The sequence below is a fragment of the Agrococcus jejuensis genome, from assembly GCF_900099705.1.
GTDB classification, from domain to species: domain Bacteria; phylum Actinomycetota; class Actinomycetes; order Actinomycetales; family Microbacteriaceae; genus Agrococcus; species Agrococcus jejuensis.
Window position 1 is genome coordinate 1,357,515 of sequence record NZ_LT629695.1, and the last position, 57,248, is coordinate 1,414,762.

Here is a 57,248-nt window from a genome sequence, read left to right on the forward strand (position 1 = left end):
GACCTCTTCTCAGGTCTGCGAGAGCACATGTTCGCGCCGTCGCTCTCCGACGTCGAGATCGCGAGGGCAGACGCGATCACGAAGCGCGTTGCGAGCCAGGGCGGCGGCTTCGAGGATCAGCCGCTCAGCAGCGCACTGCAGGGCCGTCGCCTGTACGTGCTCTCGAGCGCGACTCCACTGGAGGCAATGGCGGCGCTTCGCGACGAGTTCAGCCTGCCGCTGGAGGACTCCCAGCTCGACGGACTCCGCCAGGCTCAGGTACGCCAGCAAGCCGAGATGCTAAGGGCAGAGGCACGTGCCGCCGGGTCCGACGCGGAGCGACTCGAGATCCTCTTCGGCGAAGACGACCTGCGGGAGAAGCTTGGTGACCTCTGGGACGCGGTCGTGAGCATGGGCGGCGACCGCGAGCCGAGTCTGGGCCAGTTGCTCCTCGACGCTCACGGGCAGCGCACGCTGTCCGAGATCCGGGACCTGTTCGAGCAGGAAGGCTTCAGCGACTTCCCCCAAAGGATGGCTGGGAACGCGGCTGCCGTGACGTGGGTGGAGTCCTTCGGATTCTCACCCTCCCTGGCTGGCTCCAGGCCTATTCCCTCCGCACCCCCGGTGGTGGTGGTGCCCGGGCGTCCTGACCTGCCTCCCCTCCACGACTACCAACAGGAGGCGTTGCGCGGGATCCAGTCAGTCATCCTCGGCGCGGGTGTGAACGAGCCAGCGCAGAAGGCAATGGTCCAGCTGCCAACCGGTGCAGGCAAGACTCGAACAGCGGCGGAGAGCGTGCTGCGGATGTTCGACGATGGCCGGCTAGTTGGTCCGGTGCTGTGGATCGCGCAGACCAAGGAACTGTGCGAGCAAGCAGTGCAGACGTGGAGCGAGGTCTGGCGGTGGATCGCCTCCTCCGAGCCCCTCACGATTGGGCGCCTCTGGGGCGATCGAACGGTCGAGGCGCCCGACACCAAGCTGAGTGTGATCGTGGCGACGGATGCGAAGCTTGCCCAGGCCTTCGACGGCGACGAGTACGAGTGGCTGAAGCAGGCGACGGCAGTCTTCGTCGACGAGGCTCACGTCGCTGGCGCCTCAGCCGAGTACCGACGACTCTTTTCTGAGCTCGGCATCGACGGCCGCAGCTTCGAACGCCCACTTCTCGGGTTGAGCGCGACTCCGTTCAAGGGGTACTCGCCGACGGCGAACGAGAGTCTCGCTGTGCGGTTCGGTGGCCGCAAGATCGACCCTCTGGGCGTCGACGCCCATGCGTCCTTGGTCCATCGCGGCGTCCTGGCTCGCGTGACCCACGAGGTGCTCGGGGGTGTCGACATCGTGCTCGACAATCGGGAGCGCCAGCGGGCGGAGGACCTCGGACGAATCGACGGCGACGTGCTGCAACGCCTCGGTCAGGACAAGCAGAGGATGAAGATTCTCGTCGAGCACGTTCTCAGCCTGGATGAGACGTGGCCGATCCTGATCTTCACCCCTTCCGTGCTCTCGGCGCAGACAACGGCGGCCATCCTGAAGAACCAGGGGGTGAGCGCCGCAGCGCTCAGCGGACAGACGCCGGACTCCGAACGCCGGGAGCAGATCGAACGATTCAAGGCTGGCGACCTTCGCGTTCTCGTGAACTGCGACCTGCTCACCCAAGGGTTCGATGCGCCGAGCATCCGCGCCCTCTACGTTGCGCGACCCACTCTGAGCCCGAACAGGTACATCCAGATGGTCGGTCGAGGTCTCCGCGGCCCGAGGAACGGCGGCAAGGAAGAGTGCCTCATCGTGGACCTGAAGGACAACTTCGGCGACCTCAACCGCGACCTCGCATTCCACGACTTCGACTATCTCTGGGAGGGGTAGTGCTGGTCTTTGGCTCTGGGGAGGCAGCACCACGCGCTCAGGATCTCACCGGGAGTGAGCGCCTGCTGGCCGACCTTCTGCGAAAGATGGACCGGCCCAACGGCCTGGCCATCTACTCGACCTCGCTGCGCAAGGCGAGGGGCAAGCGCGAGGCAGAGGCGGACTTCATCGTCTTGTGGGATGGCGCCGTGCTGGTCCTGGAGGTCAAGGGCGGAACGGTTGGTCGCGATGCGAGCGGAGACTGGTGGCTGGATTCGCCGCCGCGGCCTCGACGCGCCATCCAGCCGCCGATGGATCAAGCCCGCGTCGAGATGTACGCGTTGCGCGATCTCATTCGTGACCTCGATGGCATCGACCTTCGCGATGCGATGACCTATGCCGTCGTCACGCCCTACACCCAGGCGCCGCCGGAGGACGTCGGATGGCATCCCGTCCAGTGGATTGGGTCCGACACTTTGCGGTCCACGAGCCTGGCCGAAGCGCTCGACGCGCTCGCTGGCAGCGTCCGGCAGCGATACCCGACGGATGCCCCCGAGCTGCAATGGCTCCGGGAGCGCCTCACGAGAGAGTTCATCGGCGTGGCTAACCACCGCGTTGCGTACGACGCCGTTCGCGACGAGCAGGATCGCATGACCGGCGACCAGGCCCGTTTCTTCCTTGCTATGCGAGGGGTGCGTCGTTCCATGCTCCTTGGAGGCGCCGGGACGGGCAAGTCGCTGATGCTCGTGATGGCGGCACGGCAGCACTCCCTCGCTGGCCGAAACGTGCTCGTGACGTGCAAGTCACGGTCATTGCTACCGATGTTCGAGAGTCAGCTCGCTGGGACACCCGTCGTCGTGGCAGCCACTGGCGACCTGGCGTCGCTGGATGCGGAGTTCGATGTCGTGCTGGTCGATGAGGCTCAGGACCTCATGAACGAGATCGACATAGGGCTCATCTTCTCGAAGGTCCGCGGCGGATATGAGGACGGCGAATGGACTCTCGCCCTGGATCCCAACAACCAAGCGCATGTCCAGGGCGCATTCTCGGGAGAGACCTACGAGCAGATCGCGGACGGACACCCGAGCTTCCCGCTCACGCTCAATGTCCGGAACACGAGCGAGATGGTCGTGGCGGTGCAGGCGAATCTCCACGCTGACATCGGCGCGCCGACCATCGCCCATGGGCGAGCCATCCGGTGGGAAGACATCGACGAGCACGACGATCTCGAAGTCCGCGTGCAGCGGATCGTCGCGTCGATCGCCACAGCAGTCGACGTCGACTCGGCCGACGAGGTCGTCGTGATCTCCGCCGCAGGACCGAGCGAGAGCGAGCCCGCGGACACCGGTCGTCGACAGATTGCTGGCGTGCCCTACCTGGCCGCACATGAGGCCAAGGGCCTCGAGTTCGACCACGTCGTGGTGGTCGACGTCCCACGTCGCCCCACGACAGCGGATCTCGCGGCGACGTACGTCGCGATGACAAGAGCACGCATCTCGTTGACGGTGGTGCTCTCGGCGGCTTCGAGGGCGTGGATGCGCGAGAACGCAATGGAGATGCTCACCAAGGACCGGATGGAGCAAGCGAGATGACGAACCTCACGCAAGAGCAGCAGGCCGCACTCGACCACCTGAGATCGGCATACGTCGGGCCGGAGCAGGGCGATCGAGAGTTCCTTCGTGCTCGGCCCGACCTCCACTACGTGATCGGACACCTCTTCCCCAAGGAGACCCCGGTCGCGGACGCGCTTGAGCAATCGGACGTGGAAGCCGATGCCGATGCGAGCGCGGACGACGACGTGGCGAATCTCCGGCCCCAAGAGTGGAAGCCGAGCTCACTAGCGGTGTCCTTCGTCACCGATGCACCGCAACTCAAGGTGGATGTGGAGGTCGCGACCTACGATCGCGAGGAGGTCGACGCCATCAACGGGTGGCGGCGGCGCCCATGGAACGGCGCACCGGTGCGCGTCAGTGAAGCGCAGCCATCGGCGAGGCTCGACGTCGACGGGCGAACGGCGCGCATCGACTCCGTCTGGCGGGCGCATCCCCTCGGTCGCCTCGTGACCGTGTCCATTCGGAATGAGGAGCCCGAGCCTCCGGAGCCAGCAGACCTCGCCGCCTCGATGCTCTTCCAGGTGGCTCTTCGGGTACGACCCGAGGGTGGCGCGATCCTCGAGTACGTGAAAATGGCTGTGCGACTGCAGAATGACGAGGCTGAGGAACTGGCCCTGCGCTTCCGGTCGAAGCGACTCTTCGCGGTCGGACACGGCGTCGCGGTCGAGTGGGACCCGAGCGACGATGCTGATCGATGCTTCGAGGTCCGAACGTCTTCCCTTCCGTGGGACATCGTCCCGGCGATCCAGACGACCTCGTTCGATGCGGAGGATCCTCGCGCCGAGACCATGCGTCTCCAATTCCTCATGTCCGTCGAGTCGAGCACGGAGACCGTCCTCGCCACTCTTGGCTCGTTCGTCGACGCCTACGACGAGTGGTTGAAGGCGATCGGCCTGCGCATCTCCGCGCTGAGCGGTCCCCTGCAGCCTCCCGCACGACGAATCGAGCACCGCGCTGCGGCCACGTCCGCGCGGATGCGGGCTGGCATCGATGCGCTCCGCGATCCTCAGGTCGCCTTGGCCTTCTCCTTGGCCATGGAGGCGATGCGGCTGCAGATGATGCAATCCGCGACGGCCCAGGGCGTCATCGACCCGCGCGAACCATCATGGCGGCCCTTCCAGCTCGGCTTCATCCTGAGTGCCCTCGCCTCGACGATCGAGCCGTCGCACCCGGATCGAGACCTCGTTGATCTCATCTGGTTCCCGACCGGAGGCGGCAAGACGGAGGCGTATCTGGGTCTCGCAGCCATCGAGGTCGTGCTGCGGAGGCTCAGACACGGCGACGCCGGTGGTGGCACCGCTGTCATCACCCGCTACACCATGCGGCTCCTCACGGCGCAGCAGTTCCAGCGCACCGCGCTCCTCGTGTGCGCGCTGGAGCAGCTGCGAACTTCTCCGACCGGTCGCCTACGCGGCCTGGCTCCCTTCTCCATCGGACTGTGGGTGGGGAACGAGACGACGCCGGGCAGCCGCAAGGATGCGATCGCACGCCTCAAGGATCTCTACAAGGTGGACGACCCTCGAGAGGCCAACCCCTTCCAGGTCGAGGCATGCCCCTGGTGTGCTACACCCTTGCTTCCTGAGAAGCGAACGAGCGACACCGCGGCCTACGGCCCCGTCCAACATGGCGCTCGCGTCATCCTGCGCTGTCCGAGTGCCAACTGCGTCTTCCGCGATGGGCTCCCCATGGAGGTCGTCGACGAGGACATCTTCGAGCACCCGCCGACGATCGTGCTCGCCACCGTGGACAAGTTCGCGCGCTTCCAGTTCCAAGCCCGTGCATCACGGATCCTCGGCATCGACACCGGCTTCCTCCAGCCTTCGCTGGTGATCCAGGACGAGCTGCATCTTCTCTCAGGGCCCCTGGGAACGACGGTCGGCGTCTTCGAGTCAGCGATCCTCGCGCTGCTGGAGCAGAAGGGCTCCCGACCGAAGATCGTTGCGTCCACAGCGACGATCCGATCTGCAGAGGAACAGGTCGGCGGGCTCTACGCGAGGCGAGTGGCCCTCTATCCACCCGCGGGCATCGACGAGGATGACAACTTCTTCTCCGAGCAGGACTCGTCGGGCGAGGGCCGGCTGTACGTCGGGCTGATGCCGGTGTCGCTGCCGCAAGCGACGTCCCTCATCTCAACGATCACGCCCATGTTCGAGCTGCCGTTCGTGGTGACGGGCGACGATGCAGTGCCGTTCGACTCGTTCTGGACGCTGGTCGCGTACCACAACAGCCTTCGTGAGCTTGGACGAACCAGCAATCACATCGTCGACGACGTCGGCGCACGGTTGGCGTCGCGCGCCACCGAGCTCGGACTCCCGACGCGTGAGATTCGCGCCGACGGTCTCATCGAGCTCACGAGTCGGAAGAAGCCTGGGGAGCTGACACGAGACCTCCGCCGCCTCGGCACGGCTGGAAGCGTGACGAGCGACGCGGTGGACGCCGTCGTGTCCTCCAACATGCTCTCGGTCGGCATCGACGTTGCTCGCCTCGGCTTGATGCTCATGGTCGGACAGCCGAAGACGACATCGGAGTACATCCAGGCCACCAGCCGGGTGGGGCGTGGGCAGGCCCGCGGTGTCGTCGTGACGCTGTTCCGATCCAACCGTCCTCGAGACCGTTCGCACTTCGAGACCTTCCACTCGTATCACGAGGCGCTCTATCGCGCAGTCGAGCCGACGAGCGTCACTCCCTGGGCTGTGAACTCGCGTCATCGGTCGCTCGCTGGCGCGTACACGATGCTGCTCCGTCACTGGTCCAGCGAGCTTCGGGGCGACGCGAGCGCGCTTGCGTTCGATCTTGGAAAGCCGCATCTCGCGGCGCTTGCGGAAGGTCTCGCCGAGAGGCTTCTCGCCATGGTCGAGTTCGCGGACGCTGACGAGGTCGAGGCCGCTCGCCTCCAACTCGTCGACGTGGCGAAGGAATGGAGCGACCGCGCAAGCGAGCGGCGCAGCGCCTCCGAGCCTCTTCGGTATGAGCGCACCAAGACCGACGAAGGTCTCTACAAGCGCTTCGGTCAGGACGGCCGAGGCCTCACGGTCATGGACTCGATGCGGTCCGTCGACGCGTCAGTGCCGATCGAGGTACGTGAGCCTGGAGGAACGTTCAATGAAGCGGATTGAGCATGAGCTGAGGCTCAGCGAGACGGTCCGGCCGTACGGCGTCGGGAGCATCGTCGACGTCTCAGGTGCGTCGCTCGTCGCCCCAGACACGTCGTGGTGGAAGCCATCGAACGCGCCGCTGCTTCGATGCGAGCGGTTGGAGGCGGAGCTCTCGGATGGCGAGCTGAGGATGGCACCGTATGTGGCTGACCGCCCGGGAGCGCGAACCTATCGACTGGAGTACCGACGGTTTCCTGAGTGGCGCTTCTGCGATCGTTGCGCCCGACTCTCGCGGCAGACCGGCAGCGACAAGGGCTCGTTCACGAATCGCTGTCAGGAGTGCCGAGGGGGGCTCGTGCCAGTCCGCTTCGTGGCGATGTGCGAGGGCGGCAGCCACGTTCAGGACATTCAATGGTTCGCGTGGGTCCACCGAGGTCGCACAGCTTCCGCGGAGCACCGCCAGTGCCGACCGGACAACACGCTTCGACTGCGTCGTGTCCCGGGAGCCGGGGAGAGTCTGGCGGGCCTCGTGGCGTCGTGCGACCGATGCAGCCGGAGCCGTTCGCTGAGCGAGGTCATCGGGTCCGAAGCGCTCACCATCGACGGCTTCTCTTGCTTCGGCAAGCAGCCTTGGCAGTCGACGAAGACCGACTGCCCGCGTCCGCTCCGCGCCGTCCTGCGGACTTCGACATCGGGCTACCTGGCCGACACGCTCACCGCGTTGGATATTCCTGAGGAGCAGGAGCAGTCGGCGAAGAGCGCGGAGGCGATCCGACAGCATGCCTTCTTCGCGAAGCTGCAGGCAGATCCCCACGGGCCATTCGGCGATGCCTTGGTCGAGATGATCGCGCAGGAGACGGGCCTCGAAGCGGACATCGTGCGCGCAGTAGCCGAGTCGGGAACATCGTCCTCTCCCGATGCCGTGCGACGCCTGAAGGCGGGCGAGTGGTCGGCCTTCGTCAGCAGGCTTGAAGTGCAGCAGGACGAGCACGATCCCGAGTTCATCGTGCGTAGGACGGCCAGGTCCAGCGAGGTCGAGGCAGCAGGATCGGTCGCGCTTGCGCAGCGAATCCGCACGTTTGGGGCGGTCGATCGAGTCCGCGTGGTCTCAGCGCTGCGGGGCTTCCGCCGAGTTTCCGAAGACGCCGAATACGTCTCGGCGGACCTCCGGCAGGTGCAGTCCGCCAAGAAGATCTATCCGTCGATGGAGCAGTTCGGCGAGGGCATCATCATGACCTTCGACGAGGGAGCGCTCGCGGACTGGGAGTCTCATCCCCTCGTGCAGCGGCGGGTGCGTGATCTGGCCCAGGCAGCGAACGTCGCGATGGACAGCGCACGGCTGCCGGATGTCACGCCGCGTTGGGTTGCGTTGCATACCCTCTCCCACCTGCTCCTTCGGCGCCTTGCGTTCGCAAGCGGCTACACGAGCGCGTCCCTGTCCGAACGCATCTACGCACACGGCAGCGAGAGCGACCCGGAGGCGGGAATCTTCATCTACACGGCGTCAGGCGATGCGCAAGGGACGCTGGGCGGCCTGGCTCGCCTTGCGCGCCCGAGGAACTTCATCGGCGTACTGCTCGAGGCTCTTGAGGACGCCGAGGTCTGCTCCAACGACCCGGTCTGCTTGGAGAGCGGTCAGGCCGCGGTGCGCGCGAACCTGGCCGCGTGTCACGGGTGTGCACTGGTCGCCGAGACGTCGTGCGAAGTCAACAACCGCTTCCTCGACCGCGCGTTGCTCCTCGGCGGTGCAGGCATCGCCGACTTCGAGGCGATGCCGGGCCTGCTGGAGCGCGTCGTGTCGGAGTCGCGGACGATGTTCGCCTAGCGCCGGCGTGCCCGCCGGCAGTGTCCTCGGACCGCATTACATTGACTCTGTGCCCGACTCGATCCACGTCCTCGACCTCTTCGCCGGGGCCGGGGGCCTGACCCGCGGATTCCACGAGGCGTCACCACGTTTCAGGTCCGTGGCCGCTGTCGAGTTCGATGCCGCCGCCGCCGCCGCGTTCTCGCGGAACTTCAGCGAGGCGGCCGTGCACCCGATGGACATTCGCGCTTGGCTCGACGAAGGTGGCGCCACCGTTGGCATGGCGAAGGTCATCGTTGGCGGCCCGCCCTGCCAAGGTTTCTCGACGCTGGGAAAGCGAAAGGTTGACGACGAGCGGAACGAGCTCTGGCGCCAGTACGAGCGAACCATCCTCGCCGTTCAGCCCGAGTACTTCGTCGTCGAGAACGTCGCCGCGTTCGAGAAGTCCCCGCAGTTCGAGCAGTTCCAAGCCTCGACCGACGGAGGCGAGCTCAAGGACTATGCGTTCAAATCGGGGATCCTCAACGCGGCCGACTTCGGCGCACCCCAGGCCCGCAAGCGAGCGATCCTGATCGGACACCACCGCGACCTTCCGTTCCCTGGTTGGCCCACGCCGACGCACAAGGGAAGGCACGTGACCGTGTCGGAAGCACTCGCCAGCATCCCAGAGCCCACGGACGGCATCGACCTCCCTGATCACCGGACCATCGACTTCGCTGGCCGCACGTTCAGGGGCTCATTCACCGCGTCAGAACTCCACTTGTCTCGCAATTACACGGACCTGTCGCGGCGCCGGTTTGCTGCCATCCCGCCAGGTGGCAACCGGTTCGACCTGCCCGACGACCTGAAGGCGAAGTGCTGGATCGGGCACACGTCAGGTTCCGGCGATGTCATGGGCAGGTTGCATCTGCACCGACCGTCCGTGACCATCCGCACGGAGTTCTTCAAGCCGGAGAAGGGCCGCTACCTGCACCCGCGAGCGAACCGAGCCATCACGCATCGCGAAGCCGCCCGCCTACAGGGATTCCCCGACAGCCATCGATTCGTGGGATCGAAGACCGAGATGGCGCGTCAGATCGGCAACGCCGTCCCTGTTCAGCTCGGAGCCGCGATCGCCAGGAATCTAGAGGTAGCACTGCGGTAAGGGCTCGCAGACACCGAGGCGCGCAAACGCACGCGGGACGACAACCATAGCCAAGCCCGTTGCGGAGTACCGCGACGGGCAACGACTCGACTGGCCTACCTGCCGTCGACGGTGGCGATGGTTGTGCGAAGACGCTCCCGCAGCGCCGGGTCGACGACGTAGACATACGTCCCGCGCATCCCGCGCGTCAGCAACACGGAGTACACGTTGCGCACGAACTCCAGCAGGTCGGCGTCGGAGTAGACGATCCCGAGTTTCGGGTTGTTCTCGGCGCCTTTCTTGTCGAAGTAGCGCTCGCGCACGAACTGCACCCGGCCGTCGGGCGCGAGGCTCACCTCCGGACCGATGATCACGCCGGCGTAGTTGAGGTCGTAGCCCTGCACCGTGTGGATCGACCCGACCTCGTCACGTGAGGTCGGGGAGTTGATCCAATCGGTCGCGGTCACGTTCCACCGCATCCGCTCGCCATCGAGCTCGATGTCGTAGGCCGTCGGGTCCTTCTTCGACGCCCACGGCCAGGCGTAGCCGGCGACCAGTCGCGCGAGACCGACCTCGTCATCCCGCTTCCGGATCTCGCGGCGCATCGCGCCAAGGTCGTCGAAGACTCGCAGGTCGTAGTCACGGAAGGAGGTTGGCGCAGGGGGATCGTCGCCCAACAGCGCACGGGTGAACCCGACGTAGTCCTCACCCGCTGCCACCCGCATCTGCGACGTCAGCGGGTAGAGGCGATCATCTCGCCGCGCCTCGTCGACGAGCGCGGCAGTCGTAGCAGCGGGAAGGTCGGCAGGACGCACGCTCTGCGCGCGGTCGAGCATGAGGATGACGTGCTTCGCCTTCGCCTGAATCCAGTCGAGCTGCGTCTTGGAGGCGTCGTCGAATCCGAAGAGCCGCTCGGTGATCTGCTGGAATTGCTTGTTCTTCGGCCCGGACGGCTGGTTCGCGCGCTGGTTGAGCCGATGCGCCTCGTCGACGACGAGGATGTCGAAGTCGTGCTCGCTGTTGCCGACCTGGAATGGGGTGAGCACCATCCCAGGATGCAGTCCAGGCGTCTTCTTGAACACCCGCTGGACCGAGGTCCGCAACGACTGCTGCGGGATGACGAAGCCGATGCGGCGACCGGCGATCACATCCGCGTAGCCCTCGGCGAAGAACTCCGCGAACATCGAGTCCCGGTCGAGGTCCTCCGTGCGAGGCCGGTCGGCGATGTCGCGAAGCAGCTTGATCAGGTAGATCGCGACGATCGTCTTGCCGGTGCCAGGCGCGCCCTGGATCACGCTCGTGGTGCGCCGCTCTGACCCGAGGTCGGCGAACAGTCCCTCGAGGATGTCCTCGACGGCGATCGCCTGCTCATGCGTGAGCGCCTTGAAGGGCGACAGCTTGAAGAGGTCGCTGTTGCGGATCTCGGGAATGCTGCGCTCGAAGAGCCCGTCATCGCGCAGCTGCTCGAAGATCTCGCGGAAGGTCCCCTGGTATCGCTCGCGGTCGTAGTAGTCGGCGTCGATGATGCCGTCGTTGCGATTCAGCACCCGATACTTGCCTTCGCCGCTGAATAGGCCGATGAGGTAGGACTCGAGGTCGAGGCACACTGACTTGTTGAACTTGGGGTCCATGACGACTCGCATGGATTCGAGGTGGCGCTTCTCAGGCGCTGCCCGATGCTGCTTCGCCCGGCTCGCCATGTTCAGCGACTCGCCGATGTAGACGTCTCCGCCGCCGTTGAGCGTGTAGACGACCGGCCAGTTCGCTGCCTTCGGGTGCGCCTTCGCCCATGCCTGCACCTGCTCGTCGACGAACGGCAGGCGTTCGATCTCAAAGCCGGTCATGCTTCGTCATCCGCCCCTTGGCTCGCTCGACCGGGTACTTCGCCTTGGTCTTCTCGAGCTTCTCGAGCACGATCGCGTCGGGGTCGAGTCCGAGCCGGTCGGCCAGCATGAGGCAGTAGGTGAGCACGTCGGCGAGCTCTTCCTGCACCGCTTGCGCGTCGTCGCGAGGACCCCACTGGTAGCACTCGAGCAGCTCCGCGGCCTCGATCGAGATGCTCTTCGCGAGGTTCTCCGGAGTATGGAACTGCTCCCAGTCGCGCTCGGCGACCATGTCGCGGAGCGCTTGCGTCACCGAGTCCGAAGCCATGCGCCCACGCTAGGACACGCGCCGGATGAGTTGGTGGATGCGAATCAGAGTTCTCCACAGGCCAGCGCAAATCCCCTCGCGGCCATCGCGACCCGGCGTATCCTGCCCACAGGACTCACCGACGAGGGGACACGCCGATGGGAACGCTCGACCGGCTCACCGCCGCGCAGGGATCCACCAAGCGCGACGTCGCAGCCATGACCACCGCGATCGCAGAGCGCGACGCGGACGCACCCGTGCGCGCCGTCTTCCGCGAGGACCGCTACGGGCTCTTCGAGTACGCGGGCACGGTCGCGACCGTGTCCGACGGGTCGCGCCTGCTCGCGGCTCGCGCGTTCGACTCCGGCACCGGCAAGCCGACCACTCCCCTCCGCGCGTTCGAGGCGCTCGAGACGCTCGGCGACCTCGACGGCGATGCCGTCGACGCGAACGACCTCGCCCACGGCGACCTCGCATCCGCCCGCCTCGAGCACTCGCTCTACGGGCAGTTCGACGTCACGGGCGTCGCACTCCAGACGCCCGACGGCAGCCGCACGCTCATCGGCGAGTGGATCGTCGCCGACGGGGGCAAGCCCGCGCCGACGGTGACCGAGGTGCGCCGGATCGCGAGCGCCGGCGACCACGACATCGCGGTGCCATCGCAGCTCGCACACGTCGAGACGGACGTGGTCTGATCATGGCCGCGCGCGCGAAGACCGTCGACCCTCCGCTGTCGACCGGCCCGATCCGCGTCAACAGCGACCAGCACTACGTTCTCTCCCTCTGCGAGCAGATCGTCGGCCGCCGCGCGCTGCGCGAGTTCTCGTTCGACTGGCTGCGCGCGGACCCGGATGCGCGCGGCACCCGCCGCAAGCTGCCGGTCGACGCCTACTGGCCTGAGTTCGCGGCCGCTGCGCAGTACTTCGCCGGCCCGATCATCCCCGACCTCAAGACCGCGTCGGAGCGCACGCTGCAGCGCATCGCCTACGACCAGCGTCGCCGCACCGAGTGCGCTCGCTACCGCATCCAGCTGGTCGAGATCTCGAGCGAGCAGCTCGCCCACCGCGGCACGAAGCTGCTGCGCGACGTCGAGCACGACCTCGCCGTGCTGCGACCGCTCGTCGCGGCTGCGATGCCGTAGCGACCAGCGCCGTCAGTCGAGGTCCATCTCGTCGGCGAGCTGGCACCCGAGGATCATGTCGACGAACGATGGATCGAGTGAGCGCGCCTCGACCGTGGAGATCGGCACGCGAACGCGTTCGTAGGAGCGCGTGTCCAGTGCCCGGCTGACGATGCGGTTGCCCCACACCGTCGAGCACAGCCGGTGGCCAGAGAGCCAGCAGGCACTTGCGACCGCCGAGCCGACAGCGACCTGGTGCCACGGCACATCCGACACCACGAGCGCCCAGCCCTCGTCGCCGTGCGAGACGGTCGTCTCACGCATCCTCACCCTCCACGTCAGCAGCATCCCTGCCGACGTCAGGCAAGGATGCGACGCTACACCCGCGAGCACGTCGTGGAAAGCAAGCAAGCAAGATTGCAAGATTGCACCGCGGCTGGATCTCACCGCCACTCGGCCGGATCGCATGGCGCGACCGGCCCACCCCGGGTGCGATGATCGCTCCATGCTGGGCGTGACGGACCTCGGCGGCTACCTCGCCGGGTTGGCCGTCATCATCCTCATGCCCGGGCCGAACTCGATGTACGTGCTGTCGGTCGCGGCCCGCCGCGGCATCCGCGCCGGCTACGTCGCTGCGTCGGGCGTCTTCCTCGGGGATGCGGTGCTCATCGTGCTCACGGCGCTTGGGGTCGCATCGGTGCTGGCGGCGAATCCGATGCTGTTCACGATTGTGCAGTGGGGCGGCGCCGCGTACCTGGCGTTCCTCGCCATCACGTCGCTGCGGGCGGCGTGGAAGCAGCTCCGCCAGCGTCGCGTGCTGCGTGCGCCCGAGGACACCTCCCCCATCGACCTCGTGCGCCTCGAGGCCGCCGGCATCGACGCGGGCGAGCTCGACGTGAGCCGCGAGGCCCTCGCGACGAAGCCGGCGAAGGTCGAGCGACCGTTCCGCCGCGCGTTCATCGTGAGCATCCTCAACCCGAAGGCGATCCTGTTCATGTTCGCCTTCTTCGTGCAGTTCGTCGACCCGACGTACGAGGCGCCGGCGCTCACGTTCGCGCTGCTCGGCGGCCTGCTCGAGCTCGGCAGCGCCCTCTATCTGACGACGCTCATCCTCGTCGGCTCGCGCCTGGCGGATGCGGTGCGCCGCCGCCCGCTCATCGCCGCCGGCGGCAACGCCGCGATCGGCACGGTCTTCCTCGGGTTCGCCGCGAAGCTGGTGACGAGCCCGCTGCACTGAGTCGACGCACGAGAGCCACGAGTCGCGATCAATCCCGCAAGCTGTACCAGCTGCTCATCACGTCGTTCGCAAGGTCTTCGGATGCCTCGTCCGTCGTGATGAGCGCGACAGCCCCGTCTCGCGCTGCCCAGATCGTGTGACTCTCGCCGCTCTGCACGTGAACTGCGTCGACGAACGCAGCATCGAGAGCCTCGGGGGACGAAGCGGCCACCATGAGCACCGGCTGCGCGTCGGCATCGCTCGAGATTCGGCATGAGACCGTCTCCACGAATCCGCTCGTGTCGACCGAGAAGACGCCGTCCTGCGCCCCGGGGCTATGCGGGACGTCGAGGCATGGGATCTCGACCTGCAATTCGCTGACCGTTGCCATCGCGCCAGGTTGACCACCCCACGGTTGCGCAGAGAGCGGCACCATCCTCGCGTTCCAGGCGTGGATGCCCCCAACGACGATCAGGACGAGCGACAGCACGGCGACAGCCATGGTCGCGAGATGCGTCGCTTGACTCAAGCCGGCGGAGGTCCGTCGAGCGACCAATGCCGCCGCTCCTGCAACCATGCCGCCGACGAACGTCAGCCAGTTGGCCTGGCCGAGGAGCAGGGGAAGTCCCGCAGCCACGAGCGGAACGATCGATGCCACCGCAACCCAATTGGTCGCTCCCCTGGGGTCAAGGGCGTGGCTCGGCCCATCCTGCTGCGGAGGCCGTGGAGGAGCCACGCTCGCGTGCACCGGCACGGCGTAGGCCAGCGACGGCGGAGGGCCGCCGAGCGCGGCATCCGGGTAGGCAGGCGACGGAGGCGGACCCTGCCGCATCGGCGCGGGCGACCACTCGCGCATCCGTCTCGCGTGCAACTGCGTCGCGACAACGTGGAAGATCGCCCAGGCCACCAAGGCGACGAGGCCAACGGCCAGCGCAAGCCAGACGAGCAGCGCAGCGAGCAGCACGGTCATCATCACCTGAATGAATCCGAGTCCCACCGAGGTCTCACGCATGCTCACCTCGACAAGCGTCATAGAGTCGCATGATCGAATCGTAGGTCACGAAGGACCAGCGTCGATGCGGCCGACGTCTGTCGCCTCAGACCGCGTAGGCCGTCGCGCGCTCCACCCATGCCTCCAGGTGCGCAGCAGTTGCGACCTCGCCCGGGCCGGACCATCCGTGCAGCTCGCGCCGCCACGCATCCGGAATGCTCGATGCACCCGCCGCGGCACCCGCGAGCGCGCCGGCGATCGCGGCGACCGTGTCGGTGTCGTTGCCGCAGCGCACGGCGAGCACGAGGCGCCGCTCGAGCGTCTCGGCGTGCGCGATCGCCGACCACGACGCCTGCAGCGCGTGCACGACCCATCCGTTTTGCGGGAACTGCCACGGCATGAGCCGCTCGGCCTCGTCGAACCGGGCCAGCCACGTCTCGCGACGCTCGAACGGCACGTGGCGGATGCCACGGTGCACGTCGATCTCGCCGGTGCGGATCGCGTGACGGATGGCGAGCGACCACAGCACGCACGCGTCGCCGGTCTCGGCGTCGAAGTGGGTGAGGTCGCTGATGGCTCGGGCCGCGTGCACGAGACGCTCCTCCTGACCGCCGCCGAGGAAGGCGAGCGCGACCGGGCCGGTGCGCATCAGGCTGCCGTTGCCGCCGCTGCGTCCCGCCTGGTCGTGGATGGTGCGAGCGGCTGCCCGCGCGGCCTCGGCAGTCGGCGACTCGAGCGAGCCGAGCACGGCGCGGATCTGGTTGCCGACATCCTTCGCACCCGACGCCCACTGCGCCCAGGTCGCGACCAGCAGGTCGAGCGTCGATTCGTCGGCGAGCTCGCGCCCGTCGGCAAGCGCGCGCAGGATCGGCACGGCCATCGACGTGTCGTCGGTCCACTCGCCGAGCTCCCAGTCGAACGCACCGCCTGCACGCATCACGACGGCGTCGTCGCTCGGCAGCGGCGGCTGGAACTCGCACGGCGCACCGAGTGCGTCGCCGGTCGCGGAACCGAGGATGGCGCCGAGGGCGCGGTCGCGGGTGGCTTCGTCGAGCATGGCTTCCTCACTGCGGCGCTCCGCACGCCCATGCGTCAGCCAACCAGAAGTGACCTGTGGACAACTGCGCCAGGTTCGCAGAGGCTGCTCGTATGGTCGCGGGCATGGTTCGACGTCGTTGGATGCGGTGGGGCGCGGTGGGCGCCGCCGCTGCGGTGGCGTTGACGGGGTGCGTCGGGGAGGACGAGCCGGCACCGTCGCCGAGCGCAGCCGAGCCTTCGCCGTCGCTGAGCAACGACGAACTCGCCGATACCTCTCTTGACGCCTATCAGGGCTTTCAGGACGAGCTGAACGCCATGTACCAGGCTTTCGACTCGGACTACACGCGACTTCTGCCATGGTCCGGTCCAGAACTCGCGACCGACGCAGTCGCATCCATGGAACAGACCCACGCCACCGGTCTCAACATCGACGGCGCGCCGGCCGTCGTATCTGCCGAAGTCGAGTCGAACGACGGCGACGCAGCGTCGGTCATTGTTTGCGTCGACGGCTCGGGTGTTCGGGTCTACGACATTGAGTCCGGCGTCGAACTCGAGCCCAGCGGCGACTCCCCCTACTCGGCATGGGCGCTCGCTGTCGTCGTCGAGGCGGACGGGAGCGTTATCGTCACGTCCCGCGAAGCACGCCCAGACGCCGGACCTTCACCATGCGGCTCGCAGCCCTAGCGGGAGCGGTGATCGTCGTCGTCGGTCCATTGCCGGTTGCGACGCCAGGACCTGGGGTCGGGTTCATGTGCTCGGTAGAACTCGCCGCTGCTGACATCTGTCCAGACTCGATGGTCGGTGAGCTTGTTGTTGGTGGTTCGCAGACAACGCCGGGCGGAGGCGGGGCGTCCATCACACCGGTCGACGAAGAAGCAGCGGACCGCGCCTGGCGTTCGTACCTGCAAATGCTCTACGAGCGCTGCGTCGCGATGGCCGAGGACCAGTCCCAGTGCGTGCCACCACCGGGCGATCCGGTCGAGACTGCTGCCGACGACGCGGTCCCGCCGATCACGATCGACGATCTGGTTGGTTTCACGCCGGGCGTCGGCGAGCTCGTCGTGCAGCCCGAGAACTGGGGCGTGCTCGGGATACCGACCAATTTCGTCGCGACCGCGACCGACCACGTGCAGCATGGGACGCTGCTCGGGCAGCCGATCGAGGTGCGGTGGCGGCCCGTCTCGTTCACGTTCGACTACGGCGACGGCAGCGTCGTGGCGACGACCGACGCTGGGGCGATGTGGCAGTCGAGCGGCGACGACTGGACGACGACCTCGACCAGCCACGAGTACTCCGAGCGCGGTGAGTACACAGCGACCGTCACGATCACCTTCGAGGCCGACATCGCGACGGGGACCGGGTGGGCGACCGTGCCGGGGACGCTCGAGCTCGCCGCTCCCGCCGAGGGCGTGCAGGTCTTCGAGGTGCAGACCGTGCTGACTCGGGGCGACTGCATCGACTACCCGAACGATCCGGGGTGCTCGCCGTAGAGCGTCGGCGCTCCTTTCGAGGCTCGCTTCGCTCGCACCTCAAGGAGCGGTTGGGGAGGCGAGTTCGATGGAGGTTCCTCGGTAGCTGAAGGCCCGCAGCGAGGCCAAACGCGGTTCCACAGCCACTCCGGCGCGAAGATCCCTCACACGACGGGGCACATCCTCAGCAAACCTGCCGGGGGTACACCTAGCATCCGGCCATGATGTCGCAAGCGTTCGAGTTCCTCGACGAGCCGTTCACGATCGCGTTCGAGCCGGCCGCTCCCGTCAACGTCTTCTCGGTCGCGGGCTTCCCTCGGCGCGAGACGGTCGCATCCAACGTGCTCGCGTTCCTGCTCGATCCCAACGAGCGCCACGGGTTCGGCACGACGTTCGTCGATGCGGTGCTCGTGCTGCTCGGCGATGCGCTCACCACGGCCGGCGATCGCTTCGACGCCGACGCCTGCAGGGGCTCGAGCGAGTGGTCGGTCGCGACCGAGGCGCGCACCGACGACCGCACGCGCATCGACATCCTGCTCGAGAACGACGCGCTCGACGTGGCGATCGTCATCGAGAACAAGGTCGACGCGACGATCGCGAACCCGTTCGGCACCTACGTGGCGCACGCATCCCGCAGCCACGGCACCGTGGTCGCCGCCGTGCTCGCGCCGACGCGACGCGACCTCGCGGCCGTGACCGTGCCTGGCATCGTTGCGATCGCCTACGACGACCTCTTCGACGCGGCCGATGCCGCCCTCTACGACGTCGGCCCGATGGCCGACCAGCGCAGCCTCGAGCTGTACGCGCAGTTCCGCGAGACCACCAGCGAGAGGATCGCGACCATGACGATCGAGCACGAGCAGCAGCGCCTCGACGAGCTCTGGTCGGCGATCGAGCACCGGCAGGATCAGGTGCTCGACTTCTTCACGGCGCTCGAGTCCGTGAACGCGGTGCTCGCGGCCCGTGGCGCGCGACTGCAGGAGGCGATCGGCCAGCGGCTCGACGCCACCGGGATCGCGCACTCGTCGTGGCTCGTCACCGCTGGCGACCACGCGTGGGGCCGCAGCCGCGGCGAGCGCGCGCTCGTCTACGTCGGCTTCAAGCCCCGCACCGGCGGCTCGATCGAGCTGCTCGTCGGCTGGCTGCCCCGCACGGGCACGTTCGGCTACGCCGTGAAGGCCTACCAGAGCCGCAACCGTCCGACGCGGCCGTGGGACCACATCCCGCTCGGCCTGCCGTTCGACGCCGACGAGGATGCGGTCGCCGACCGGTTCGCACAGCTCGCGCTGCGCTGGACGGCGGGCGAGCGGCCCGACTGACCGCTCAGGACGGCACGATGCCGACCTCGTCGTCGCAACCGACGAGCACCGCCTCGGCTGACGCGCGCGACGCCGCCGTCATCGTGAGGTCGTAGCGCGCGAAGCCCTCGACGATCGTGATGACGAATCCGCACCGCGCATGGGCAGCGGGCGGCAACCACTCCGCGAGGTCCGAGTCGCTGCGCGACTGGTTGATGCCACCCTCGACCGCCAGCAGCAGCGAGGTGTCGTTCGCGAACAGGACGCGCTGCTCGGGCGACCACGACCACGCGCCGCTGCGCCATGCCAGCGCGAGCGGGATGAGGTGGTCGATCTGCACGGCCTGCGACGTCTGCTCGCCATGCTGGAACGGCACGATGACGCCCGTGTACGGGTCGTCGAGCACGCCGGTCTGCACGCGGCACGACCCGTCGGCGAAGCGCACGACCTCGTCGAGATCGCGCGCGAGCACGTCCTGGCGCTGGCTGCATCCGTTGCCGTCGACGTCCTCCCACGCCTCGCCGAACTCGTCGCGGCGGTAGTCCGGCACCCAGACCGACGCATCCGTCGCCGGGATCGTCGCGAGCTGCGCGAGGGCGGATTCGGCAGCGGTGGGCGGTTCAGGCGTCGGCGTCGTCGTCGGTGACGCGGACGGGGTAGGCGCCGCGCTCGGCGACGACGACGGAGTCGATGGCGGCACCGGTTCCTGCGACGCATCGGCCACCACGGAATTGCCGCCGAGCACTCGCGGGATCGTCAGCGACCCGACGAGCGCGAGCACCGAGAGCACGAGCGCCACCAACGACAGGATGCCCAGCGGCGTGAGTCCGTAGCCCTTCATGGGCGAACGGCCCGCGCGGTCACTCGCACCCCACGCCGTCGCCGTCGCGGTCGAGGTGCCGGCCGTAGCCCGGCTGACCGGCGTAGACCGGCGCGGCTCCCGCCTGACGCGCTGCCGTGCAGTTCGCGTAGTACGCCGACGCGGCGGGTGCCGCCGCCTGCGGCTGGGACGGAGTCGCAGCGACGGGTGCGATCGCCGGAGCAGCCGCTGCCTGCGCCGTCGCGAGCTCGGCCTGCAGTGCGGCGATCGTGGCGTCGCGCTCGGAGATCGTCGACTGCGCGGATGAGAGATCCGCCTGCGCGGTCGCGAGGTCGGTCTGCGAGGTCGCGAGGTCGGCCTCGGTGGTCTCGAGCGTCGACGCGAGCTCGTCGGTCGCGGACTCGGCCGCCTCGATGGCATCCTCCTGCTCGCCGACCAGCAGCTGGAGCTCGTCGCGCTCGGCCTCGGCACCCGCCAGCTGGGTCGACGTCGTCGTGAGCTCTTCCTCGAGACCGACGACCTCCTGGTGCTGCCCGAGCCCGCCAGCGCACGAGCCGAGCGCGAAGAGCGTCAGCGCACCGGCGCAGATCAGCACGACGCGAGGCCACCGGCGCTTGCGCTGCCCATCGCCGTCCTGCTGCGCACCCATCGGGTTCGGCACGGAGTCGGCGGGAGCCGGATAGGCGGGGCTCGGGATGGGCGCAGTCGCAGCGACGAACGGTGGCGGCACGAAGGTCGGCTGCGGAGGCTGCGCCTGCTGCATCCACGGCGGTCGCGGCAGCGACTGCGCCTGCTGCTGCGCCCACCCCTGCAGCGCCCGTGCCGGGTTCGGCACCCGTCCATTCTCGCGCTCGTCCATGCGGATCCTCCACGGCTCATCGGCTGCCGAGGAGCAGCGTCGGCTGAGCGTACCTCGTGAATGAGGATTCATCACCCGACGGAAGGTAACGATCGCGACACGGGATCGCGGCGCGCGAGGCCCGGCTGCCATGCATCTGCCGATCCCGCAACTTGTGCACGAACGTGCACGCCACTTCGCTGCTTATGGCATGGTGGCTGGCTATGGCCGAAGCACCAACATCCGTCGTCGAGCCCGACGAGACCGGGACCAAGCTCAAGAAGGGCATCACCACGATGCTGCTCTTCTTCTTCATCGTCGGCGACACCCTGGGTGCCGGCATCTACACGCTCATGGGATCGCTGGCGCAAGACGTCGGCGGCGCCCTGTGGGTGCCCCTCATCCTCGCGCTCGTGCTCGCCCTGCTCACCGCGGGCACGTACGCCGAGCTCATCACGAAGTACCCGCACGCCGGCGGCGCCGCGCGCTTCGCCGAGCGCGCGTTCAAGAAGCCGTTCGTGACGTTCGTCATCGGCTTCCTCATGCTGTCGTCGGGCATCACGACGTCGGCCGCCCTCGCCAACGCCTTCGCAGGCGACTACCTGCAGGCGATCGTGCCGAACATCCCCACGGTGCCCGTGACACTCGTGTTCATCGCGCTGCTGATCGTCATCAACATCCGCGGCGTGCGCGAGTCGCTCATCGCCAACGTGGGCGCGACGCTCATCGAGATGACCGGCCTCATCATCATCATCGTCATCGCGGCGCTCGTGATCTTCGGAGGCGGCGGCGACCTGTCGCGCCCCGTGACCTTCGCCGACGGCATCTCGCCCTTCACCGGCGCGTTCGCCGCCACGATCACGGCGTTCTTCTCGTTCCTCGGCTTCGAGGCCGCGGCGAACATGGCCGAGGAGGTCAAGAACCCCTCGCGCTCGTACCCGCGCGCGCTGTTCGGCGCCATCCTCACGGCCGCCGTCGTCTACCTCGCCCTCGCGATCGGCGCCTCGATCGTCGTGCCGACGGATGTGCTGGCCGACTCCGAGGGTCCGCTGCTCGAGGTCATCACGGCCTCCGGCTTCTCGTTCCCGACGTGGCTGTTCTCGATCATCGCGCTCGTCGCGATCGGCAACGGCGCGCTGCTGTTCATGGTGATGGCGTCGCGTGCCACGTACGGCCTCGCCGAGGCGAAGCTGCTGCCGAAGGTCTTCGGCTCGGTGCTGCCCGGCCGCAAGACGCCGTGGGTCGCGATCCTCGTCGTCGGCGTCGTCACGATGGCGATGTCGTTCGTCGGCGACGTCGGCACCCTCGCCGACACGACGGTGCTGCTGCTCGTGCTCGTCTTCATCTCCGCGAACATCTCGGTGCTCGTGCTGAAGAAGGACGAGGTGAAGCACAAGCACTTCTCGGTGCCGCGCATCGTGCCCGTGCTCGCGCTCATCGCCTCGATCGCACTGCTCACGCAGCAGTCGCCCACGACGTGGCTCATCTCGCTCGGCTACGCCGTCGTCGGCACGATCCTCTTCCTCATCGCCCGCGCCGCCCGCAAGCGCGAGTACGCGCAGGGCACGGCCGAGCCGACGCGGTCGATCCCGCTCGAGTAAGCCCGTTCGACGGGGAACGGTGGGATGCGGGGCGGGCCTTCGGGCTCGCCCCGCGTTCGTGTTCGGGGCGGGATGCGGGCACGAGGTGACGCTCAGCGCGGGTTCGTGTGCGATATGCGGATGAAGTCGCTGTGAGCGTCACCTCGTGTCGCGCGGAGTGCTCGTGAGAGCGCTGGCGTCTGCGATATGCACATGGGGACCAGCTGAGGAGCACTCCGCGCGACGAACAGCAGCGGCGGCCGACCCGAGGGTCGACCGCCGCTGCGAGCAGCGCGTCAGCGCCGGCGGCGCGCCGCCACCGGGTGCGCACCCGCGCGCCGCACCGCCGCGCCCGCACCCAGGAGGGCGAGCGACAGCAGCAGCATGGGCAGCAGCGCGTCCACGCCCGTGCGAGGCAGCGCCCCGCCGGCCGACGCAGCCGGCTGCATCGCAGCGGCGGGTGCGGCGACCGGCGTCGGCGCCACCACGGCCGGGGTCGGCGTCACGATGGGCGTCGGCGCGACCACCGGCGTCGGCTCGACCGTGAACGGCACGACGACCGGCTCCACGTATCCGCCCGTGCCCTCGAGCCACAGTACGAGGTCGTGCGCGCCCAGCTCGGCGTCGGCCGGGATCGTCGCCGTGAGGGCGATCGAGCCGTCGTCGCCGACGATGCCGCGGGCGAGCTCGACGGGCGTCGAGTGCATCTCGACGATGAGCTCGGCACCGACGGGCAGGCCGTCGACCCGCACGGGGATCTCGTCGCCCGGGTGCACGACGGCGCCCGCGAGCGCGCCACCGCTCGGCGCGAGCACCGACGGCGAGAGCAGGAACGGCGTCGTGGTGACGGGCTCGCTCCACGGGCCGCGGCCGGCGGCGTTGAGCGCCGCGACGCGGAGGTCCACGGGCGTGCCGTTCGCGAGCCCGGTGACGATCGCCTCGGTGCCATCGGTGTCGGATGCGCTGACCCACTCGCCATCGACGCGCTGCTCGATGGCGAACGCATCAGGCGCCGAGCCGCCCGTCTCGACGGGCGCTGCGAACGTCAGCACCACGGCGCCGTCCGTCGGGATCGCCTCGAGATCGGTCGGCGCGCCGGCGACCGTCGACGGCGTCGCCGACGCGGACTCGCTCCACGCGCTCTGACCGGCGACGTTCACGGCGAGCACGCGCACTGCGTACGTCGTGCCGTTCGTGAGGCCAGACACGATCGCCGTGGTGCCGCCGATCTCTGCGTCGGCGGCCGCCCAGTCGCCGTCGCCGACGCGCTGCTCGACGACGTAGCCCGTGACGGCCGCACCGCCGTTGCCACTCGGTGCCACCCACGACAGCGCGAGGGACGCGTCGCCTCGCTCCGCCTCGAGCGCGGTCGGCGCATCCGCGACCGTCGACGGCGTGACCTCGGCGAGCACGCTCCACGCGCCGACGCCGGCGACGTTCACCGCCGCGACCCGCACCTCGTAGGCCGTGCCGTTCGCGAGCGACGAGACGACCGCGGTCGCACCCGTGACGTCGGCATCCGCCTCGACCCAGTCGCCCTCGCCGACGCGCTGCTCGACCACGTACCCGTCGATGGCCGCGCCGCCGTGGAAGGCGGGCGCGCTCCACGAGAGTGATGCCGACGCGTCGCCGCGCACGGCGACGAGCTCGGTCGGCGCATCGGCCACGGTGCGCGCCGTGACCGCGATCGGCGCGGAGCCCGAGCCGGGCCCGGCCGCGTTCACCGCGACGACCCGCAGCGTCGCCTCGACGCCATTCGTGAGCCCGGAGACCACAGCCGACAGCCCCTCGACCTCGGCATCCGTCGCGACCCACTCGGCACCGTCGAGTCGCTCGATCGCGTAGCCGCTGATCGCCGCGCCGCCATTCGATGCCGGCTCCGCCCACGTGAGCGTCGCCGACCCGTCGCCGGGCACGACCGCGAGGTCCACCGGCGCATCCGGGGCGCGGAACGGCGTCGCAGAGGCGGATGCGCTCGGCTGGCTCGAACCCGCGACGTTCACCGCGACGACGCGGTGCTCGTACGCCGTGCCGTTCGTCAGGTCGCCGAGCACGACCGACGCACCGAGGACTCGGTCGGTGACGGCGACCCAGTCGCCGTCGACGAGACGCTCGACGACGTAGCCGTCGACCGCCGCACCACCGTCGAACGCGGGCGCCGTCCACGACGCCACGATCGCACTGTCGGTTCCCTCGACCGTGAAGGCGGAGGGAGCGTCCGGCGCTCGCCGCGGCGTCACCCTGATGATGTCGGAGGACACCGACACTCCTGCTCGCGAGACCGCGATCACGCGGAAGTCGTACGGCACGCCATCGGTGAGGTTCTGAACGACGGCCGACGTGCTCTGCGAGGACGCGAGCTGCGTCCAGCCGAACTCGCCCCGCCGCTCGACCGAATAGCTCGTGACGGGAAGTCCACCATCGGACGCCGGTGCGGTCCATGCGAACGTCACCGAACCTGCACCCGGCGTCGCGACGACGTCGCGCGGGGCGCTGGGCACCGTCGGGACTGTCGTGGTCAGCGTTGCAGTCGGTGTGCCGCGACCGGCAGCGCTGATCGCGACGATGCGCACCTGCACCTGCTCGCCCACGGTGAGGCCTTCGATCGTCGCCTCCCTGAAGGGGGTCGGGCCTGCGAACAGCGTCCACTCCCCGTCGACGAGACGCTCGACGACGTAGCCGGTGACGGGGGAGCCGTAGCTCGACGTCGGCGGGTTCCAGAGCACGGCCACCCCCGAATCGAATGGCACGAGTCTCGGCGAGATCGGCGCGGACGGCGTACGCAGCGCGCTGCCCGTCCGCACCCCGCTCAGCCTGCTGCCGGCGGCGTTGCTCGCCACGAGGCGGAACTCGTGAACGACCCCGGGCTCGAGCCCCTCGATCAGCACCGAGCTGCCCTCGTACACCGCATCCACCGCCACCCAGACGTCACCGGCGCCGCGGCGCATTTCGACGATCAGCCGGTCGACGGGTTGTGCCGCGGTGGCGAGCGGAGGAGTCCACGTGACCAGGACGCCGCCGGGACGCGACTGCGTCGTCGGTGCCGCCGGGATCGAGGGCACGGCGATCGCGATCTGCGCGGGCGTGCTGCTGCTCCACGTGCCAGTGCCGAGAGCGTTGCTCGCGGCAACACGGAACTCGACCGGAACGCCGAGGGAAACGACGGGCGCGAACGTCGTCGACTGGACGTTCACCGCCTGCGTGACCCAGTCCCCTCCGGCGACCCTTCGCTGCACGGTGTAGCTCCGAATCGGGTCGCCGCCGTCGTTCAGCGGCGGCTGCCAGGCGAGCTGGAACTGGCCAGCGACGAGCGTCGCCTGCACGTCGCGTGGCGCCATCGGCGCGCTCATCGGCAGGAACACCTGGCGCACCACCGACGCCGTGGAGCCGATCGCGTTGGTGGCGACCACGCGGACGTACGTGCTGGTGTTGCCACGCAGGCCCGCGATGGTCGCCTCGGTGCCCGAGACCGTGAGGTAGGTCGGCGTCGTCCACGTGGAGGCATCGGTGGAGGTCTGCACGAGGTACGAGTCGACGGCAGGGTCGCCGGGTCCGGGCGCCGTCCAGCGCACCACCGCGTCGCCGTTCGCGAGCACCTCGTGGTCGAGCGCGAAGGACGCCGGTCGCGGCTGCATGACCACGGTCGCGGGGGCCCAGTCGCCGATGCCGAGCGCGTTGGTCGCCGCGAGGCGGTACTCGTACGTGCCGGAGGTCGCGTGGTTCAGTGTCACGCCGGTCGTGGACGCCTCGAGTGCGGTGGCGCTGTGCGTCGACCAGTTCGCCTGGCCGGCTGCGCGCCACTGCAGCCGGTAGCCGTTGACGGGGAGCCCCCGGGTCACGGTTGGCGTGCTCCACGTAAGGGCGGTCGCGTATCCGTCCTGGACAGCAGTCTGCGTCGCAGCGAACGCGGTCGGCGCCCCCGGGTAGCCGACGCCGGCGAACTCGATGGCAGCCGGCAGGCTCGAGCCCGATGCGGTCACGGCGACGACGGAGATCGGGCGCACCGTGCCGACCGGGAAGGCGCTGAGCGGCGCGTCGAAGGAAGTCACGTACGTCATGCGACCGACGCCGCCGTACGTGACGACGTAGTGGTCGATGGGGTCGGCGCCCGTCGATGCCGGCGGGTTCCACGAGATGCGGATGGTGTGCGCCGGCGAGAAGGGGGCCGCCCGCAGGTCGGTGGGCGCATCCGGCAGCACGTCGCGCACCGTGATGGTCGAGGAGACGGAGGCGCTGCCAGCATCGCTCGTCGCCGTCACGGTGAACGTGTGCGTGCCGAGCTGCGTCGGCGTGCCCTCGAGCACACCTGCGGCGGTCACCTGCATGCCGGTCGGGACGCCTGTCGCGGTGACCGTGGGCGTTGGCGTGCCCGCGATGGCGTACGAGAAGGCGGGCGCTGCGCGGCCGGCGAAGTAGGCGAGCGACGACGGGTCGCCCGAGATCGTCGGGGCGACGGCGCTGGACGTGACATAGGTCGTGAAGCCGACCGAGAACGCGCTGCCGCCGAAGCCGTCGCCCGGATAGCCCATGTCGATCGGCAGTCTGGCCCGACTGCTGCCGGTGTTCGTGATGCGCAGCGTGTACGTGGCCCCGGCCGTCACCTCCATTCTTGAGAGGGTGACGCCGACAGCCGACGCTCCAGCGCCCGCACCGCTTCCCGAGCTCGTGACGCCGTTGCCGAACACCTGGACCCCGAGCGACGCCGTGCCGAAGTCCAGTTGGATCGCGATCCGGTCGAGCGTACCCGTGATGCCGGCCGCGATCTGCTGGTCGAAGCTCGCGCCCGGCTCGAGGAAGTGGAACGTGTCGCCGGAGCTCGCCACGAAGCGCTGGTCGACGACGCTCGCGGCTTGCGCCGGTGCCGCGGGCGCGACGAGCACGCCCGCGAGCGCGGTGGTGGCGACGGCCGCGACCGCGACGATGGCGCGGAGGAGACGGTGCGGACGGACGACGGATGCTGCGGCCATCGGAGTGCCTTCGGCTCGTGCGACGCGAGCGGAAGCCGTCGGCGGAGAAGTGAATCAGGCTCAGCATAGGGTGAGGATGGCTCGACACGCCGAGGGAAGAGACGCGGTGTCTCCCGAACGCATCGCTCGGGGTACTCCCCGCGCGCGGCCGCGATCACGCGGCAGATCGTTCGGTCAGACGAGCCCGTGCCGCACGAACGCGTTCCAGATGCCGTCGTCGAGCACGCCCGTCGTCGACTCCGACGCCCGATCGCGCACCTCGACGACCGCATCCGCCATCGCGATGCCCACGCCGACGACGTCGAACATCTCGACGTCGTTCGACGAGTCGCCGATGCCGATCGCCTCGTCAGCCGTGAAGCCGAGCAGCGGCAGCACGTGCTCGATCGCCGCGCCCTTCGTGACGCCGGCGCGCGAGACCTCGCCCGACGCCGAGCCGAGGTGCGGCATCGTGCCGGTGATGACGTGGAAGTCGGTGCCGAGCGCCTGCGAGATGCGGGCGAAGAGGCCGAGGTCCTCGCCGATGAACATCGCCTTCGCGATGCCGTCGAGCGGCAGCGGCTCCGTCTGCACGAGCGGGCGGACCCGCGGATGCTCGTGCGGCTCGATGCCGTCGAACGTCTCCCCCGCGTGCTCGCGCAGGTAGTCGGCGTAGCGCAGGTGCACGTGCTCGGTCGGGTACACGCCGTCGTACGCCTGCAGGTAGTAGTCGACGCCCGCATCCTCGAACACCGCGACCATGCGGGCCGTGAGCTCGGCATCCATCGTGCGCTCGAGCACCTGCTCGTCGCCGATCGCCGCGTAGCCGCCGCCGGCCGTGATCGCGCCGTCGAAGCCGATCGCCGCGACGTGCTCGGGCACCTCGCCCGGCGCGCGCCCCGTGGCGAGCAGCACCGTGTGGCCGTTCGCCCGTGCGCGCCGCACCGCCTCGACCGTGGACTCGGCGATGCGCGCCGTGTGGTCCATGATCGTGCCGTCGACGTCGAGGAAGACGACGCGGGCGCCGGATGCGTGCGGCATGGATGCCTCTCGGCTCGGGAGCGGGATGCGGCGGGCTCGGCCCACCGCATCCATCCCACCACTCGCAGGTGAACGGCAGCGAATCGGCGGGGCTGTGGATGCGGATGCAGCCTGTGGAGAGCGCGTGCGTACGGTGCCGCGCATGATCGCCACCGCACCCCGCCGCCGTCTCGCGCTCGCCGCCGCGCTGGTCGCCGCCGTCGCCCTGGGCGGCTGCGTCGCGCAGCCGCCGCCACTCGAGCCGACGAACGAGCAGCTCGAGGCGCTCGCGCTCGACCATCACGCCGCATACGGCGATGCCATGGTCGGCACGATCGACGTCGCGACGATAGGCGTCGAGTCGACCGCCTTGCTCGAGGAGCTCGCGACGCCCGAGATCGCGGCGTTCGACTCCTCGATCGAGCTGATGCTGCTCTCGAACGGGCAACGGCTCGTGGCGCCAGCGACGGCGACGGCCGCCACCCTGCGCTCGCAGTCCCTGCCGGCGTTCGAGGTGCTGCTCTGCGTCGACATCACGACCGTGCGCTACGAGGATGCACTCGGCCAGACCAGCGAGGGTGGCGACGCGGACCCGCTGCCGATGGTGATGCGGTACGAGCATCGGCCGGGCGACCTGCCGCTCGCGACCTGGCAGGCGCTCGAGCCCACGCTCGAGTCCGAGTGTCCGCCGCAGCGTTGAGGGTTTCGGCCCGAAATGACATCACATCGGGCCGAAACCCTCAACTCTCTAGAGGAACTGCATCGGGTCGAACTCGTCGATCGGGATGACGCGCACGCGCGGCAGGCGGCTCTTGAACGCGGCGACGTCATACTCGAGGTCGAACGACTCGACGCCCGGCACGGCGCGCAGGCTCGACGCCATGAACTCCGCGAAGCCGACGATGCCGACGCGGCGCGAGCCGTCGGCCAGCGCCTCCATCTGCGGGGCGAAGTCGCTGTCGTGGCTCACGAGCATCACGTCGGCGGCGCGGTGGCGCAGCGCATCCGCCGTGCGTTGGATGGCGATGTCGACGACCTTGCCCTCGCCCTGCAGCGGCACGGGCGTGTAGCCCATCGCGAGCAGCGCCTGCACGAACGACATCGGCAGCGTCTCCTGCACGGCGAGGAAGAAGAGACCCTTCGCGTCCTGCTGCCACTCCTGCTCGGCGAAGTCGAGCAGCACGTTCCAGCGCGGCCGCTCGTGCGGCTCGGGACGGCGACCGAGCACCGACTGGCCGAGCGTCGCGTCGATGTTCTCGCCGTCGACGAGGAGGTACGTGGTGCGCTCGGTCATGGCTCGACCGTACTGCGCCCGCGGCGGGCGAGGCTGCACGTCGGTGCCCAGTGGCCGGTCGATCGCGTATTGCAGGCGATTCCGGGTCTGGAGGGAAGATTCCCCTCGAGAGGCGGAATCGCCTGCGAAACGCATCCAGACGGGGTGGCGGTTTGCGTTTCGCAGGCGATCAGGGTGGGCCGAGGGAAGATACCCCTCTGCCACCCCGGATCGCCTGCAGAACGCAGACGGCGGCGAGGGCGTCAGCCGAGCAGGGCCGTCACGACGAGGGGGAAGAGGATCGCCAGCGTGTTGTGCACGAGGTGCGTGAGCACGCCGGGCCAGATGGATCCGGTGCGGCGGAAGAGCAGCGCGGTGGCGATGCCGACGATGAAGGCGGTGAGGAAGACGGCGTTGATGCCGTGCACGACCGCGAAGATCGCAGCGCTCACCGGCACGGAGATCCACGCCGAGAAGCGGCCGAGGGCGTTCGCGACGACGCCGCGGAAGAACGCCTCCTCGCCCAGCGGCGTCAGCACCGCGCCGAGCAGCAGCGTCGCGGCGAAGGCGGCCGCACCGCCCGCGGCGGCCGACTGGTAGTCGGACTGGATGTTCTCGGGGGCGGGCAGGAAGAGGCTCAGCACGAGGCTCGTCAGCAGGCCGAGCGCGAAGGTGCCGAGCCCGGAGGCGGCGCCGATCGCGAGCCAACGGCCCGAGACGCGGCGCACTCCGAGCACGTCCAGTCGGCGGATGCGCACGATCCACGCGGCCGCGAAGCCGAGGAGTCCCAGCGAGCCCGAGAGCGCGTACTGCACGAGGCCGGCGATGGCGGGCTCGAACTCGAACGTGGAGAACAGCCACACGGTGGCGGCCATGCCGATCGCGAAGGCGACGGCGCCGGCGAGCAGCTCGACGATGCCGGGGCGCTGGATCGAAGGGGTGGGGGCGAGAGGCGTGTCGCTCATGGCATCCACTCGACACCGTGCCCTCGGGGCAGGGTCAAGCGGGGGCGCCACCCTCAGGCGTGCGTGGGCGCGTCGATGGACTCGTCGCCCGCCACGACGCGACGCGCCACCTCGGTGATCGGTGCCCGCGTGCGACGTGCCTGCGCGCGCAGCAGCGCGAATGCCGCATCGACGTCGACGCCGTGACGGAATGCCAGCACGCCCTTCGCCTGCTCGATCACGACTCGGCTGTCGAGTGCATGCGAGAGCTGCGACCGCACGAGGTCGCTCTCGACGAGCGCCCACTGCTGCAGCACGCCGATCGTCGCCACGTCGGCGAAGGCGCGCACGACCGCGAGGTCCTCGGCGTCGAACTCGCCGGGCCGCGCCCGGAAGAGGTTGAGGGCGCCGATCGTCTGGCCGCGCAGACGCATCGGCACCGCGCACGCCGCATGGATGCCGAGCGACAGCGCCTGGTCACGAAACCCGGCCCATTCGTCGCGCACCGTCCGCACATCGGTCACCGCGACGGTCTCGCCCGTGGCAAGCGCTTCCAGGCACGGTCCCGCACCCTCGTCGAGCTGCATGAGCTCGACGAGCTTCGCACGCTCATCCGTCGACGCGAGCACCTCGACCCGACCGTCGGCGTCCGACAGCAGCACCCCGGCCGACACGGCGTCGAACAGCGCGGCGCTGCGGTCGACGAGCAGCTGCATGAGCTCCACGACGTCGTAGTCGACGACGAGCGTGTCCGACAGGGCAACGAACGTCTCGAGCAGCTCGCGCTCGCGTGTGGTCGCATTCATCGCAGCTCCCCACCGATCTCTTCGGTCGCGGGAGGCTCAGGATCGAGGAGTCGCGACCTTCCCTCCACGATATCCGCGGCCACCTGGGTGACCGACGAGCCCACCGAGAAGGCATGCGCCTGCAGCAGCGCCAGCGCATCGGGCGGGGTGAGCCCGAAGCGCGCCAGCACCATGCCGGTCGCCTGGTGCACGGTGCGACGCGAGCGCGGATTCTGGCTCGTCTCGCGCTCGGCCTCGCGCACCGTGTCGAGCAGCAGCAGCATCGACGCCGATCGCGAGCGCTCGGCGAGCCGAGCGACCTGGTCGGCGTCGAGGGTCCGCGGTACGACCGCGTAGGTCGTCACGGCGCCGATGCGCATGCCGCCGAACGCCAGCGGGAAGGCGAAGAGCGCCCCCGAGCCGAGCGCGAGGCACCCGTCGCGGAGCGCGGGCCACCGCTCGTCCTGCGCGAGATCGGGCACGAGCACCGACGTCTGCCGCGCATCGGCATCCCAGCCGGGTCCGATGCCGAGATCGAGCTGCAGCTCGTCGATCCCTGCCGAGACCGCGTCGGAGGCGTCCATCGTCTCGGCACCGGGACCGGAGGCGAACGTCGTGATGGCCGCGCCGTCGAGACCCATCGATGCGACGAACGCGGCGCTCAGATGCCGAGGACCCCCTGCTGCACTGGACATCGGCGCGCCTTCCTGCACGATGCAGGGCCGAACCGGTTCCGACGTGGATCGCTGACGTCAGCCTACGCCCTCGGTCGCCTGCGCGCGGGCTGAGAGTCGAGGCACGCCCATTGACTTCCGCACGAGCCGGGCGCATGCTGGGCCGCGTCGCCACCCGGACCCCGTGGCCGCATGCTCGGCGGGGTCTCGGTTCGCATCGAAGCCCCGCCCGTCGGATCGGGGGCTTCCATGGTGGCATCGCGACGCGATCGGCTGATGCCTCCATCGTGGCGGAGCCGCGACGATGCGAGCGCGGATCGTCGGTCGCCGAGGGCGGATCCGTGAGCCCGCTCTCGGCGTACGTCGGCACGACGGAGGCCGCACCGATGCTGCTCGGCGGACTCGCGAGGCTCGGCGACGACCACGACGCCACCGGGATCGCAGTCTGGTCCGCACGCGGGGACGTGGCGATGACGCGAGTCATCGGCTCGACCGTCCTCCATCCGGCCGACTTTCGCGCCGGCGACGACGCACGCATCGGCATCGCACACGTCGGATGCGGCACGCGAGCGCGCGCGCGACGTCGCGACGTGCAGCCGCTCGTCGACTGCACGGAGCGACTGCACGTCGTGCAGGACGGCACGATCTCGAACGCCGCGAGCCTCCGCGCCGGCCTGCTGGCCGACGGTCACGCGTTCCTGTCGGACGATGCCGCGGAGGTCGTCGCGCACCTGCTCGAGGAAGCTCTCGAGCACGCCGGCTCGGTGGCGCTCGCCCTCGCCGCGACCGTGCCGTCGCTCGACGGGGCATGGTCGATCGTCGCCCTCGATGGCGAGACCGGTGAGGTCGCGGCGAGCGCCGCCGGCTCGCCGCTCATGCTCGGCGAGCGCGACGACGACATGCTGCTCGCGAGCCACGCAGCCTCCCTCGCCCCGCACTGCAGCAGCGTTCGGCTGCTCGCCCGCGGCGACGTGGTGTCGATCGCGACCGGTGCCGTGCGCTGGCTGCGTCTCGGGCGCGAACGCGCCGCCCCTCCGCTGGTCGCGATCCAGCCGCAGCTGCGTGGTCACGACGTCGGCGACGATCGGCATCGTGACGAGATCGAGGACCAGCCGCGCGCGGCCGCTCGCGTGCTCGAGGCCATCGGGTCGAGCGTGGCGGACGGGTCGCTGTGGCGCGCCCTCCCGCTGCGACCACTCGACCGCGTCGCGTTCGTCGGCTCGGGCTCCGCCCTGCACGCGGGTCGCGTCGCTGCGGCCGTGCTCTCCGACCTCGGAGGCGTGCCGACGAGGTGGATGCGACCGGCCGACGTCGCGACGGCCTCCCTCGAGCCCGGAACGCTGCTCGTGGGGCTGGGCGGGTCCGACGACTCGTCGACGCTGCGCCGTGCGGTCGACGCGCCCTCCGCACGGGGCCTGCAGCTGCTCGTGCTCGCGCACGCGCACCACTCCCCGCTCTCGCGCGTCGCGGATGCGGCGCTCGACTGGCTCGCCCCGCCCGAGGTCGGCGCGGCCGCGGCGACCTTCGTCGGCCAGGCGATCACGGGGGTCGCGGTCGCCCTGTCGGCACTCGTCGCATCCGGTCGCCTCGACCGAGCCTCCGCGGCAGCGCATGCCGCGATGCTGCACGAGACGCCGTCGCGCCTGCACGATGCGATCGCGGGCTCGACGAGGGAGGTCACGGCGCTGGTCGAGGAGCTGCGAGACCACTCGTCGTTCCTCGTGGTCGGCACGGGCAGCGGCCTGCCGTACGCCGCCGAGGGTGCGCTGCAGCTGCAGCAGCTCGCGGCACGGTGGGCGCACCACCATCCCGCGAGCGACCTGCTGGGCTCGAGGTCGCGCGTCGTCGATGCGTCGATGGGCGCGTTCGTCGTCGACTCCGGCACGGATGACGTCGACGACGCGATCGCCTACCTGGTCGCGAGTGGCGCTCGCGTGCTGCGGATCGGCGGACGCCGTGCCGACATCGGCGTCGCCGTGCGTCGGGGGCGCAACGGCCGGGGCGTGCCGTGGGATGCGACGCCGTGGGGGCCGATCGAGGCGATCGTGCCCATGCAGCTCTTCGCGAGAGAGCTCGGGCGCGAGCTGGGGGTCGCCGGCCCGCCGGCCGGGTGACGACGCCGGTGCGCGCGCCACGCCGGCCGAGCGGGATCGGCCGGCGCGGTGGGCGTCGACGAACGCCCGGATCGTCAGGCGCGCGCGCCCCGGCGCCGCACGAGCAGCGCACCCGCCGCCGTCAGCAGCATCGCGAGCGCGAGCAATGGCGTAGCGACGTCGACGCCCGTGCGCGGCAGCGCACCGACGGCCGGTGCGGCAGCGGGCGCGACGACGGGCGCCGGTGCGACCACCGGAGCCACAGGCACCTGCGGCACGACCGGCGCCTCCGGCTCGGGCACGACCGGCGCCTCGGGCTCGGGCACGACCGGCGACGCCTCGATCGCGAACGCCGTCACGAACGGCGAGCGCGAGCCCGTGCCGTCGGTGAGGTACACCGCGAGCTCGTAGTCGCCGGGCGCGACGTCGGCGGGCAGGGTCGCGGTCAGCGACAGCACGCCGTCGGCATCCACCACGCCCTCGCCGACCAGGATGCCCTCGATGGGCAGCGCCGCACCGGCGTCGAGCGCGGTCGGCGCCGCGAAGCGCGACGAGACGAGCGACGCAGGCGTCATCGAGCCCGCCAGGCGCAGGTACACGCTCGCCAGCGCACCGACCGGCAGGTCGGTCGCGACGATCTCGATCGTGGTGCCGGGACGCACGGTCGAGCCGTCGAGCGCGCCGCCCGCCGACGTGACGGTCGGCGTGAGCACGAACGGCGTCGTCGAGAAGGTCGCGTACGCACCGAGCGCGCCGTTGAACGCCGCGACGCGGATCTCGATCGGCACGCCGTTCGCGAGCCCCTCGATCTGCGCCGACGTCGCGGTCACCGTCACGCCATCCGACGACCAGTCGCCACCGGCGACGCGGTGCTCGACGACGTAGCCCAGCACCGGCGCACCGCCGTTCGACGTCGGCGGCTGCCAGAAGAGCCCGACGCTGCGGTCGAACGCACCGACCGACAGCTCGGTGGGGGCGGATGCGGGCGCGAAGGGCGTGCCCGACGTCGTCACCGAGGCGCCCGTGCCGGCGACGTTCCGCGCCGACACGCGCACGTCGACGGCGGCGCCGTTCTCGAGGCCCGTGATCGTCGCGGTCGCGGCCTCGACGTCGACCTGCACACCGGCGGTGCTCCACGCGCCACCACCCGTGCTGTGCTCGACGACGTACTCGGTGATCGCCGCGCCACCGTTCCACTCCGGCGCGGTCCACGACGCCGAGAGGGTGCCATCGCTGGCGATGGCCTGCAGACCGGTGACGGCGTCGGGCACGGTGCGGGGCGCGAGCAGCACGGGGGCCGACGGCACGCCGATGCCCGCCGTGGTGACGGTGCTGACCTGCAGCTCGTACACGACGCCGTTCTCGAGACCGCTGACGGAGTAGCCGGCCATGGAGGAGGAGACGTTGGCGACCGTCCACGCGTCGCCGGAGTCGGCGACGCGTGTCTCGAAGCGGTGCGAGATGAAGGATCCGCCGACGAGGTCGCCGGTCATGATGCGCACGATCGCGCCCTGCGAGATCGGCGAGACCGCGGCCACGGTCGGCGCAGCAGCCTGCCCCTGGGCCGCGCCCGTCGCGATGACGCTCCACGGACCCGTGCCCTGCGCGTTCACGGCGGCGACGCGCACCTCGTACTCGACGAGCGGCGTGAGCCCCGAGAGCGAGCTGGCGCGGGAGTAGACGAGGCTCGCGTCCACGTCGGTCCACACCTCCGTTCCGCGCTCGCGGTACTGCACGACGTTGCTGGTCACCGACGAGTCGCCCTGGTCGGTCGGCGGCTCCCAGTGCACGAGCATCTGGCCGGGCCCGACGGGCTCGAGGACGACACCCGTCGGCGCCGCCGGTCGCGTCTCGCGCACCTGGATGGTGACGTTGCGCACCACGGTGGCGCCGATGCCGTTGGATGCGGTGAGCGTGACCGGGAAGGATCCCGACGCCGTCGGCGTGCCGCTGAGCAGGCCGGTCGCGTCGATGGTGACGCCCGCGGGCAGCGCCCCGGTCACGGTCACGGTCGGGGCTGGGTTGCCCGAGACGAGCGCCTGCGACACGGCGGTGCCGACGGAGAGCTGCTGCGGGTCGGCGACGACGGGTGCCGTGCGGGCCGAGTCGAGGTAGACGCGGTGGTCGAACGTGAATCCGGGCGTGGTCGTGAAGGTGAACTGCGCGTAGTCGCCTCCGTCGCTGAGGAGGTAGAACGAGTACTGCTGGCCAGCCCGGGCCACGACCCCTCCGTCGAGGAGCACGGTCACCCATCCGGTGCTCGTGACGGGGAAGCGCGCGACGTCGAGCTGGACGCCAGACGCATCGCGCAGCTCGATCCGGTAGGGCTGGCCCGCCGTCGAGCTGCTGGCGGCGACGTGCACGGCGAGAGCGTCGATGACGCCGTCGCGGCTCGCGACGTACCGTGCGATCACACCGCCCACGAAGTAGACCCCCGTGCCACCCTCGACCGGCGCGTCGATCGTTCCCTGCGCGGCACGTCGCACGACGACGGTCGAGTCGACGGATGCGCTGCCGGTCGCGTTCGTGGCCGTGACGCGGAACGAGAAGGTGCCGGCGGCCGTGGGCGTGCCGGCGAGCACGCCGGCGCTCGACACGGTCATGCCGGGCGGGACCGTGCCTGTCGTCGTGACCGTCGGAGTCGGAACGCCGGCGATCGTGTACTGGAAGGGTGACGCCTCCACGCCGACGTCGAGCGTCGTCGTGGGTGCGCCCGAGATGGTCGGAGCGACCGGCGCGGGATCGACCGTGATCGTCGACCGGTGTCCGACGGTGCCTGCCGCGTTCGCGCCGACGAGGTCGAGGGTGAAGGTGCCGGCCTGCGTCGGCGTGCCCGACAGCAGGCCGCTGCTCGAGAGCGAGAGGCCTGGCGGCATCTGGTTGCTCCACGACACGTCGATGGGCGCGGTGCCCTGCACCTCGTACTGGAAGTCGACGCGGGTGCCTACCGTGAGGGTCGACGGCTGGCCCGCGAACGTGACGGGGGTCGCGGGCGGACCGGCCGGCTCGACATGGGTGCGGAAGAGCAGGTCGATGCCGGGAGGCGCCTGCACGAGCGCGCCGCGCGAGTACTGGTCCATGTTGACGGAGACGTACGGGGAGACCCCCGGCGAGGAGACCCTGATGGTGTAGACGTGGTCCTCGACGACGCTGAGGGTGTCGCTCAGCGCGATCGAGAGCCAGCCGTCACCCGGGGCGACAGCGCCGCCAAACGCGTAGGTGTCGCCCGTGGCACTCTGCACCGAGACGTCGACCAGCTGCCCGGCAGCGTTCGTCACGTGCACGTCGACCGCTGTCAGGCGACCCGAAACGCCTGCCGTGAACGTCTGCCACTCCCCGAACCGGAGCGGGTGCCCCTGGCCGACCACGAGCTCGTTCGCCTGATCGACGACCGATGCGGCCTGCGCAGCCGTCGCCGGCGCGACGAGCACGCCGGCGAGCGCGGCCGCTGCGGCGGTCGCGAGCGCCAGCGAGGCTCGGAGCGTTCGACGGAGCGAGTGGAACGGGACGACGTGCGCAGTGGCCATCGGTCACCTTCGATCGAGCGACGCGATGTCGCGGAGAAGTGAATCTGGCTCAACCTATCCGTAGTCTGAGGAATTGTCACGCGGCGCGCAGGAATGTTCGTCGCCACGTCGACTGCGTGCCGTCTCCGCGCGACCGTTGGTTCGGCGCCTCAGGTGCGCGCGAGCCACTCCAGCAGGCCGCGGTCGAAGGCCGCAGGCTGCTCCATGTTCGTCGCGTGGCCGGCCTGCAGGATGACCGCCGATTCCCCGCGCGGCGCGAGCGCGGCCGCCGCGGCCGCGTGCGTCGCAGGCCAGAGCTCGCTCTCGGCACCGGCGACGAACAGCACCGGCACCTCCGTGCGCGCGATCGTCGGACGCCAGTCGGCGCGGGCGTGGTCGCCGAGCACGTCGAGCTCGCCGGGCGTCAGCTCGCTGCGGCCGGGCGTCCCCATCGCGCGCACGAGGCGCACGAGCCGCATCCCTCGCCGCCAGATCGGCGTACCCACGCCGGTCGGCGGGATGCCCTCGGCGAAGAACGTGTCGCGGTTGGCGGTCTCGTAGCCGTAGTAGCCGTGCGGCCACTCCGCGTCGTTCAGCATGCGCGGCGTCTGGTCGACGATCGCGATCGCGCGGATGCGGTCGGTGCCGTGCCGCTCGACGTACGCCCAGATGGTGTTGCCGCCCATCGAGCCGCCGACGAGCGTCGCACCCTGCACGTCGAGCTGCTCGAGCACCGCGGCCACGTCGTCCGCGCGGCGCGCCATCGTGACGCCGCGGCCGATCGGCTCGGCCTCCCCGTGCCCGCGCACGTCGACCGCGAGCACGCGGCATCCCGCATCCACCAACGAGCGCACCTGATGCCGCCACGTGGTCGCGGGTGCCTTGAACCCGGCGAGCAGCACGACGGGCCTGCCGGTCGGGTCTCCGTGCTCGGCGACGTGGATGCGGTACCCGTCGTCGGCGGTGATGACGCTCGTCATGCGCTCCTCCTCGTCTGGACTGGGCACTTGATGCTCACGAGTGGGCACTTGATGTCGTGAAACGGGCCGATCGACGACATCTAATGCCCAGTCTTGGGGTGGGCCGGCGCGGCCGGCGACGCGTGCGAGCCGGAGAGGTCGATCACTTGGCCGATGCCACCCGTGAGGCCCGCCGACGGGAACGCCTTGCCGGGGTTCAGCAGGCCGTGCGGGTCGAAGGCGTGCTTCACGGCGACGTGCAGGTCGAGCTCGACGCCCGTGATCTCGGCCGCCGCGGCCGGCAGCTTCAGCAAGCCGACGCCGTGCTCGCCCGTGGCGGTGCCGCCGAGGTCCTGGCACTCGTCGACGATGCGATCGAACGCCACCTTCGCGCGGGCGCGCGCATCCGCGTCGTCGGCCGCGACCACGATGAGCGGATGCAGGTTGCCGTCGCCCGCGTGCGCGATGTTCGCGATCGTCACGTCGGCCTCCGCCGCGATCGCCTCGATGCGCGCGAGCATCGCCGGCACCTGCATGCGCGGCACGCAGATGTCCTCGGTCAGCACGGGCCCGAGCCGCTCGAGCGCCGGGTACGCGAGCCGCCGCGCCTGGAAGAGGCGGTCGATCTCGTCGGGGTCGGAGGCGCGCTCGATGCCGGATGCGTTCGCGGCGGCCAGGTGGGCGGCGACGCGCTCGGCGAGCTCCTCGCCTGCCTGGCCCACCTCATCCACCCGCACGAGCAGCATCGCGGCCGCGTCGTCGGGGATGCCGAGGCCCTGCCACGCGTTCACGGCGGCGAGGCACGTGCGGTCGACGAGCTCGAGCGCGGCCGGCACGATGCCGTCGCGCGCGATCGACGCGACCGCGAGCCCCGCATCCGACAGCGCCGAGAACGTGCCCACGACGACGCGATCCTCGCGCCCGGCGAGCGGCAGCAGCTTCACCCGTGCCTCGACGACGATCGCGAGCGTGCCCTCGCTGCCGACGATGAGCGACGTGAGGTCGTAGCCCGTGACGCCCTTCGCCGTCGCGCGGCCGATGCGCGCGACGCGGCCGTCGGCGAGCACGACCGTGAGGCCCAGCACGTAGTCGGTCGTGACGCCGTACTTCACGCAGCAGATGCCGCCGGCGTTCGTCGCGACGTTGCCGCCGATCGTCGAGATGGCCTGGCTCGCCGGGTCCGGCGGGTACCAGAGGCCGTGGGTCGCGACGTGGCGGCGCAGGTCGTCGTTGAGCACGCCCGCCTCGACGACGGCGAACCGCTCGTCGACGTCGACCTCGACGATGCGCGTCATGCGCTCGAGGCTCAGCAGGATGCAGCCCGCGATCGCGTTCGCGCCGCCGGACAGGCCCGTGCCCGCGCCGCGCGGCACGATCGGCGTGCCCGTGGCGTTCGCGACCTCGACCGTCGCGACGACGTCGTCGAGCGACTCCGCGAAGACGACCGCGGCGGGCGGCGCGTACGGCGCCCACTCGGCGTCGTCGTGCGCGTACGCCTCGCGGGTCGCGTCGTCGGTCACCACCTGCTCTGCTCGCAACCGCATCCGCAGCTCGTCGACGACCGCCATGTCCACCCCTCCTCGCGCGTCCTTCGACACTACGCCCGGGGTCTCGGCGGTCCGCCGGATGCGCTCGTTGCGCATCGCAGGCGATTCGGGTGGGCGGAGGGAAGATACCCCTCTGCCACCCCTGATCGCCTGCAGAACGCAACCAGCTCGCCTGCCGTCGTTGCGTATTGCAGGCGATTCGGGGTCTTGAGGGGAATGTTCCCTCGAGAGGCGGAATCGCCTGCAGAACGCAGGACGGATGCGGTCAGGAGGCGCCGAGGCCGAGGCCGGCCCGCAGCGCCTCGCGCAGCAGGTGCTCGAACGTCTGCGAGCCCGGCGCATCCGGCCGGAGCGTCTCGAACGCGTGGTAGGCGCCGGGCACCTCGACGACCTCCACGGGCACGCCCGCGGCGCGCAGCCGCGACGCGTAGGCGAGGTCTTCGGCGTGCAGCAGGTCGAGCGAGCCGACGCCGATCCATGCGGGCGGCAGCCCGGCGAGGTCGGCCCGACGCGCGGCCGCCGCGTACGGCGAGGTGCCCGGCGCGCCCGCGAGGTACGCATCCCACGCGAAGCGATTCGACGACGCCGGCCACGCATAGCGGCCGCGGTCGTCGACGCGGCGCCTCGTGCGGTCGTCGAGCATCGGGTAGACGAGCGCCTGGAACGCCACCGGCAACCCGAGGTCGAAGCCCGCCTGGGCGGTGCACGCCCCGAGCCCGCCGCCGGCCGAGTCGCCGACGACGGCGATGCGCGCCGCATCCACGCCCTCCGCGTCGGCCGACGCGTGCATCCACGCCAGCACGTCGACGCAGTCGTCGATCGCCGCCGGGAACGGATGCTCGGGCGCGAGCCGGTAGTCGACGCTCACCACGCGCACGCCCAGCTCGGCCGCGATCGCCGAGCACCGGGCGTGCGACGCGACCGGATCGCCCATGACGTAGCCGCCGCCGTGCACGTGCAGCACGGCGGGCACCGGAGCGCCATCCGTCGCGGCCTCGTAGACCCAGACGCGGATCCCGCGCCCATCCCGCGCCCGCACGAGCCGATCGGTCGCGACGACGCCGTCGGCGATCGCCGTCGGCCGAGGCCGCACACGGCGGAAGAGCGCCGCCATCGGCCGCACGAGCTGCACGTCGGGCAGCAGCAGCGCCGCCGACCGGTACTGCGGATCGACCTGACCCGCCGCCGCGACGCGACGCGCGACCGCACCTCCCACGGCCGCGCCAAAGCCGAGCACCGCCAGCGAGCGCACGCTCACGCGGGCATCCGCACCGGCAGCACCCGCGTGGCGAAGCCCTCGTAGTCGACGACCACGCCGTCGCCGTCGACGAGCAGCGTGAAGCCGCCGTGATCGCGGTCCTCGTAGCGCCACGCATCCATGCCATCGACTGGCTCGAGCCGCGTGTACGTCTGCTGCACGCGGCGCACGATGAGCGACGGCACGTCGATCCACGCGACCGCCATCACCGCCTCCTCCCCCACGCCGAGATGGCCGAGGCGGCGGATGGGGATGGTGTTCGTGAGCGGGGTCGCGGCGACGTCGACGTCGGTGACGCCGTCGAGGATGGGGCGGTGGCGACCGTCGACCGTCCAGCGCCAGCCGTCGGTCGTGAGCTCGACGACGCGCGAGCCCGACGTCGCGAACGCGCGCACGATCGCCCGCACGGGGCGCGACTCGTTCGTGACGTCGATCGTGAACGAGCACGACACGGCCGCGGGCGTCGCCAGCACCTCGGTGGCCTGGTACCGGCGGCCGCCGTCGATCGCCGAGACGCGCGCGACGCTGTGCCCCGTCGACTCGTCGGATCGCTGCCAGGCGTACATGCGCATCCCGACCTCCTCATGCCAGGCCCCAGGCGCGACGGTACGCCCGCCACCTGGACGCGTGCACCCCTTGCGCGCGGGGTACGAGCGACTTCGGGGCACACGACGACGGCCCGCACGCGCAGGGCGTGCGGGCCGTCGAGCGACGCGGGTCAGCGCACGCGGCGCGCGCCCTCGCCGAGCGACGCGAGCTTCGCCCACGCGATCTGCTGGTGCACGCGGCCGCCGAGGCCGCAGTCGGTCGACGCGACCACCCGGTCGCGGCCCACGACATCCACGAATCGCTGGATGCGCTGCGCCACGAGGTCGGGATGCTCGACCACGTTCGTCGCGTGGCTCACGATGCCCGGCGCGAGCACGAGGTCGTCGGGCACGGCGTCGCCCAGCTCGCCCCACACGGTCCACTCGTGCTCGTGGCGCACGTTCGCCGCCTCGAACGACAGCGAGCCCACGTTCGCGTCGAGCACGACCGGGAGGATGTGACGCAGCTCGATGTCCGTCGTGTGCGGACCGTGCCACGAGCCCCAGCACAGGTGCAGGCGCACGAGCTCCTTCGGCAGGTCGCGGATGGCGTGGTTGAGCGCCTCGATGCGGATGCGCGTGAAGCGCTGGTAGTCCTCGACGCTCGGCTCGGGGCGGATCTGGTCGAAGTTCTCGGCCAGCGACGGGTCGTCGATCTGCACGACGAGCCCCGCGTCGGTGATGGCCGTGTACTCCTCGCGCACCGCATCCGCCCACGCGAAGATGTGCTCCTCGTCGGTCGCGTAGTGCTGGTTGCCGACGCGGGCGGCGCTGCCCGGCGAGATCGCCGTCAGGAACCCCTGCTCCCCCGGCTGCAGCGCGGCCTTGAGGTTCGCGATGTCGGCGGCCACCTGCTCCTGGCCCGTGAACGCGATGGCGCTCGTCGTGGTCGGGAACGCCGTCGCCTGCTCGCCCGTGCCGATGCCTGCCGACGGGTCGGCGTACGCCTCGGCGAACGCTGTGAAGTCGCGGCGGTCGAGGAACGCCGTGAGGCGCACGTCGCCCGGGCTCGACAGCACGGGCGTCGGCGTGAAGAAGTCGGTGTCGGTGAGCTCGAGGCCCGAGTAGCGCTGGAACGAGTACGTCCACCACGCGCCGTAGTCGATCGCCGCCCGCATCGTGTGCCCGTACTCGCCGTCGCCGACGAGCGTGATGCCCGCCTCGCGCTGCTTCGCGACGACGTCGGCGACCGCTGCAGCGACGGCCGCCTCGTGCTCGCCGCTCGGCTGGAACGTGAAGCCGTCGTCGGACAGCGTGCGCGCCCGGTTCGCCTCGAGGAGGGCGGCGGTGCGCGGCAGGCTGCCTGCGGTGGTGGTCTGGATGGGGGCGGTCATGCCGCCACGGTAGGTCGCGTGCGGTCGGGGTCGCGAGGCGGGACGACGCGGGGCGTCACGGATGCGGGCGAGCTGTGCATGTGGGCGGGGTGGCAGGGCTGCATGCGGGATGCCGGACCGCTCGGGTGCACATCTCACCCGGGTGCGCCGGTGGAATGTGCGCGTCAGCGGCGGTTCGAGGCGCTCAGCGCCACGAGAGGCTGGATTCGCGCACATCCCGCCGAGGATCAGCGCCGAGGAGGCTGCGGCGAGTGCGGCGGATGCGGCGGCCACGGCTGCTGCGGCGGTCCCGCCGGTCCCGGCCCCGGCTGCCCGCCCCACGGCTGCGGCACCGGTCCCGTCGGCGACCCGCCCCATCCGCCGCTCACGGCGACGACCGGGCCCGGCGCGCGCCGCATCGTCTGCAGGTCGACGGTCGACGCGCGCTGCGTCCATCCGTCCGACGGGTCCTCGAGGCGGCAGCACAGCACGGCCGCGATCGGGATGGTCATGTACAGCACGGCGATCGTGGTCGTCTCGTCGTCGGTCAGCTGGCCCATCGTGCGCGCCACGATCACGGATCCCAGCACGAGCACCTGCGCCGCGAACGGCGACACCATCGCCTGGGCGTTGCCCTCCTTGGTGCCTGTGCGCGGCGCGCCGAGCACCAGCAGACCAACGAGGCTCAGCACGACGATGGAGGCCTGCTCGAAGTCGTCCTTCCAGATCCCGGGCAGGAGCTGACCGGCATGGGCGGTCGCGAGCGGCACGATCGCGAGGCGCAGCAGCAGGTGCCGGTCGACGACGTCGCGCCCGCGGATCGCACCCCAGGTCGCGAGCACGAGCACGGCGACGAGGATGACGAGCACGATCTGCGACGGCGCTGCGGCGATGCGCGAGAACGGCAGCCGCAGATCGATGGTCATGATGAACCAGAGCTGCAGCGGCACCGCCACGACGATCGCGACGAGTGCGCCGACGCGTCCCGTCGACCTGCGGAACCACGGCACGAGCAACGGGACGAGCAGCACCGCCGTGAAGGCGAGCGCGAGGAAGTTCGCGTAGGTGAGCGTGAACTGGAAGACGGGGTCGACGAAGTCGCCGTCCGGGGCCACGATCCCGAGCACGTGCACGAGGCCGAAGGCGAGCAGCGAGATGCCTGCCATCGCCGCGAGCACGAGGATCGTGAGCACGTGCCCGCGCGGCCGCAGCGGCCGCGTGCTCGACCGCGCGACGAGCCAGACCACGAGTCCTCCAGCGACGATCGCGTGCGGCCACGACGACCACACCGTCGCGTAGCCCCAGAGGTTGCCGTCGTACTCGCCGAAGAGCCTGGCGAGCGGCCCCATCCGCACGAGCACGATCACGAGCGCGATGGCTGCGGCGACGATCGGCGCCCAGGAGGCCACGAGGATGCGGCGGCCGATGCGATCGGCGCGAGCGTGCATCTGCTGGGCGTACACGGCGACGGCGAGCATCGCGAGGAAGCCGACGGCGAGCAGCACGGGGAACGCGAGGTCGATCCAGCTGCGCAGGAACACCCACGGCTCCGGCTCGACGATGCCCGCCCACGTCACGACGCCCCACTGGATCGCGAGCGCGAAGCCCGATCCGACGGCGAGGTGCACGCGGGGCGCGGGCAGCAGCGCCGCGAGCACGGCGAGCGCGGCGGACACGACGCCGCTCGCCGCGACGCCCGCGACGAACGGCAGTGGCTGGCCGGGGCCGGACAGCACGAGATGCAGCGTGATCGCCGTCGAGGCGACCGTCACGGCGACGCCGACCCATCGCAGCCTGGGCGTGCTGACCAGCATGAGCATCGCGGTCGACCCCGCGCCGAGCCCGAACGTGACCTGCAAGGCGATCCACCCGATGAAGTCGTGGCCCCAGGCGCGGCTCGGCGCCTCGCCCGGATACTCCTGCACGACGCCAGGCGTCAGCAGGATGTCGGCGAACAGGGCCCACGCGGCGAGCAGCACGACGGTGAAGGCGACGGCCGTCCAGGGCACGCCGCGCGGCACGAGGCGGCGGATGCGACCGGCCCACCACGCGCGCAGCACGCGGGAGACCGTGGTGCGGCTGTCGGATGCTCGCCGTGGCGGGCGCGGGGCGGAGGGGTGGGGCTGGCGCTGCTGGGGGATGGCGCCGGTCGGCATCCCGTAGGCGGGAGACGGTGGTGGCTGGTGCGGCTGCTGGTGCGGATGCTGCTGCGGTGCGCCGTACGCCGGCGAGGGAGGGGGCTGCTGCGGGCCGGGCCAGCCGCCAGGCTGACCGTGCGGCGGCGGCTGCATGCCCGGTCGCCCCTGCGGCGGCATCCCCTGCTGCACGGCACGATGCGGCCACGGCGACCCCTCGCCGGGCGGCCTCTGCGGGGGCGTGCCGCGCGCATCCATGCAGCGAGCATGCACCGCCTGGGTGCGAGGTGGCAGGGAGCCGTGCCCCGCATCCGCTCCGCGCCGCGGAAGCTAGGCCGCGTCGCCCTTGGGCTTGCGGGCGCCCCACGCCTCGAGCGCCGTCTTCACGAGCACGGCCAGCAGGAAGATCGCGAAGAGGATGGTCGCCGCACGCGGGTCGAGCGCTGCGGCGGCGAGCGCGCCGAGGGCGGTCGTCGTGCACGCGGCGAGCCCGACGATGCCGGCGGCGACGAGGTCGACGTTCTTGCGCACGAGGTTGCCGATCGTGCCCGAGATGGCGGTCGGCACCATCATGAGCATCGACGTGCCCTTGGCCACGAGGTCGCTCGACTCGAACAGCAGGATGAGCGCGGGCACGACCACGACGCCGCCACCGATGCCGATGATGCCGGCGAGCACGCCCGTGAAGAGGCCGACCGCGACGAGGCCGGCGATGGTCCAGCCGTCCAGCTCGATGCCGTCGCCGCGCTCGGGCACCGTGAGGAACAGCTGCACGGCGACCGCGAGCGCGAAGACCATGAAGATGATGCGCACGACGGAGGTCGGGAGGCGCGAGAGCAGCAGCGCGCCGATCTGCGCGCCCACGACGGAGCCGGCGGCGAGCAGGGCGGCGGCGAGGATGTCGACGTGGCCCGGGATGGCGTAGGCGATGACGCCGACGGCGCTCGTCGGCACGATGGCCGCGAGGCTCGTGCCGCTCGCGAGCTTGCGCTCGAGGCCGCCGAACGCGAGCAGCAGCGGCACGATCACGATGCCGCCGCCGACGCCGAAGAGTCCCGACATGAAGCCGGCGACGAGGCCGATGGCGACGAACGCCACGTAGCGGCGGGGCGGGCGGGTCTCGAGCGGCATCCTCACCATCCTGGCACCGCGCGCATCCGCCGCTCACCGTCGTCGATTGGGCAGTAGATGCTGTCTCCACGGCGTGTCGACGACATCTACTGCCCACTCGAGCGCATCTACTGCCCAATCGCCATCAGGCGGGGGCGGATGCGGGCAGCTCCGCGCGCGGGCGCACCGCGGCGCACACGATGCCGGCCGCGACCATCGCGACGGCGCAGATGGCGATGAGGATGCGGAAGTCCATGACCGCGAGCAGTGCGGCGCCGAGCGCGAGGAAGCCGAGCTGCGGCACGTTGATCGCCGCGTTGAGCGCCGCCGACGTGCGGCCCTGCAGCCGCGGCGGCGTCACGCGCTGCCGGTAGGTGACGACGCCCACGATCGCCCACGGCACGCTGAAGCCGATGAGCAGCTGCGCGAGGCTCATGCCGCCCCAGCGCATCCACGCCGCGTCGGGCTGCAGGACCAGGAACGCGAGCCCGACCACGAGGCCGCCGCCCAGCAGCGCCAGCCCCCACGCCACGAGGTGCCGCTCGCCGATGCGGCGCAGCACCGCCGCAGCCGTGAGGCCGCCGACGACGGCGCCCGCACCCTGCACGGCCTGCAACGGGCCGAGCGCCTCGGGGCCAGCACCCGTGCCGACCTCGACGAAGGGGAAGACCGTCGCGTTCAGCAGGCCGTTCGCCGCGAACGCGAGCGTCATGACGATCGTGAGCAGGCGCAGCGTCGGCTCCGACAGCAGCTGTCGGAACCCCGCGGTGACCTGCCGGATCCACGGCTCGTGCGCGTCCTCGAGCACCGCGGGCGACTCGTCGATGCGCGTGCGAGCGAGCACGAACGCCGTCGCGAGGAAGCACGCCGTCGTGAGCAGCGCGACGGCGCCCGGGCCGACGGCGACGTAGAGCACGGTGCCGAGCGGCGGGCTCACGATGCGCATGGCGTTGTCGATCGACGAGAAGGCGCCGTTCGCCGACGCGAGCTCCTCGTCGGGCAGCAGGTCGCGCAGCAGCCCCGACTGCGCCGCGCCCGTCACGGTGGCGACGAGGCCGTAGCCGAACGTGACGACGAAGACGAGCCACACCTGCTCGGGGCCCTGCACGAGCAGCAGGGATGCGACGAGCGCCGCCCCGCCGAGGTTCGCCCCGATGAGGAGGCGCCTGCGCGAGACGCGGTCGACGACGTGGCCGACGAACGGCGCGAGCAGCGTGGGGGCGCCGAGCGCCAGGAACACGAGCGCGCCCGCCGCATCCGACCCCGTGAGCTGCCGCACCCACACCGCGAGCATGATGTACAGCGCGCTGTCGCCGAGGTTCGTCGCGACCCAGCCGACCGTGAGACGGCGGAACGCCGGGCGACGGAAGGGCGAGGCGGGCGCCGCGGTCGTCGTGACGGATGCCGGCGGGGTCGGCGGTGCGGGGTCGGGCGTGGCGTCGCTCATGGTGGCTCCTGGCTGGAGGGCGTGGCACTGCGTCGGGCGGTCGCGCGGGCGCGACGGGATGGCGCGACGCCCCATGGCGCGCGCGGGCGATCGAGACGTCAGGCCTCGGGGGTGGGAGGCGTACGCGGGTCGGGGTTGAGGGTCGCGAAGAGGTAGCCGCGCCGGCTGCCGGGCGGGCGCTTCGACGGGTCGGACTCGCGTCCGGGGAGGTGCGCGGTGAGCTGGGCGATGCTGGTCGCGAGCTGCTGCATCTCGTCGGGCGTCGCCCAGAACGACGACAGGTTGATCGTGACGACGTCGGTCCACTCGGGCGTCTCGGGGACGCTCTGCAGGTAGTCGACGACGCGGGCGGCCTCGCGCTGCACGTAGAGGGCGCTGAGGGCGGCCGACGAGCGCACCGAGGCGGGGTCGTCGGCGTCGGGGGCGAGGTTGCGGTGCACGTGCTTGGGGCGCCAGGGCTTGGCGGTGCCGCGCTGCGGTGCGCGTTCGATGTAGCCGGCCTTCTCGAGCTGGCGGAGGTGGAACGAGCAGTTCGACGGGCTCTCGCCCACGCGCTCGGCGATCTCGGTCGCCGTCGCCTCGCGCAGGTCGTCGAGGACCGCGAGGATCTCGACGCGCAGCGGATGCGCGAGCGCACGGAGCACGGCAGGGTCGCTCGTGACGAGGGACGTCCCGGGTGCGACCTCCGCCGGCTCCTGGGTCGGCTGCTCGCCTGCCGTCATCGCAGGATGCCCTGCGTGGCGATCGCCGTCTGGCGTGCCTGCGCGTGGCGCTGCTCGGCGGTGGCCGCGGCGCGACGGGTGCGGTGGATCTCCTCGTCGCGGCCGGGGCGGATGCTGTCGATGATGCGTCGCATGATCTGCTCCTTCTCGTGCGGTCCTCGGATGAGGTGGTGCTTGAAAGAGTACTTTCAAAGCCGTTGCTTCGCAAGACTTCTTTCAAAGCAATCTCGTTCGCGATATATCGCGTGTGGTGCGATTCACGATATATCGCGTCTTGGCATCGCACAAGCCCCATCTCGTCGCGGACTCCCGCAGTGCGGTTGGATGGGGGCATGAGCGACCTGACCCGTCCCGAGATCGACGCCCCCACCGGCCCCGCCCCCTCCGAGCTCGTCATCCGCGACATCGTCGTGGGCGAGGGCGCCGAGGCGACGCCCGGCGCGACCGTCGAGGTGCACTACCTCGGCGTCGAGCACGACTCCGGCGAGGAGTTCGACGCGTCGTGGAACCGCGGCCAGTCGATCGAGTTCCCGCTGCGCGGCCTCATCGCGGGCTGGCAGGAAGGCATCCCGGGCATGAAGGTCGGCGGACGCCGCGAGCTCACGATCCCGCCGCACCTCGCCTATGGCCCCGCCGGCGGCGGCCACCGCCTCTCGGGCAAGACCCTGATCTTCGTCATCGACCTGCTCGGCGTCGCCTGACCCATCCACTCCCCGCGCCCCGGCGCACCACGAGGCCCCCGCCCATCCGGCGGGGGCCTCGCTGCGTCTGGCGGAGTCGAGGGTTTCGGCCCGATGTCGTCACCAATTCGGGCCGAAACCCTCAACTGTTGACAGTCGGCCGCGGATGCGCGTAGGGTCGCGGATTGGTCAGACCAATGTGGTCCGACCAATGCTCGACTCGATGGAGAGGCTCATGGACGACGCGCTCGACGCCCTCGTGGCCCGCCTCGTCGACCTCTCCGCCATCGAGCGCGACGGCACCCGTCGCCTCCCGCCCGAGCGCGAGCTCGTCGAGCAGCTCGACATGAGCCGCGGCACGCTGCGCGAGCGCCTCTCGCAGCTCGAGTCGCTCGGCATCCTCGACCGCCGCCAGGGCCACGGCACCTACCTGCGCTCGCCCGGCGCCTCCGTCGTGCGCACGACCTTCACGCTCATGGGCGCCCTCGGCGGCCTGCGCCCCGACCAGGTCGACCAGGCGCGCGAGATGCTCGAGATCGTCACGACCGTCGAGGCCGCGAAGCTCGCGACCGCCGCCGACGTCGCCGAGCTCGGCCGCCTCACCGACGCCATGATCGCCGCGACCGCCGCCGCCGAGCACGAGGCGGGCCTCGAGGCCGACCTCGCCTTCCACCGCCACCTCGTGACGATCGTCGACAACCCCATCCTCGACGTGCTGCAGGACGGCCTCGCCGGCATGCTGCGCGACACCCTCGCCGCTCGCCGCGCCAAGGCGCTGCGCACCGAGACGCCCGCGGCCGACGGCACGTACCTCACCGACACCGTGCACCGGCAGATCGTCGCCGCCCTCGCGGCGAACGACGCCGACGCCGCCCGCATCGCCATCCGATTCCACTTCGACCACCACGACGCCGTCGTCGGCAGCACCGACGACGACGCCGGAAGGGACACCACCGCATGACCACCGCCACGTTCGTCGGCCTCGGCGCCATCGGCACCCCCATGTCGCAGCGCATCGCGGGCGCAGGCTTCGCCGTCACGGGCGTCGACCCGTTCGAGGCCGCCCGCGACCGCGCGCAGGCCGCAGGCATCGCCGCCGTCGCCTCGATCGCCGAGGCACCCGCCGCCGGCCCCGTCGTCGTGATGGTCGCCACCGGCGAGCAGCTGGATGCGCTCGTCGACCAGGCAGAGGCCGCGGGCGTCGCCGCCGACCGGCTCTGGGTCGTCATGTCGACGGTCGGCCCCGCCGCCGTCGAGACATCCGGCGCCCGCCTGCGCACGCTCGGCGGCCGCGTCGTCGACGCGCCCGTCACGGGCGGCGTCGCCCGCGCCACGACCGGCGAGCTCATCATCTTCGCGTCGGGCGCGCAGGCCGACCTCGACGAGGCCGCCGCCGTGCTCGCCCCGCTCGGCACCGTGCGCACCGTCGGCGCCGAGCTCGGCCAGGGCCAGGGCATCAAGGTCGTCAACCAGCACCTCTGCTCGGTCCACATCGTCGCCGCCGCCGAGGCGCTCAACCTCGGCGAGCAGCTCGGCCTCGACAAGGCGGCCGTGCTCGACCTCGTCGCCGGCGGCGCCGCAGGCTCGTGGATGCTGTCGGACCGCGGTCCGCGCATGCTCGAGGACGACCCGCAGGTCACCTCCACGATCGGCATCTTCGTGAAGGACTCCGGCCTCGTCGCCGACGCCGCAGCCGGCGCGGGCGCCGAGGTGCCCGTGCTCGCCGCAGCCCGCGACCGCTACCTCGCCGCCGCCGACGCCGGACTCGACCGCGCCGACGACAGCCAGGTCATCCGCACCTACCAGCACTAGATCCCACCCTCCGGGCGACGCAGACGCCGCCCGGCACCACCACCAGGAGCATCCATGTCCGCACCCACCACCGGCGCGCCGAAGAAGGACAACGCCGTCAAGGTGTCGCTCGCCTCGATGATCGGCACGGTCGTCGAGTCGTACGACTTCTTCATCTACGCCACGGCTGCCGCCACGTACTTCGGCACCGTGTTCTTCCACACCGACGACCCCATCGTCGGTGCCCTCGCCTCGTTCGCGACGCTCGCGATCGGCTTCCTCTTCCGCCCGATCGGCGGCTACCTCGCCGGCCACTTCGGCGACCGCATCGGCCGCAAGCGCGTGCTCATCTGGTCGCTCGTCGTCATGGGCGTCGTCACGACCGCGATCGGCTTCCTGCCGACGTACGCGACCGTCGGCGTCGCCGCGCCGATCATGCTCATCGTGCTGCGCATCATCCAGGGCATCGCCTACGGCGCCGAGTGGGGCGGCGCGGTGCTCATGGCCGTCGAGCACGCCCCCGAGCGTCGCCGCGGCTTCTTCGGCGCGCTGCCGCAGATCGGCATCCCCGGCGGTCTGCTGCTCGCCAACGGCGTCATCCTCGCCACGTCCGGCCTCCCCGGCGACTGGGCATGGCGCGTGCCGTTCCTGCTGGCCTCCGTCATGGTCATCGTCGGCCTCTTCATCCGCCTCAAGGTCGCCGAGAGCCCCGCGTTCGAGGCCGTCAAGGAGCAGGGCGAGGTGCTGAAGGCCCCCGCGCTCGAGGCCATCAAGCAGGACTGGCGCTCGATCCTGCGCGTCATCGGCCTGCGCCTCGCCGAGACCGGCGGCTACTACGTCACGACGTCGTTCGTCGTCGCCTACGTCGGCCTCGCCGCCATCGCCGAGAAGAACGACGTGCTGCTCGGCACCCTCGTCGGCTCGGCCATCGGCCTCGGCAGCCACCTCTTCTACGGCGCGTGGAGCGACCGCATCGGCCGCAAGAAGGTGTACCTGATCGGCTCGATCTTCACGATCGCGTTCGGCATCCCCATGTTCATGCTCATCAACACGGGCGTCGTCGCGATGATCGTCGTCGCCGTCGTGCTGTCGCTCGTGCTGAGCCACGACCCGATCTTCGCCGTCGAGTCGAGCTGGTTCTCGGAGCTGTTCCCCGCCAACCGCCGCACGTCGGGCATCTCGCTCGGCTACAACGGCGCCGCGATCGTCGCCGGCTTCCTGCCGTTCATCGCGACCGCGACCTACGGCTGGATCGGCTGGATCGGCCCGGCCCTGCTGTTCTCGCTGCTCGGCATCATCTCGACCGTCGTCGCGATCACGGCGCGCGAGACCGCGCCCGCCGTCGTCGGCTCGTCGCTCGCGAAGCAGCCCACCCTGGAAGGAGTCCGATGACCACCGTCGCACCCACCACCGCGCACGCCGAGCGCCTCGCGCGCCTCGCCGAGCACGCGTACAACGTGCGGATGCACGCGCTCCACATGGGCGAGGTGCAGGGCCAGGGCTACGTCGGCCAGGCGCTCGGCGCCGCCGACATGCTCACGGTCGCGTACATGGACCAGCTGCGCTACGACGTGGCCGACGAGCACTGGGACGGCCGCGACCGCTTCCTGCTCTCGACGGGCCACTACGCCATCGGCCTCTACGCGGCGCTCGCCGAGGCGGGCATCGTGCCCGTCGCCGAGCTCGAGACGTACGGCTCCGACGACTCGCGCCTGCCGATGTCGGGCATGGCGTCGTACACGCCCGGCATGGAGATCTCGGGCGGCTCGCTCGGCCACGGCCTCACGGTCGCCGTCGGCATGGCCCTCGGCCTGCGTCACCGCGGTCTCACCGAGCAGCGCGTCTTCAACTTCCTCTCCGACGGCGAGCTCGACGAGGGCTCGACGTGGGAGGCCGCCATGGGCGCCGCCCACCACCGCCTCGGCAACCTCACGGCCATGGTCGACATGAACGCGCTGCAGGCCGACGGCCCCGCGCAGGGCATCCTGCGCACCGAGCCCGTGCTCGAGAAGTGGCAGGCGTTCGGCTGGCACGCGATCCGCGTGAACGGCAACGACCTCCCCGCGCTCGTGGATGCGTTCGACGAGGCCCGCTCGGTCGCCCAGGCCGACGGCACGCCGCAGGTCATCATCTGCGACACGAAGGTCGGCTCGGGCGTCACGATGCTCGAGGAGCGCGAGAAGGCGCACTTCATGCGCATCGAGGAGGACGAGTGGGCGATCTGCCGCGAGCAGCTCACCGCCCGCTACGAGGCAGCCAAGGAGGCAGCACGATGAGCACCACCACGGCAGCGCCCAAGCTGAAGACGAGCGCGATGATCGCGTCGTTCGCGGACCCCGGCCAGAAGACGGCGCCCGCGCCGTTCGGCCACGCGCTCGCGAAGGCTGCGGAGCAGGACGAGCGCATCGTCGGCCTCACCGCCGACCTCGGCAAGTACACCGACATGCACATCTTCGCCCAGGCCCACCCGGACCGGTACTTCCAGATGGGCATGAGCGAGCAGCTGCTGTTCGGCGCCGCCGCGGGCATGGCGGAGGCGGGGCTCACGCCGTTCGCCTCCACCTACTCGGTGTTCGCCGCGCGCCGCGCGTACGACTTCATCTGCCTCGACATCGCCGAGCCGAACCTCAACGTCAACGTCGTCGGCGGCCTCCCCGGCCTCACGACCGGCTACGGCCCGAGCCACCAGGCGACGGAGGACATGGCGATCTTCCGCGGCATGCCGAACCTCACGATCGTCGACCCGTGCGACTCGATCGACATCGAGCAGGCCGTGCCGCAGCTCGCCGCATCCGAGGGCCCCACCTACCTGCGTCTGCTGCGCGGCAAGGTGCCGACGGTGCTCGACGAGTACGACTACACGTTCGAGCTCGGCAAGGCGAAGGTGCTGCGCGGCGGCGCCGACGTCGTGTTCGTGTCGTCGGGCCTCATGACGATGCGCGCGCTGCAGGCGGCCGAGCTGCTCGCAGCCCACAAGGTCGACGTCGCGGTCGTGCACGCGCCGACGATCAAGCCGCTCGACGTCGACACGATCGTCGCCGAGCTCGACACCCCGCGCCTCGCGGTCACGCTCGAGAACCACTCCGTCGTGGGCGGGCTCTTCGAGTCGGTGGCGTCGGCGCTCGTGCGCCGCGGCGTCTCGCGTCGCGTCGTGCCCGTGGGCCTGCCGGATGCGTTCCTGGATGCGGGAGCCCTGCCGACGCTCCACGACCGGTACGGTCTCTCGAAGGAGAAGATCGTCGAGACGGTGCTCGCCGAGCTCGGCTGACGCTCCTCCTCCCCCAGTCCGCGGCACGGCGGCGATCCCCAAGGTCGCCGCCGTGCCGCTTCTGCGTGCCTGGGGGCTCCGCCTCCGATGGGCCGCCGGTCGATTGGCCAGCTCTTGCGATCGATTGGCCAGGTTCTGCGCCCGAGAGGCGTCGATTGGCGCATATTGGCGCCAATCGACCGCTGCACGTCGCAGAAGTTGGCCAATCGCGAAGGGGGCATCGTCGAGGTTGGCCAACCGTGGCGACTGCCTCGCAGACGAGCGGCGAGCGGCGAGCCCCTACGCCGTCAGCGTCGCCGCTGCCTGCGAGTGGTGCGCGCGGATGACGGTGACGGCGTGCTCCTCGTCGCCCGTCTCGATCGCATCCACCATGTCGAGGTGGCGATCGGTGTCCATGTTCGACGTGGCGCGGTCGAGGCCGGCGTACATGATCGACATGCGGATGGAGCCCTCGAGCTGCTGCCACTGGTGCACGAGCGTCGCGTTGCCGGGGAACGAGACGAGCGCGCGGTGGAAGTCGAGGTCGGCCTCGATCCACGCCACGACCGTGCCGCCCTCGGCGTCGCGCATGCGGTCGATGGCGGCGTGCAGCACGGGCTTCGCGTCGGCGATCGTGCCCGCGGAGATGATGAGGCGCGCCGCGAGGGCCTCGAGGGCGCCGCGCACGAGGAAGATGTCCTCGATCTCGCGGGCGTCGAGGTTGCGCACGCTGAGCCTGCCGCGGGCGCCCGACTCGAGCAGGCCCTCCTGCTGCAGCTGACGCATGGCCTCGCGCAGCGTGCCGCGCGAGATGCCGAGGCGCTCGGAGAGGTCGGTCTCGACCATGTGGGTGCCGGGGACGATCTCGCCGCTCGTGATGGCGCGTCGCAACGAGTCCACCGCGAGCTCGCGGAGGTTCGTGCGGTCGAGCCCGACGAGTGCGCTCATGCCGTCCCCCTGGTTCCTCGTGTGGAAAGGATACGGGGCGGATGCTGTGCGCATCCGCCCCGTGGTGCTCGGCGCCCGGCCGAAGTGTCGCTGGCAGCGACCGGGCGCCTGTCGGTTCCGGTGCCCGGCCGAAGTGTCGCTGGCAGCGACCGGGCACCGAGCCTGTGACTCGCGTCAGGCGACGCGGGCGAGCCGATCCTCGTCGTCCGCGGCCTCGGCCTCGGCGGCGAGGGCACGCTCGCGCGCACCCCACGTCTCGCGGGTGAGGATCGCGGCGGTGAGGCCGATCGCGGCGTAGAGCGCGAAGAGCAGCGCGGGGCCGACCCATCCGAGCGCCACGAACAGCAGCGTCGTGATGAAGGGCGTGAAGCCCGAGACCATCGCCGAGATCTGGTACGCCAGCGAGGCGCCCGACGAGCGGGTCTTCGCCTGGAACAGCTCGGGGAACCATGCGCCCTGCGCGCCGGCGAGGGCGTTCTGGCACACGGAGTAGGCGAGGATCATCGTCAGCACGATGAGGATGAACATGCCCGTGTTCACGAGCAGGAACATCGGCACGGCGAAGAGCACGGCGAAGATCGTGACGCCGATGTAGAGCGGCCGGCGGCCGATCCTGTCCGTCAGGTTCGCCCACGCCCACGTGCCGACGACGCCGATGCCCGCGCCGATGCAGAGGGCCGTGAGGGTCTGCGACGGCTCCGCGAGGCCGTTGGTGTTGATGTAGCTGATCATGTACGTCACCGACACGGCGTAGCCGGCGGTCTCGGCGACGCGCAGGCCGATGCCGCGCAGGATGTTGCGCCAGTCGGTGCGGATGACCTCGACGATGGGCGACTTCACGATGATGCCCTGCGTCTTGACGTCCTCGAAGACGGGCGACTCGGGCACCTTGGCGCGGATGATGAGGCCGACGGCGACGAGCACGATGCTCGCGAGGAACGGCACGCGCCACGCCCAGTCGCCGGGCAGGTGCACCGAGACGAGGAACGTGAGGTTCGCGAGCAGCAGGCCCACGGGGAAGCCGGCCTGCACGATGCCGGTGTAGGCGCCCTTGCGCTTCCATGGCGCGTGCTCGTAGCTCATGAGGATCGCGCCGCCCCACTCGGCGCCGAACGCGACGCCCTGGATGATGCGCACGGTCACGAGCAGGATCGGGGCGATGATGCCCACCTGCGCGTACGTCGGCAGCAGGCCGATGACGAAGGTCGCGAGGCCCATGGCGATGAGCGAGGCGACGAGCACGGGCTTGCGGCCGATCTTGTCGCCGAGGTGACCGCCGATGACGCCGCCGAGGGGGCGGGCGAGGAAGCCGACGCCGAGGGTCGCGAACGACAGCAGCGTGCCGACGAGCGGGTCGTCGGAGGGGTAGAAGACGGTGCCGAAGTACAGGGCCGCGGCGGTGCCGTAGCCGATGAAGTCGTACGTCTCGATGACGGCGCCGACGCCGGATCCGACGGCGACCCGCTTCGCTTCGGGAGTGCCGCGGACGGGTCCGCGCATCGCAAGAGCCTCGGTGCTCATGGGTTCCTCTCCTGGTCAAGGATGCCTCGGCGGGGAGGGGCTCATGAGCCACACGACGCTGTCGGCAGTGGCCAGCATGCACGCATTCCTGTTGACTGTCAACAGTCGACTTGCTACCGTCGCTCTCGGCGCGGATCTGCCGCGTCGCTCGGTGCGGAGCGGACCTCGCACCACGCGAGGATGACGACGATGACGTTCCCCGAGAGGCTCGGCTGCTCGACGATCTCGTTCCAGCACCTCACCCTGCCCGACGCATTGCACGACGTCGCCGCCCTCGGCTTCCAGGAGATCGACCTCGGCGCCCTCCCCGGCGTCTGCGACCACGTGCCGTTCGAGCTCGACGACCGTGCCATCGACGCCGTCGCAGCCTCGATCGCGGATGCGGGCATCCGCGTGCGCTCCGTGAACGGCGACGTCGGCGACCTCAACGTGCCCGCCGCCGACCCCGCCGTACGACGCCAGCACGTCGAGCGCCTCCTGCGCCTCACGGCCGCGATCGGCGCCGAGGCGCTCGTGCTGCCGTGCGGCGCCCTCGACCACGAGCCCGCCGCCACGCTCGACCTCGACGTCTCGCGCGTCGCCCACGAGCTCGCCGTCGCCGGCACGCTCGCCGAGCAGCTCGGCACGCAGGTGTGGGTCGAGTCCATCCACTTCCTGCGCCTGTGCTGGAACGCCGAGCGCGCCGCGATGCTGCACGACCGCACGCCCGAGTCGGTGCGCGCCGTGCTCGACGTCGCCCACGTCGTCGCCGCGGGCGACGACATGGGCGCGGTCGTGGATGCGTGGGGC

The 57,248-nt window shown here is 70.6% G+C and carries 47 protein-coding genes (2 of these 47 cut by a window edge); 21 read left to right on the plus strand and 26 right to left on the minus strand.

The annotated features are described in order from the left end of the window. The 5 genes in view from BLQ67_RS06310 to BLQ67_RS06330 are tightly spaced (at most 49 nt apart) and all read left to right on the plus strand, a layout consistent with a single transcriptional unit that may run on beyond the window. Positions 1-1,839, plus strand: the 3' end of a protein-coding gene (locus tag BLQ67_RS06310) for a DEAD/DEAH box helicase (RefSeq protein WP_092503457.1). 2,820 nt of this gene lie to the left of the window's left edge; only the last 1,839 of its 4,659 coding nucleotides appear in the window; the start codon falls outside the window, past its left edge; it ends in the stop codon at positions 1,837-1,839. Next, positions 1,839-3,410 carry a nuclease-related domain-containing DEAD/DEAH box helicase gene (locus BLQ67_RS06315; RefSeq protein ID WP_092503459.1) on the plus strand — a complete coding sequence of 524 codons (1,572 nt, stop codon included), beginning with the start codon at positions 1,839-1,841 and terminating at the stop codon, positions 3,408-3,410. The genes BLQ67_RS06310 and BLQ67_RS06315 overlap by 1 nt, the downstream gene beginning before the upstream one ends. Beyond that, positions 3,407-6,547: a helicase-related protein gene (locus tag BLQ67_RS06320; protein ID WP_092503461.1), complete on the plus strand. Its 3,141-nt coding sequence runs from the start codon at positions 3,407-3,409 to the stop codon at positions 6,545-6,547. Before BLQ67_RS06315 ends, BLQ67_RS06320 begins: the two co-directional genes overlap by 4 nt. Continuing rightward, a complete protein-coding gene (gene drmB / locus BLQ67_RS06325) occupies positions 6,534-8,351 on the plus strand; it encodes a DUF1998 domain-containing protein (protein ID WP_092503463.1) in 1,818 nt (605 codons plus the stop codon). Before BLQ67_RS06320 ends, drmB begins: the two co-directional genes overlap by 14 nt. 49 nt (positions 8,352-8,400) lie before the next feature. Next, a complete protein-coding gene (locus BLQ67_RS06330) occupies positions 8,401-9,474 on the plus strand; it encodes a DNA cytosine methyltransferase (RefSeq protein WP_092506808.1) in 1,074 nt (357 codons plus the stop codon). Positions 9,475-9,569: 95 nt separating this feature from the next. On the opposite strand, the gene BLQ67_RS06335 is transcribed toward BLQ67_RS06330, so the two are convergent. Next, a complete protein-coding gene (locus tag BLQ67_RS06335) occupies positions 9,570-11,297 on the minus strand; it encodes a DUF2075 domain-containing protein (protein ID WP_092503464.1) in 1,728 nt (575 codons plus the stop codon). Next, on the minus strand, positions 11,284-11,604 hold the full coding sequence (locus tag BLQ67_RS06340) for a nucleotide pyrophosphohydrolase (protein ID WP_092503465.1): 321 nt from the start codon (positions 11,602-11,604) through the stop codon (positions 11,284-11,286). The genes BLQ67_RS06335 and BLQ67_RS06340 overlap by 14 nt, the downstream gene beginning before the upstream one ends. Positions 11,605-11,741: 137 nt before the next feature. On the opposite strand from BLQ67_RS06340, the gene BLQ67_RS06345 reads away from it, so the two are divergent. Both BLQ67_RS06345 and BLQ67_RS06350 read left to right on the plus strand, forming a co-directional pair. Continuing rightward, complete coding sequence (locus tag BLQ67_RS06345) at positions 11,742-12,278, plus strand: hypothetical protein (RefSeq protein ID WP_092503466.1); 537 nt, start codon at positions 11,742-11,744, stop codon at positions 12,276-12,278. Positions 12,279-12,280: 2 nt separating this feature from the next. Further along, entirely contained in the window at positions 12,281-12,724 is a 444-nt protein-coding gene (locus BLQ67_RS06350) for a hypothetical protein (RefSeq protein ID WP_092503467.1), read from the plus strand. 12 nt (positions 12,725-12,736) lie between these two features. Here BLQ67_RS06350 and BLQ67_RS06355 read toward each other — a convergent pair whose 3' ends face one another. After that, on the minus strand, positions 12,737-13,027 hold the full coding sequence (locus BLQ67_RS06355; protein ID WP_157674692.1) for a hypothetical protein: 291 nt from the start codon (positions 13,025-13,027) through the stop codon (positions 12,737-12,739). 181 nt (positions 13,028-13,208) lie between these two features. On the opposite strand from BLQ67_RS06355, the gene leuE reads away from it, so the two are divergent. After that, positions 13,209-13,940, plus strand: coding sequence for a leucine efflux protein LeuE (gene leuE, locus BLQ67_RS06360; RefSeq protein ID WP_092503469.1), 732 nt, complete (start codon positions 13,209-13,211; stop codon positions 13,938-13,940). 28 nt (positions 13,941-13,968) lie between these two features. On the opposite strand, the gene BLQ67_RS06365 is transcribed toward leuE, so the two are convergent. Both BLQ67_RS06365 and BLQ67_RS06370 read right to left on the minus strand, forming a co-directional pair. Further along, entirely contained in the window at positions 13,969-14,952 is a 984-nt protein-coding gene (locus tag BLQ67_RS06365; protein ID WP_092503470.1) for a hypothetical protein, read from the minus strand. 64 nt (positions 14,953-15,016) lie between these two features. Next, positions 15,017-15,967, minus strand: coding sequence for an ADP-ribosylglycohydrolase family protein (locus BLQ67_RS06370; RefSeq protein ID WP_092503471.1), 951 nt, complete (start codon positions 15,965-15,967; stop codon positions 15,017-15,019). Between the two features lie 104 nt (positions 15,968-16,071). Between BLQ67_RS06370 and BLQ67_RS06375 the strand changes: the two genes are divergently transcribed. The 3 genes from BLQ67_RS06375 to BLQ67_RS06385 all read left to right on the plus strand — a co-directional run bounded on the left by BLQ67_RS06375 (position 16,072) and on the right by BLQ67_RS06385 (position 18,736). Then, positions 16,072-16,632, plus strand: coding sequence for a hypothetical protein (locus tag BLQ67_RS06375; RefSeq protein ID WP_157674693.1), 561 nt, complete (start codon positions 16,072-16,074; stop codon positions 16,630-16,632). An 8-nt stretch (positions 16,633-16,640) separates the two neighbouring features. Next, positions 16,641-17,438 (plus strand): hypothetical protein, encoded by a 798-nt coding sequence (locus BLQ67_RS06380; protein WP_157674694.1) that lies wholly within the window; start codon positions 16,641-16,643, stop codon positions 17,436-17,438. A gap of 200 nt (positions 17,439-17,638) precedes the next feature. After that, complete coding sequence (locus tag BLQ67_RS06385) at positions 17,639-18,736, plus strand: PD-(D/E)XK nuclease family protein (RefSeq protein ID WP_092503476.1); 1,098 nt, start codon at positions 17,639-17,641, stop codon at positions 18,734-18,736. Between the two features lie 4 nt (positions 18,737-18,740). Here BLQ67_RS06385 and BLQ67_RS06390 read toward each other — a convergent pair whose 3' ends face one another. Continuing rightward, positions 18,741-19,556 carry an HNH endonuclease family protein gene (locus BLQ67_RS06390; protein WP_157674695.1) on the minus strand — a complete coding sequence of 272 codons (816 nt, stop codon included), beginning with the start codon at positions 19,554-19,556 and terminating at the stop codon, positions 18,741-18,743. Positions 19,557-19,575: 19 nt separating this feature from the next. Next, positions 19,576-20,394: an excalibur calcium-binding domain-containing protein gene (locus tag BLQ67_RS16835; protein ID WP_231945187.1), complete on the minus strand. Its 819-nt coding sequence runs from the start codon at positions 20,392-20,394 to the stop codon at positions 19,576-19,578. 203 nt (positions 20,395-20,597) lie between these two features. On the opposite strand from BLQ67_RS16835, the gene BLQ67_RS06400 reads away from it, so the two are divergent. Beyond that, positions 20,598-21,974, plus strand: a complete 1,377-nt coding sequence (locus BLQ67_RS06400; protein ID WP_092503480.1) for an APC family permease — start codon at positions 20,598-20,600, stop codon at positions 21,972-21,974. 275 nt (positions 21,975-22,249) lie between these two features. Here BLQ67_RS06400 and BLQ67_RS06405 read toward each other — a convergent pair whose 3' ends face one another. Together BLQ67_RS06405 and BLQ67_RS06410 are read right to left on the minus strand one after the other, a co-directional pair. Continuing rightward, entirely contained in the window at positions 22,250-26,920 is a 4,671-nt protein-coding gene (locus BLQ67_RS06405; RefSeq protein ID WP_092503482.1) for a fibronectin type III domain-containing protein, read from the minus strand. A gap of 174 nt (positions 26,921-27,094) precedes the next feature. Further along, positions 27,095-27,940, minus strand: a complete 846-nt coding sequence (locus BLQ67_RS06410) for a Cof-type HAD-IIB family hydrolase (protein ID WP_157674696.1) — start codon at positions 27,938-27,940, stop codon at positions 27,095-27,097. Between the two features lie 142 nt (positions 27,941-28,082). Here BLQ67_RS06410 and BLQ67_RS06415 point away from each other — a divergent pair, with 142 nt between their 5' ends. Continuing rightward, positions 28,083-28,619: a hypothetical protein gene (locus BLQ67_RS06415; RefSeq protein ID WP_092503486.1), complete on the plus strand. Its 537-nt coding sequence runs from the start codon at positions 28,083-28,085 to the stop codon at positions 28,617-28,619. Between the two features lie 48 nt (positions 28,620-28,667). On the opposite strand, the gene BLQ67_RS06420 is transcribed toward BLQ67_RS06415, so the two are convergent. The 4 genes from BLQ67_RS06420 to BLQ67_RS06435 all read right to left on the minus strand — a co-directional run bounded on the left by BLQ67_RS06420 (position 28,668) and on the right by BLQ67_RS06435 (position 31,562). After that, a complete protein-coding gene (locus BLQ67_RS06420; RefSeq protein ID WP_092503488.1) occupies positions 28,668-29,213 on the minus strand; it encodes an NYN domain-containing protein in 546 nt (181 codons plus the stop codon). A 242-nt stretch (positions 29,214-29,455) separates the two neighbouring features. Next, on the minus strand, positions 29,456-30,157 hold the full coding sequence (locus BLQ67_RS06425; protein ID WP_157674697.1) for a CPBP family intramembrane glutamic endopeptidase: 702 nt from the start codon (positions 30,155-30,157) through the stop codon (positions 29,456-29,458). A 53-nt stretch (positions 30,158-30,210) separates the two neighbouring features. Beyond that, positions 30,211-30,942 carry a GAF and ANTAR domain-containing protein gene (locus BLQ67_RS06430; RefSeq protein ID WP_092503492.1) on the minus strand — a complete coding sequence of 244 codons (732 nt, stop codon included), beginning with the start codon at positions 30,940-30,942 and terminating at the stop codon, positions 30,211-30,213. Further along, complete coding sequence (locus BLQ67_RS06435; protein WP_157674698.1) at positions 30,939-31,562, minus strand: GAF and ANTAR domain-containing protein; 624 nt, start codon at positions 31,560-31,562, stop codon at positions 30,939-30,941. Before BLQ67_RS06435 ends, BLQ67_RS06430 begins: the two co-directional genes overlap by 4 nt. 374 nt (positions 31,563-31,936) lie before the next feature. Between BLQ67_RS06435 and BLQ67_RS06440 the strand changes: the two genes are divergently transcribed. Then, complete coding sequence (locus BLQ67_RS06440; RefSeq protein ID WP_172802259.1) at positions 31,937-33,709, plus strand: SIS domain-containing protein; 1,773 nt, start codon at positions 31,937-31,939, stop codon at positions 33,707-33,709. A 74-nt stretch (positions 33,710-33,783) separates the two neighbouring features. Here BLQ67_RS06440 and BLQ67_RS06445 read toward each other — a convergent pair whose 3' ends face one another. The 11 genes from BLQ67_RS06445 to BLQ67_RS16325 form a co-directional block, all read right to left on the minus strand. After that, positions 33,784-37,215, minus strand: coding sequence for a fibronectin type III domain-containing protein (locus BLQ67_RS06445; RefSeq protein WP_092503498.1), 3,432 nt, complete (start codon positions 37,213-37,215; stop codon positions 33,784-33,786). Positions 37,216-37,364: 149 nt separating this feature from the next. Continuing rightward, on the minus strand, positions 37,365-38,174 hold the full coding sequence (locus tag BLQ67_RS06450) for an alpha/beta fold hydrolase (protein ID WP_092503500.1): 810 nt from the start codon (positions 38,172-38,174) through the stop codon (positions 37,365-37,367). Between the two features lie 80 nt (positions 38,175-38,254). After that, positions 38,255-39,721 carry an FAD-binding oxidoreductase gene (locus BLQ67_RS06455; RefSeq protein ID WP_092503502.1) on the minus strand — a complete coding sequence of 489 codons (1,467 nt, stop codon included), beginning with the start codon at positions 39,719-39,721 and terminating at the stop codon, positions 38,255-38,257. Positions 39,722-39,965: 244 nt separating this feature from the next. Continuing rightward, positions 39,966-40,958, minus strand: coding sequence for an alpha/beta hydrolase (locus BLQ67_RS06460; RefSeq protein WP_092503504.1), 993 nt, complete (start codon positions 40,956-40,958; stop codon positions 39,966-39,968). Continuing rightward, a complete protein-coding gene (locus BLQ67_RS06465; RefSeq protein WP_092503506.1) occupies positions 40,955-41,530 on the minus strand; it encodes a putative glycolipid-binding domain-containing protein in 576 nt (191 codons plus the stop codon). The genes BLQ67_RS06460 and BLQ67_RS06465 overlap by 4 nt, the downstream gene beginning before the upstream one ends. 146 nt (positions 41,531-41,676) lie before the next feature. After that, positions 41,677-42,879, minus strand: coding sequence for a cobalamin-independent methionine synthase II family protein (locus BLQ67_RS06470; protein WP_092503509.1), 1,203 nt, complete (start codon positions 42,877-42,879; stop codon positions 41,677-41,679). A gap of 227 nt (positions 42,880-43,106) precedes the next feature. Continuing rightward, positions 43,107-44,918, minus strand: a complete 1,812-nt coding sequence (locus BLQ67_RS06475) for a hypothetical protein (protein ID WP_092503511.1) — start codon at positions 44,916-44,918, stop codon at positions 43,107-43,109. A 405-nt stretch (positions 44,919-45,323) separates the two neighbouring features. Further along, positions 45,324-46,124, minus strand: a complete 801-nt coding sequence (locus BLQ67_RS06480) for a sulfite exporter TauE/SafE family protein (protein ID WP_331711991.1) — start codon at positions 46,122-46,124, stop codon at positions 45,324-45,326. Positions 46,125-46,248: 124 nt separating this feature from the next. Further along, on the minus strand, positions 46,249-47,550 hold the full coding sequence (locus BLQ67_RS06485; RefSeq protein WP_157674699.1) for an MFS transporter: 1,302 nt from the start codon (positions 47,548-47,550) through the stop codon (positions 46,249-46,251). A gap of 98 nt (positions 47,551-47,648) precedes the next feature. Next, the gene (locus tag BLQ67_RS06490; RefSeq protein ID WP_092503517.1) at positions 47,649-48,272 is read right to left on the minus strand and encodes a winged helix-turn-helix domain-containing protein; all 624 of its coding nucleotides are present in this window, start codon (positions 48,270-48,272) and stop codon (positions 47,649-47,651) included. Next, positions 48,269-48,406, minus strand: coding sequence for a hypothetical protein (locus tag BLQ67_RS16325; protein WP_157674700.1), 138 nt, complete (start codon positions 48,404-48,406; stop codon positions 48,269-48,271). Before BLQ67_RS16325 ends, BLQ67_RS06490 begins: the two co-directional genes overlap by 4 nt. A 198-nt stretch (positions 48,407-48,604) precedes the next feature. On the opposite strand from BLQ67_RS16325, the gene BLQ67_RS06495 reads away from it, so the two are divergent. The 6 genes from BLQ67_RS06495 to BLQ67_RS06520 all read left to right on the plus strand — a co-directional run bounded on the left by BLQ67_RS06495 (position 48,605) and on the right by BLQ67_RS06520 (position 54,011). Beyond that, positions 48,605-48,973 (plus strand): FKBP-type peptidyl-prolyl cis-trans isomerase, encoded by a 369-nt coding sequence (locus BLQ67_RS06495; protein WP_092503519.1) that lies wholly within the window; start codon positions 48,605-48,607, stop codon positions 48,971-48,973. A 214-nt stretch (positions 48,974-49,187) separates the two neighbouring features. Beyond that, on the plus strand, positions 49,188-49,913 hold the full coding sequence (locus BLQ67_RS06500) for a FadR/GntR family transcriptional regulator (protein WP_172802260.1): 726 nt from the start codon (positions 49,188-49,190) through the stop codon (positions 49,911-49,913). Next, a complete protein-coding gene (locus tag BLQ67_RS06505; protein WP_092503523.1) occupies positions 49,910-50,764 on the plus strand; it encodes an NAD(P)-dependent oxidoreductase in 855 nt (284 codons plus the stop codon). Before BLQ67_RS06500 ends, BLQ67_RS06505 begins: the two co-directional genes overlap by 4 nt. A 54-nt stretch (positions 50,765-50,818) precedes the next feature. Next, complete coding sequence (locus BLQ67_RS06510; protein ID WP_092503525.1) at positions 50,819-52,135, plus strand: MFS transporter; 1,317 nt, start codon at positions 50,819-50,821, stop codon at positions 52,133-52,135. Next, positions 52,132-53,019: a transketolase gene (locus BLQ67_RS06515; protein ID WP_092503527.1), complete on the plus strand. Its 888-nt coding sequence runs from the start codon at positions 52,132-52,134 to the stop codon at positions 53,017-53,019. The genes BLQ67_RS06510 and BLQ67_RS06515 overlap by 4 nt, the downstream gene beginning before the upstream one ends. Next, entirely contained in the window at positions 53,016-54,011 is a 996-nt protein-coding gene (locus BLQ67_RS06520; protein WP_092503529.1) for a transketolase family protein, read from the plus strand. Before BLQ67_RS06515 ends, BLQ67_RS06520 begins: the two co-directional genes overlap by 4 nt. Before the next feature lie 279 nt (positions 54,012-54,290). Here the strand turns inward: BLQ67_RS06520 and BLQ67_RS06525 are convergent, their stop codons facing one another. Together BLQ67_RS06525 and BLQ67_RS06530 are read right to left on the minus strand one after the other, a co-directional pair. Beyond that, entirely contained in the window at positions 54,291-54,938 is a 648-nt protein-coding gene (locus tag BLQ67_RS06525; protein ID WP_092503531.1) for a GntR family transcriptional regulator, read from the minus strand. Positions 54,939-55,112: 174 nt separating this feature from the next. After that, complete coding sequence (locus tag BLQ67_RS06530) at positions 55,113-56,459, minus strand: MFS transporter (protein ID WP_092503533.1); 1,347 nt, start codon at positions 56,457-56,459, stop codon at positions 55,113-55,115. Positions 56,460-56,648: 189 nt separating this feature from the next. On the opposite strand from BLQ67_RS06530, the gene BLQ67_RS06535 reads away from it, so the two are divergent. After that, positions 56,649-57,248 carry the 5' portion of a sugar phosphate isomerase/epimerase family protein gene (locus tag BLQ67_RS06535; protein WP_092503535.1) on the plus strand. 291 nt of this gene lie beyond the right edge of the window, so 600 of the gene's 891 nt are visible here — the first part of the coding sequence; the start codon lies at positions 56,649-56,651; the stop codon falls past the right edge of the window.

Excerpts from the sequence above, each read along its gene's own strand:
- BLQ67_RS06375 (WP_157674693.1), top strand. The coding sequence starts at position 16,072 with ATGGTTCGACGTCGTTGGATGCGGTGGGGCGCGGTGGGCGCCGCCGCT.
- BLQ67_RS06465 (WP_092503506.1), bottom strand. The coding sequence starts at position 41,530 with ATGCGCATGTACGCCTGGCAGCGATCCGACGAGTCGACGGGGCACAGC.
- BLQ67_RS06425 (WP_157674697.1), bottom strand. The coding sequence starts at position 30,157 with ATGAGCGACACGCCTCTCGCCCCCACCCCTTCGATCCAGCGCCCCGGC.
- leuE (WP_092503469.1), top strand. The coding sequence starts at position 13,209 with ATGCTGGGCGTGACGGACCTCGGCGGCTACCTCGCCGGGTTGGCCGTC.
- BLQ67_RS06520 (WP_092503529.1), top strand. The coding sequence starts at position 53,016 with ATGAGCACCACCACGGCAGCGCCCAAGCTGAAGACGAGCGCGATGATC.
- BLQ67_RS06410 (WP_157674696.1), bottom strand. The coding sequence starts at position 27,940 with ATGCCGCACGCATCCGGCGCCCGCGTCGTCTTCCTCGACGTCGACGGC.
- BLQ67_RS06435 (WP_157674698.1), bottom strand. The coding sequence starts at position 31,562 with ATGGGTCTCGACGGCGCGGCCATCACGACGTTCGCCTCCGGTCCCGGT.
- BLQ67_RS06505 (WP_092503523.1), top strand. The coding sequence starts at position 49,910 with ATGACCACCGCCACGTTCGTCGGCCTCGGCGCCATCGGCACCCCCATG.
- BLQ67_RS06470 (WP_092503509.1), bottom strand. The coding sequence starts at position 42,879 with ATGACCGCCCCCATCCAGACCACCACCGCAGGCAGCCTGCCGCGCACC.
- BLQ67_RS06350 (WP_092503467.1), top strand. The coding sequence starts at position 12,281 with ATGGCCGCGCGCGCGAAGACCGTCGACCCTCCGCTGTCGACCGGCCCG.
- BLQ67_RS06405 (WP_092503482.1), bottom strand. The coding sequence starts at position 26,920 with ATGGCCGCAGCATCCGTCGTCCGTCCGCACCGTCTCCTCCGCGCCATC.
- BLQ67_RS06495 (WP_092503519.1), top strand. The coding sequence starts at position 48,605 with ATGAGCGACCTGACCCGTCCCGAGATCGACGCCCCCACCGGCCCCGCC.
- BLQ67_RS06445 (WP_092503498.1), bottom strand. The coding sequence starts at position 37,215 with ATGGCCACTGCGCACGTCGTCCCGTTCCACTCGCTCCGTCGAACGCTC.
- BLQ67_RS16325 (WP_157674700.1), bottom strand. The coding sequence starts at position 48,406 with ATGCGACGCATCATCGACAGCATCCGCCCCGGCCGCGACGAGGAGATC.
- BLQ67_RS06510 (WP_092503525.1), top strand. The coding sequence starts at position 50,819 with ATGTCCGCACCCACCACCGGCGCGCCGAAGAAGGACAACGCCGTCAAG.
- BLQ67_RS06430 (WP_092503492.1), bottom strand. The coding sequence starts at position 30,942 with ATGAATGCGACCACACGCGAGCGCGAGCTGCTCGAGACGTTCGTTGCC.
- BLQ67_RS06390 (WP_157674695.1), bottom strand. The coding sequence starts at position 19,556 with ATGAAGGGCTACGGACTCACGCCGCTGGGCATCCTGTCGTTGGTGGCG.
- BLQ67_RS06500 (WP_172802260.1), top strand. The coding sequence starts at position 49,188 with ATGGACGACGCGCTCGACGCCCTCGTGGCCCGCCTCGTCGACCTCTCC.
- BLQ67_RS06345 (WP_092503466.1), top strand. The coding sequence starts at position 11,742 with ATGGGAACGCTCGACCGGCTCACCGCCGCGCAGGGATCCACCAAGCGC.
- BLQ67_RS06335 (WP_092503464.1), bottom strand. The coding sequence starts at position 11,297 with ATGACCGGCTTTGAGATCGAACGCCTGCCGTTCGTCGACGAGCAGGTG.
- BLQ67_RS06370 (WP_092503471.1), bottom strand. The coding sequence starts at position 15,967 with ATGCTCGACGAAGCCACCCGCGACCGCGCCCTCGGCGCCATCCTCGGT.
- BLQ67_RS06485 (WP_157674699.1), bottom strand. The coding sequence starts at position 47,550 with ATGAGCGACGCCACGCCCGACCCCGCACCGCCGACCCCGCCGGCATCC.
- BLQ67_RS06450 (WP_092503500.1), bottom strand. The coding sequence starts at position 38,174 with ATGACGAGCGTCATCACCGCCGACGACGGGTACCGCATCCACGTCGCC.
- BLQ67_RS06385 (WP_092503476.1), top strand. The coding sequence starts at position 17,639 with ATGATGTCGCAAGCGTTCGAGTTCCTCGACGAGCCGTTCACGATCGCG.
- BLQ67_RS06480 (WP_331711991.1), bottom strand. The coding sequence starts at position 46,124 with ATGCCGCTCGAGACCCGCCCGCCCCGCCGCTACGTGGCGTTCGTCGCC.
- BLQ67_RS16835 (WP_231945187.1), bottom strand. The coding sequence starts at position 20,394 with ATGGACGAGCGCGAGAATGGACGGGTGCCGAACCCGGCACGGGCGCTG.
- BLQ67_RS06455 (WP_092503502.1), bottom strand. The coding sequence starts at position 39,721 with ATGGCGGTCGTCGACGAGCTGCGGATGCGGTTGCGAGCAGAGCAGGTG.
- BLQ67_RS06530 (WP_092503533.1), bottom strand. The coding sequence starts at position 56,459 with ATGAGCACCGAGGCTCTTGCGATGCGCGGACCCGTCCGCGGCACTCCC.
- BLQ67_RS06490 (WP_092503517.1), bottom strand. The coding sequence starts at position 48,272 with ATGACGGCAGGCGAGCAGCCGACCCAGGAGCCGGCGGAGGTCGCACCC.
- BLQ67_RS06365 (WP_092503470.1), bottom strand. The coding sequence starts at position 14,952 with ATGACGCTTGTCGAGGTGAGCATGCGTGAGACCTCGGTGGGACTCGGA.
- BLQ67_RS06515 (WP_092503527.1), top strand. The coding sequence starts at position 52,132 with ATGACCACCGTCGCACCCACCACCGCGCACGCCGAGCGCCTCGCGCGC.
- drmB (WP_092503463.1), top strand. The coding sequence starts at position 6,534 with ATGAAGCGGATTGAGCATGAGCTGAGGCTCAGCGAGACGGTCCGGCCG.
- BLQ67_RS06525 (WP_092503531.1), bottom strand. The coding sequence starts at position 54,938 with ATGAGCGCACTCGTCGGGCTCGACCGCACGAACCTCCGCGAGCTCGCG.
- BLQ67_RS06415 (WP_092503486.1), top strand. The coding sequence starts at position 28,083 with ATGATCGCCACCGCACCCCGCCGCCGTCTCGCGCTCGCCGCCGCGCTG.
- BLQ67_RS06340 (WP_092503465.1), bottom strand. The coding sequence starts at position 11,604 with ATGGCTTCGGACTCGGTGACGCAAGCGCTCCGCGACATGGTCGCCGAG.
- BLQ67_RS06400 (WP_092503480.1), top strand. The coding sequence starts at position 20,598 with ATGGCCGAAGCACCAACATCCGTCGTCGAGCCCGACGAGACCGGGACC.
- BLQ67_RS06320 (WP_092503461.1), top strand. The coding sequence starts at position 3,407 with ATGACGAACCTCACGCAAGAGCAGCAGGCCGCACTCGACCACCTGAGA.
- BLQ67_RS06420 (WP_092503488.1), bottom strand. The coding sequence starts at position 29,213 with ATGACCGAGCGCACCACGTACCTCCTCGTCGACGGCGAGAACATCGAC.
- BLQ67_RS06355 (WP_157674692.1), bottom strand. The coding sequence starts at position 13,027 with ATGCGTGAGACGACCGTCTCGCACGGCGACGAGGGCTGGGCGCTCGTG.